60 protein-coding genes and 1 pseudogene (2 of these 61 cut by a window edge) are annotated in these 55541 nt (G+C 71.3%); 29 read left to right on the top strand and 32 right to left on the bottom strand.

Going from position 1 to position 55541, the window contains the following annotated elements:
• The 8 genes from ABLE68_RS16360 to ABLE68_RS16395 form a co-directional block, all read right to left on the bottom strand.
• Nucleotides 1–731: the 5' portion of a hypothetical protein gene (locus ABLE68_RS16360; RefSeq protein ID WP_348872758.1), read on the bottom strand. 520 nt of this gene lie to the left of the window's left edge; the window shows 731 of its 1251 coding nt (coding positions 1–731); its start codon is at nt 729–731; the stop codon falls past the left edge of the window.
• Between the two features lies 1 nt (nt 732).
• Nucleotides 733–2706, bottom strand: coding sequence for a hypothetical protein (locus ABLE68_RS16365; RefSeq protein ID WP_348872759.1), 1974 nt, complete (start codon nt 2704–2706; stop codon nt 733–735).
• Nucleotides 2703–3227 carry a hypothetical protein gene (locus tag ABLE68_RS16370; protein WP_348872760.1) on the bottom strand — a complete coding sequence of 175 codons (525 nt, stop codon included), beginning with the start codon at nt 3225–3227 and terminating at the stop codon, nt 2703–2705. The genes ABLE68_RS16365 and ABLE68_RS16370 overlap by 4 nt, the downstream gene beginning before the upstream one ends.
• A gap of 3 nt (nt 3228–3230) precedes the next feature.
• Complete coding sequence (locus tag ABLE68_RS16375) at nt 3231–4565, bottom strand: hypothetical protein (RefSeq protein WP_348872761.1); 1335 nt, start codon at nt 4563–4565, stop codon at nt 3231–3233.
• Nucleotides 4549–5493 carry a hypothetical protein gene (locus tag ABLE68_RS16380; RefSeq protein WP_348872762.1) on the bottom strand — a complete coding sequence of 315 codons (945 nt, stop codon included), beginning with the start codon at nt 5491–5493 and terminating at the stop codon, nt 4549–4551. Before ABLE68_RS16380 ends, ABLE68_RS16375 begins: the two co-directional genes overlap by 17 nt.
• Before the next feature lie 37 nt (nt 5494–5530).
• On the bottom strand, nt 5531–6835 hold the full coding sequence (locus ABLE68_RS16385) for a hypothetical protein (protein ID WP_348872763.1): 1305 nt from the start codon (nt 6833–6835) through the stop codon (nt 5531–5533).
• Nucleotides 6836–7408: 573 nt separating this feature from the next.
• Nucleotides 7409–8050 (bottom strand): LuxR C-terminal-related transcriptional regulator, encoded by a 642-nt coding sequence (locus tag ABLE68_RS16390; protein WP_348872764.1) that lies wholly within the window; start codon nt 8048–8050, stop codon nt 7409–7411.
• Nucleotides 8002–8865 (bottom strand): sensor histidine kinase, encoded by an 864-nt coding sequence (locus tag ABLE68_RS16395; RefSeq protein ID WP_348872765.1) that lies wholly within the window; start codon nt 8863–8865, stop codon nt 8002–8004. The genes ABLE68_RS16390 and ABLE68_RS16395 overlap by 49 nt, the downstream gene beginning before the upstream one ends.
• Nucleotides 8866–8883: 18 nt before the next feature.
• On the opposite strand from ABLE68_RS16395, the pseudogene ABLE68_RS16400 reads away from it, so the two are divergent.
• Both ABLE68_RS16400 and ABLE68_RS16405 read left to right on the top strand, forming a co-directional pair.
• Nucleotides 8884–9414: pseudogene (locus ABLE68_RS16400) on the top strand (molybdopterin-dependent oxidoreductase); the annotation flags it as partial.
• A 30-nt stretch (nt 9415–9444) separates the two neighbouring features.
• Entirely contained in the window at nt 9445–9831 is a 387-nt protein-coding gene (locus tag ABLE68_RS16405; RefSeq protein WP_348873299.1) for a molybdopterin-binding protein, read from the top strand.
• Between the two features lie 13 nt (nt 9832–9844).
• On the opposite strand, the gene ABLE68_RS16410 is transcribed toward ABLE68_RS16405, so the two are convergent.
• Entirely contained in the window at nt 9845–10534 is a 690-nt protein-coding gene (locus ABLE68_RS16410) for a hypothetical protein (RefSeq protein ID WP_348872766.1), read from the bottom strand.
• Nucleotides 10535–10694: 160 nt separating this feature from the next.
• On the opposite strand from ABLE68_RS16410, the gene rpsO reads away from it, so the two are divergent.
• From rpsO to ABLE68_RS16425, 3 genes are all read left to right on the top strand, one after another.
• Entirely contained in the window at nt 10695–10970 is a 276-nt protein-coding gene (gene rpsO, locus ABLE68_RS16415; RefSeq protein WP_348872767.1) for a 30S ribosomal protein S15, read from the top strand.
• Nucleotides 10971–11229: 259 nt separating this feature from the next.
• Nucleotides 11230–13479: a polyribonucleotide nucleotidyltransferase gene (locus ABLE68_RS16420; RefSeq protein WP_348872769.1), complete on the top strand. Its 2250-nt coding sequence runs from the start codon at nt 11230–11232 to the stop codon at nt 13477–13479.
• A gap of 110 nt (nt 13480–13589) precedes the next feature.
• Complete coding sequence (locus tag ABLE68_RS16425; RefSeq protein WP_348872770.1) at nt 13590–14834, top strand: M16 family metallopeptidase; 1245 nt, start codon at nt 13590–13592, stop codon at nt 14832–14834.
• On the opposite strand, the gene ABLE68_RS16430 is transcribed toward ABLE68_RS16425, so the two are convergent.
• Entirely contained in the window at nt 14831–15427 is a 597-nt protein-coding gene (locus ABLE68_RS16430; RefSeq protein ID WP_348872772.1) for a dihydrofolate reductase family protein, read from the bottom strand. The genes ABLE68_RS16425 and ABLE68_RS16430 overlap by 4 nt on opposite strands.
• Before the next feature lie 43 nt (nt 15428–15470).
• Nucleotides 15471–16814 (bottom strand): calcium-binding protein, encoded by a 1344-nt coding sequence (locus ABLE68_RS16435; protein ID WP_348872774.1) that lies wholly within the window; start codon nt 16812–16814, stop codon nt 15471–15473.
• A gap of 22 nt (nt 16815–16836) precedes the next feature.
• On the opposite strand from ABLE68_RS16435, the gene ABLE68_RS16440 reads away from it, so the two are divergent.
• From ABLE68_RS16440 to ABLE68_RS16455, 4 genes are all read left to right on the top strand, one after another.
• A complete protein-coding gene (locus ABLE68_RS16440; protein ID WP_348872775.1) occupies nt 16837–17190 on the top strand; it encodes a VOC family protein in 354 nt (117 codons plus the stop codon).
• A gap of 71 nt (nt 17191–17261) precedes the next feature.
• Nucleotides 17262–19109 (top strand): glycoside hydrolase family 3 protein, encoded by a 1848-nt coding sequence (locus ABLE68_RS16445; RefSeq protein WP_348872776.1) that lies wholly within the window; start codon nt 17262–17264, stop codon nt 19107–19109.
• Between the two features lie 118 nt (nt 19110–19227).
• Nucleotides 19228–20313: a phospho-N-acetylmuramoyl-pentapeptide-transferase gene (gene mraY / locus ABLE68_RS16450; protein ID WP_348872777.1), complete on the top strand. Its 1086-nt coding sequence runs from the start codon at nt 19228–19230 to the stop codon at nt 20311–20313.
• Nucleotides 20314–20348: 35 nt separating this feature from the next.
• Nucleotides 20349–22559: a M14 family zinc carboxypeptidase gene (locus ABLE68_RS16455; RefSeq protein ID WP_348872779.1), complete on the top strand. Its 2211-nt coding sequence runs from the start codon at nt 20349–20351 to the stop codon at nt 22557–22559.
• Here ABLE68_RS16455 and ABLE68_RS16460 read toward each other — a convergent pair.
• From ABLE68_RS16460 to ABLE68_RS16470, 3 genes are read right to left on the bottom strand one after another with little or no spacing between them, the layout of a single operon-like run.
• Nucleotides 22556–23110, bottom strand: coding sequence for a hypothetical protein (locus ABLE68_RS16460; protein ID WP_348872781.1), 555 nt, complete (start codon nt 23108–23110; stop codon nt 22556–22558). The genes ABLE68_RS16455 and ABLE68_RS16460 overlap by 4 nt on opposite strands.
• Entirely contained in the window at nt 23107–23703 is a 597-nt protein-coding gene (locus ABLE68_RS16465) for a transposase (protein ID WP_348872782.1), read from the bottom strand. The genes ABLE68_RS16460 and ABLE68_RS16465 overlap by 4 nt, the downstream gene beginning before the upstream one ends.
• 56 nt (nt 23704–23759) lie before the next feature.
• Complete coding sequence (locus ABLE68_RS16470) at nt 23760–24275, bottom strand: class I SAM-dependent methyltransferase (protein ID WP_348872784.1); 516 nt, start codon at nt 24273–24275, stop codon at nt 23760–23762.
• A gap of 73 nt (nt 24276–24348) precedes the next feature.
• On the opposite strand from ABLE68_RS16470, the gene dapB reads away from it, so the two are divergent.
• Together dapB and ABLE68_RS16480 are read left to right on the top strand one after the other, a co-directional pair.
• Complete coding sequence (gene dapB / locus ABLE68_RS16475; RefSeq protein WP_348872786.1) at nt 24349–25095, top strand: 4-hydroxy-tetrahydrodipicolinate reductase; 747 nt, start codon at nt 24349–24351, stop codon at nt 25093–25095.
• Between the two features lie 129 nt (nt 25096–25224).
• Entirely contained in the window at nt 25225–26835 is a 1611-nt protein-coding gene (locus tag ABLE68_RS16480) for a M4 family metallopeptidase (protein ID WP_348872788.1), read from the top strand.
• 66 nt (nt 26836–26901) lie between these two features.
• Here ABLE68_RS16480 and ABLE68_RS16485 read toward each other — a convergent pair whose 3' ends face one another.
• The 4 genes from ABLE68_RS16485 to ABLE68_RS16500 all read right to left on the bottom strand — a co-directional run bounded on the left by ABLE68_RS16485 (nt 26902) and on the right by ABLE68_RS16500 (nt 28727).
• Nucleotides 26902–27201 carry an AzlD domain-containing protein gene (locus tag ABLE68_RS16485; RefSeq protein WP_348872790.1) on the bottom strand — a complete coding sequence of 100 codons (300 nt, stop codon included), beginning with the start codon at nt 27199–27201 and terminating at the stop codon, nt 26902–26904.
• Nucleotides 27198–27887, bottom strand: coding sequence for an AzlC family ABC transporter permease (locus ABLE68_RS16490; protein ID WP_348872792.1), 690 nt, complete (start codon nt 27885–27887; stop codon nt 27198–27200). Before ABLE68_RS16490 ends, ABLE68_RS16485 begins: the two co-directional genes overlap by 4 nt.
• A 9-nt stretch (nt 27888–27896) precedes the next feature.
• A complete protein-coding gene (locus ABLE68_RS16495; RefSeq protein ID WP_348872794.1) occupies nt 27897–28115 on the bottom strand; it encodes a hypothetical protein in 219 nt (72 codons plus the stop codon).
• Nucleotides 28116–28184: 69 nt separating this feature from the next.
• Nucleotides 28185–28727 carry a GNAT family N-acetyltransferase gene (locus ABLE68_RS16500; protein WP_348872796.1) on the bottom strand — a complete coding sequence of 181 codons (543 nt, stop codon included), beginning with the start codon at nt 28725–28727 and terminating at the stop codon, nt 28185–28187.
• A gap of 84 nt (nt 28728–28811) precedes the next feature.
• Between ABLE68_RS16500 and paaA the strand changes: the two genes are divergently transcribed.
• Genes paaA through paaE form a run of 5 tightly spaced genes read left to right on the top strand, consistent with a single transcriptional unit; the run spans nt 28812 to nt 32254 of the window.
• Nucleotides 28812–29729, top strand: a complete 918-nt coding sequence (gene paaA / locus ABLE68_RS16505) for a 1,2-phenylacetyl-CoA epoxidase subunit PaaA (RefSeq protein ID WP_348872798.1) — start codon at nt 28812–28814, stop codon at nt 29727–29729.
• Nucleotides 29726–30007, top strand: a complete 282-nt coding sequence (gene paaB, locus ABLE68_RS16510; protein ID WP_348872800.1) for a 1,2-phenylacetyl-CoA epoxidase subunit PaaB — start codon at nt 29726–29728, stop codon at nt 30005–30007. The genes paaA and paaB overlap by 4 nt, the downstream gene beginning before the upstream one ends.
• Nucleotides 30004–30726 (top strand): 1,2-phenylacetyl-CoA epoxidase subunit PaaC, encoded by a 723-nt coding sequence (gene paaC, locus ABLE68_RS16515; protein ID WP_348872802.1) that lies wholly within the window; start codon nt 30004–30006, stop codon nt 30724–30726. Before paaB ends, paaC begins: the two co-directional genes overlap by 4 nt.
• Nucleotides 30723–31193 carry a 1,2-phenylacetyl-CoA epoxidase subunit PaaD gene (gene paaD, locus ABLE68_RS16520; RefSeq protein ID WP_348872804.1) on the top strand — a complete coding sequence of 157 codons (471 nt, stop codon included), beginning with the start codon at nt 30723–30725 and terminating at the stop codon, nt 31191–31193. Before paaC ends, paaD begins: the two co-directional genes overlap by 4 nt.
• A gap of 2 nt (nt 31194–31195) precedes the next feature.
• Complete coding sequence (paaE, locus tag ABLE68_RS16525; protein ID WP_348872806.1) at nt 31196–32254, top strand: 1,2-phenylacetyl-CoA epoxidase subunit PaaE; 1059 nt, start codon at nt 31196–31198, stop codon at nt 32252–32254.
• Between the two features lie 6 nt (nt 32255–32260).
• Here paaE and ABLE68_RS16530 read toward each other — a convergent pair whose 3' ends face one another.
• Both ABLE68_RS16530 and tatA read right to left on the bottom strand, forming a co-directional pair.
• Entirely contained in the window at nt 32261–32827 is a 567-nt protein-coding gene (locus ABLE68_RS16530; RefSeq protein WP_348872808.1) for a hypothetical protein, read from the bottom strand.
• Nucleotides 32824–33009: a twin-arginine translocase TatA/TatE family subunit gene (gene tatA, locus ABLE68_RS16535; protein WP_348872810.1), complete on the bottom strand. Its 186-nt coding sequence runs from the start codon at nt 33007–33009 to the stop codon at nt 32824–32826. Before tatA ends, ABLE68_RS16530 begins: the two co-directional genes overlap by 4 nt.
• Nucleotides 33010–33219: 210 nt before the next feature.
• On the opposite strand from tatA, the gene ABLE68_RS16540 reads away from it, so the two are divergent.
• Both ABLE68_RS16540 and ABLE68_RS16545 read left to right on the top strand, forming a co-directional pair.
• Entirely contained in the window at nt 33220–33771 is a 552-nt protein-coding gene (locus tag ABLE68_RS16540) for a GNAT family N-acetyltransferase (protein ID WP_348872811.1), read from the top strand.
• 17 nt (nt 33772–33788) lie between these two features.
• Nucleotides 33789–34208: a tetratricopeptide repeat protein gene (locus ABLE68_RS16545; RefSeq protein WP_348872813.1), complete on the top strand. Its 420-nt coding sequence runs from the start codon at nt 33789–33791 to the stop codon at nt 34206–34208.
• Here the strand turns inward: ABLE68_RS16545 and ABLE68_RS16550 are convergent.
• The 3 genes from ABLE68_RS16550 to ABLE68_RS16560 form a co-directional block, all read right to left on the bottom strand.
• Complete coding sequence (locus ABLE68_RS16550) at nt 34192–35037, bottom strand: transglutaminase family protein (protein ID WP_348872814.1); 846 nt, start codon at nt 35035–35037, stop codon at nt 34192–34194. The genes ABLE68_RS16545 and ABLE68_RS16550 overlap by 17 nt on opposite strands.
• 79 nt (nt 35038–35116) lie before the next feature.
• Entirely contained in the window at nt 35117–36049 is a 933-nt protein-coding gene (locus ABLE68_RS16555; RefSeq protein WP_348872815.1) for an alpha-E domain-containing protein, read from the bottom strand.
• Nucleotides 36043–37638, bottom strand: a complete 1596-nt coding sequence (locus tag ABLE68_RS16560; protein ID WP_348872817.1) for a circularly permuted type 2 ATP-grasp protein — start codon at nt 37636–37638, stop codon at nt 36043–36045. The genes ABLE68_RS16555 and ABLE68_RS16560 overlap by 7 nt, the downstream gene beginning before the upstream one ends.
• A gap of 76 nt (nt 37639–37714) precedes the next feature.
• Here ABLE68_RS16560 and ABLE68_RS16565 point away from each other — a divergent pair, with 76 nt between their 5' ends.
• Nucleotides 37715–37882 carry a hypothetical protein gene (locus tag ABLE68_RS16565; RefSeq protein WP_348872819.1) on the top strand — a complete coding sequence of 56 codons (168 nt, stop codon included), beginning with the start codon at nt 37715–37717 and terminating at the stop codon, nt 37880–37882.
• Entirely contained in the window at nt 37863–38132 is a 270-nt protein-coding gene (locus ABLE68_RS16570) for a hypothetical protein (RefSeq protein ID WP_348872821.1), read from the top strand. Before ABLE68_RS16565 ends, ABLE68_RS16570 begins: the two co-directional genes overlap by 20 nt.
• On the opposite strand, the gene ABLE68_RS16575 is transcribed toward ABLE68_RS16570, so the two are convergent.
• The 7 genes from ABLE68_RS16575 to ABLE68_RS16605 form a co-directional block, all read right to left on the bottom strand.
• Nucleotides 38129–39301, bottom strand: coding sequence for a PQQ-dependent sugar dehydrogenase (locus ABLE68_RS16575; protein WP_348872823.1), 1173 nt, complete (start codon nt 39299–39301; stop codon nt 38129–38131). The two genes, ABLE68_RS16570 and ABLE68_RS16575, sit on opposite strands and share 4 nt — an antisense overlap.
• Before the next feature lie 29 nt (nt 39302–39330).
• Nucleotides 39331–39936 carry a response regulator gene (locus tag ABLE68_RS16580; protein WP_348872825.1) on the bottom strand — a complete coding sequence of 202 codons (606 nt, stop codon included), beginning with the start codon at nt 39934–39936 and terminating at the stop codon, nt 39331–39333.
• Nucleotides 39933–41048, bottom strand: a complete 1116-nt coding sequence (locus ABLE68_RS16585) for a sensor histidine kinase (protein WP_348872827.1) — start codon at nt 41046–41048, stop codon at nt 39933–39935. The genes ABLE68_RS16580 and ABLE68_RS16585 overlap by 4 nt, the downstream gene beginning before the upstream one ends.
• A gap of 14 nt (nt 41049–41062) precedes the next feature.
• The gene (locus ABLE68_RS16590; RefSeq protein ID WP_348872829.1) at nt 41063–41848 is read right to left on the bottom strand and encodes an ABC transporter permease; all 786 of its coding nucleotides are present in this window, start codon (nt 41846–41848) and stop codon (nt 41063–41065) included.
• Entirely contained in the window at nt 41845–42762 is a 918-nt protein-coding gene (locus ABLE68_RS16595) for an ABC transporter ATP-binding protein (protein ID WP_348872831.1), read from the bottom strand. The genes ABLE68_RS16590 and ABLE68_RS16595 overlap by 4 nt, the downstream gene beginning before the upstream one ends.
• Nucleotides 42763–42954: 192 nt before the next feature.
• Entirely contained in the window at nt 42955–43806 is an 852-nt protein-coding gene (gene panB / locus ABLE68_RS16600) for a 3-methyl-2-oxobutanoate hydroxymethyltransferase (RefSeq protein ID WP_348872833.1), read from the bottom strand.
• A 99-nt stretch (nt 43807–43905) separates the two neighbouring features.
• Nucleotides 43906–44370, bottom strand: coding sequence for a VOC family protein (locus ABLE68_RS16605; RefSeq protein WP_348872835.1), 465 nt, complete (start codon nt 44368–44370; stop codon nt 43906–43908).
• A 78-nt stretch (nt 44371–44448) separates the two neighbouring features.
• Here ABLE68_RS16605 and ABLE68_RS16610 point away from each other — a divergent pair, with 78 nt between their 5' ends.
• From ABLE68_RS16610 to ABLE68_RS16625, 4 genes are all read left to right on the top strand, one after another.
• Nucleotides 44449–45198: a class I SAM-dependent methyltransferase gene (locus ABLE68_RS16610; RefSeq protein WP_348872839.1), complete on the top strand. Its 750-nt coding sequence runs from the start codon at nt 44449–44451 to the stop codon at nt 45196–45198.
• A 26-nt stretch (nt 45199–45224) separates the two neighbouring features.
• Complete coding sequence (locus tag ABLE68_RS16615; RefSeq protein WP_348872841.1) at nt 45225–47267, top strand: NAD(+) synthase; 2043 nt, start codon at nt 45225–45227, stop codon at nt 47265–47267.
• A 94-nt stretch (nt 47268–47361) separates the two neighbouring features.
• On the top strand, nt 47362–47736 hold the full coding sequence (locus ABLE68_RS16620) for a hypothetical protein (protein ID WP_348872843.1): 375 nt from the start codon (nt 47362–47364) through the stop codon (nt 47734–47736).
• Nucleotides 47737–47753: 17 nt separating this feature from the next.
• On the top strand, nt 47754–48158 hold the full coding sequence (locus ABLE68_RS16625) for a hypothetical protein (RefSeq protein ID WP_348872845.1): 405 nt from the start codon (nt 47754–47756) through the stop codon (nt 48156–48158).
• Nucleotides 48159–48161: 3 nt separating this feature from the next.
• Here ABLE68_RS16625 and ABLE68_RS16630 read toward each other — a convergent pair whose 3' ends face one another.
• The gene (locus ABLE68_RS16630) at nt 48162–49481 is read right to left on the bottom strand and encodes a sensor histidine kinase (protein ID WP_348872847.1); all 1320 of its coding nucleotides are present in this window, start codon (nt 49479–49481) and stop codon (nt 48162–48164) included.
• 4 nt (nt 49482–49485) lie between these two features.
• Nucleotides 49486–50175: a response regulator transcription factor gene (locus ABLE68_RS16635; RefSeq protein ID WP_348872849.1), complete on the bottom strand. Its 690-nt coding sequence runs from the start codon at nt 50173–50175 to the stop codon at nt 49486–49488.
• A gap of 103 nt (nt 50176–50278) precedes the next feature.
• Here ABLE68_RS16635 and ABLE68_RS16640 point away from each other — a divergent pair, with 103 nt between their 5' ends.
• From ABLE68_RS16640 to ABLE68_RS16660, 5 genes are all read left to right on the top strand, one after another.
• Nucleotides 50279–50713: a hypothetical protein gene (locus ABLE68_RS16640; protein WP_348872851.1), complete on the top strand. Its 435-nt coding sequence runs from the start codon at nt 50279–50281 to the stop codon at nt 50711–50713.
• 240 nt (nt 50714–50953) lie between these two features.
• A complete protein-coding gene (locus ABLE68_RS16645; protein WP_348872853.1) occupies nt 50954–52291 on the top strand; it encodes a glutamine synthetase family protein in 1338 nt (445 codons plus the stop codon).
• Nucleotides 52291–52647, top strand: a complete 357-nt coding sequence (locus tag ABLE68_RS16650; RefSeq protein ID WP_348872855.1) for a hypothetical protein — start codon at nt 52291–52293, stop codon at nt 52645–52647. Before ABLE68_RS16645 ends, ABLE68_RS16650 begins: the two co-directional genes overlap by 1 nt.
• Complete coding sequence (locus ABLE68_RS16655; protein ID WP_348872857.1) at nt 52644–53369, top strand: type 1 glutamine amidotransferase; 726 nt, start codon at nt 52644–52646, stop codon at nt 53367–53369. The genes ABLE68_RS16650 and ABLE68_RS16655 overlap by 4 nt, the downstream gene beginning before the upstream one ends.
• Nucleotides 53366–55541, top strand: partial view of a bifunctional [glutamine synthetase] adenylyltransferase/[glutamine synthetase]-adenylyl-L-tyrosine phosphorylase gene (locus ABLE68_RS16660; protein WP_348872859.1) — the 5' portion only. 770 nt of this gene lie beyond the right edge of the window; only the first 2176 of its 2946 coding nucleotides appear in the window; the start codon lies at nt 53366–53368; the stop codon falls past the right edge of the window. The genes ABLE68_RS16655 and ABLE68_RS16660 overlap by 4 nt, the downstream gene beginning before the upstream one ends.

Consider the following 55541-nt stretch of genomic DNA (forward strand, 5'->3'; position numbering starts at 1 on the left):
TTCAGGTGACCGAACGACGTGAACTTCAGGTTGTTGCGCAGGTCGAGCCCGGCCCGGCGTACGACCGCGATGGAGCCGAAGCTCGGGTCGAGCGCCCGCTCGCGGATCACGTCCGAGATGCGCTTGTCACGCCAGAAGAGCGTGACCTGGTTGACGAAGTGCCCGAAGAGCAGGTGGAAGTCGGTGTTCGGCCGGCTCTGCGCCGAGCCGAGACCGCGTCCGTAGCCGAGCACCCGCCGGTAGGCGTCGTGCCGGTCCTTGCGGGTGTAGCGGAGCACGTCGCGGCGGTCGAACTGGTAGAGCCGGTAGGCGCCCGGACCCGACGACAGCCGGACCGCGCCGCTCTCGAACAGCTCCTTGAGCTTCTGCACGACCTTGAACACCCCGATGGCCTCGTGCTGGTAGAGGTAGTAGAGGTCGCCGACGGCGACGATGCGCTCGGAGTTGACGTTGTCGTCGTACGGCGTGACGCCCTGGGTGGTCAGCGTCTCGCCGAACTCCTGCGCGGCGTCCGGGCCGATGCCGACCAGGGCGGCGAGCCCGCGGTCGGGCGGCGCACCCGCCGCCTCGTCGGCACGGACCGCGGCGTCGACGAGGTCGTCGATCTGGCCGTTCAGCTCCTCGGCCAGGGCGGGGTTGGAGACCAGGCTCCCCGAGAGCCGGTCGGCGACCTGCTCGCGGAGCGCGTGGATCCGGTCGATCCGCTCCTGGTAGTCCTTCTCGGTCAACATCTCACTGGCCTCCCTGCTTCTTGGCCGGAGCCTTCTTGGCGGGCGTCTTCTTGGCCGGAGCCTTCTTGGCGGCGGGCGTCGGGACGGGGGTCTGGACGGGGGTCTTGACGGCGGTCCTCGGCCCGACCTGGAAGCGCTGCTCCCGGTCGAGGCGGGCGACCAGCTGCTCGACGAGGTGGTCGACCAGGCTCGACACGTCGGACGCCACTCCGTCGGGGCGCGCCGACTCGTCGGGGTCGTTGATCGATTCGATCGACCGGCCGACCGGGTCGCGGAACCGGTAGTCCTCGACCACGGGTGCCCGCAGGCCGTCGACCCGCGCGATCCGGACCTCCTTGTCGATGTCGCCCTTCGGCGGGTTCGGGTGGTCGGCGCGCACCAGTCGTGGCCACGACCTGGGCCAGGGTGCGTGGACCACCTGCGCGGTCTCGGAGTCGATCAGCGCGACGGGCACGTCGGACGCCGGGAACACCAGTCCCTCGTCCGGGATCTCGAAGATCTGGGCCTCGCTGAGGATCGGACGCAGCTCGTTGACGGCGAAGAGCGCCGAGACGCTCTCGCCGTCGGCGGTGGCCGAGAGCTCCAGGGGCCGGACCAGGTCACGCAGGTCGAGCTCCTCGGCGCGGCAGTGCTCCTCGCCCTGCTCGCGCGCCCGCCTCCCGACGAACGCCGGGATGAAGTGGCGGCGCAGGTTGAGACCGCGCACCTCGACGTTGACGACCCCGCCCAGCGGCGGGTTCTTCGCGTCGATGTTGTGCCGCACGTGCGAGATCGCGACGTCGATGACCACGACGCCGGCCCAGCGACCGATGCGCTGCGCCCGCCGGGCCAGCTCCATGAGCAGCCGGCACAGGCTGGACACCGCGATCGCGACCCGTGCGGACCGCATCCCGGGTGGCCAGCTGCGGCAGCACCCGGCCCGCAGGTAGCGGACCGGCACCAGGCCCTCGATGGCGTTGCCCGGCACGATCGGGTCGGCGAGCGCGTGCTGGAAGGTCTCGGCCAGGGCGACCGCGGTCGGGGCGAGCGCCGAGACGATGCCGTCACGGCCCGCGTCCTGGGCGAGGTGGCGGCCCTCCTCGGCGAGGAAGGTGCGCAGCCAGCTCAGCAGCCCGTCGAGGGTCAGGTTGGACTCGTCGTGCAGCATGATCGTCTGCCGCTCGGACTGCGAGATCAGCACCGAGTCGAGCACCAGCTCCAGCTCGTCGACCTGGTCCGCGGCAGCCTCCATCAGGCGGCTGATCAGGATCAGCTCGGTGCCGAGGAAGCCGGCGCCCGAGCCGCCGGTGAAGTGGTCACGCTGGGAGCCCCACGAGACCTTGAGGTCGCGGACCATGTCGACGAGGGTCCAGTACGCCGTACGCAGACCTTCCTCCTCGATGGTGTTGACGTTGTCGTCGACGAGGCCGAAGCGGTCGCGCAGCGCCCCGAGCTGGCCGCCGATGGTGTCGGGGTCGCGGTCGGGGGACGTGCCGAGGAGGCCGGCGAGGTAGGAGTCGACCATGGTCACCCGGGGTCCGCCGGGGGCACCGAGCTCGTCGACCAGGTTCTGCACGGCGTTGCGGACGATGGTGCGGTAGGCGTCCATGTCCTGGAGGTCGCCGTCGACGCGCAGAGGCGTGAGGCCGTCGAGGATCCGGAGGATCTCGGTGCGTGCCAGCGTCGCGCGCCGGTAGAGCGAGGCCTGACCCCCCGTGACGGCGCCGAGGTCGGCCTGGACGGCGTACCCACGCGGCACGAACTCCGAGGTGATGTGGCCCTCGAAGCGGGAGAGCCGGAACGCCGCCGTGAGGGCGTCGGTGAACGCCTTGGGGTCCTGCACCCGGCTGCGCATGCCGAGAACGTCTCGGATCGCGGCACGGACGGTCGGCCCCTGGTCGAACGGTGCGACGGCCGTCGATCCGCTCGTCGCGCCGACCATGGTGGGAAATGCCTGGTCGACGTCGACGACGGGGATGGCTGACTTCGAGCTCATGTGCTCCTCCTGGTGTTCTCCGATGCCGGTCCGCCGGCGTCGATCGTGATGGGTCCGTGCGCGAGCCAGAGCGAGACCAGCTCGGCGAGCTCGAGCCAGACGGCACGGGCGCGCGTCACGGCCTCGAGCAACGGCTGCTCGCAGCGCTCCTGGGACTGCTCGATGCTCACCTGCCAGGCCCGCCAGTCCGCCCGGCCGCGACGCGCCGCCTGGCGCATCGCCGCGGTCGCGTCGTACGAGCGCAGGTCACGCCAGTAGCGCAGGGCGGCGGACGCGATGGCCGCGTCGACGTCGGCCATCCGGCGCGCGAGCTGGTCCGTGCCGTCGACGGCGGCGAGGACGCGGCCGGCCGTGACGACGGCCGACTGGAGCTCGGACACCTGCTCGGCGAAGCTGTCGACGGCGGCGACCTCGCTGCCGTCGGGTCGGTCCTCGTGGGCGATCATGACCAGCTCGGTGACGGCCTCGGAGAGCCGGGCGGTCGCGTCGCGGAGCTCGTGGAGGGCGAGGGAGATCGTCATGGCTCAGCTCCCCGAGAGGGCCTGGTAGAAGTTCCGCATCGCGACCTCGGGCGTGGCCAGCCCGCGGTCGACGGCGATCCGCACGGCGCCGATGAGGAAGCGCTCCGGCACGACGCCGGGGTCGATGCCCTTCGCCAGCCGGCCGGCAGCCTCCTCGATCATCGCCTGCTGCCGCGGCTCGAAGGTGATCACCTGGCGCAGCGACTTGTTCCCGAGCGACGGGAACTTCGTGTAGCAGATCGCGTCCACCACGACCCGTGCCGTCTCCTCGCGGTGCGTGAGCATGACGCGCGGGATCGTGGTGCCGGCCGTGCTCGGGAAGAGCCGCAGCCAGACCTTCTCGTAGTCGGCGGCGATGTGGTCGAAGCCCATCCGGCGCAGCAGGTGCGTCGACAAGAACGTCCGCAGGTACGGCGTCGGGTGCACGCCGTGGGGCGAGAAGGCCAGCACCTGCTCGGGGCTGCGACCGATCACGTCCATCAGCGACGCGACGAACGCCTCGCCCCCGAGCATGCAGCCGACCAGGTCGGCGAAGATCTCCCGGTTCCACCGGGCGTAGGTCCGGGCCACCGACACCGGCTGCCCGGCGGCGCGGAGCGATCGGTAGACCGCGCGCGGGATCTCGTCCTCGAGGGCCAGCTCGTTCTGCAGGTTGTGGCAGACCTCGTGGAGGATCGCGCCCATGGTCCAGGGGTTGACCATTCGGTGGTAGGGCAGCTGCACCAGCGGGAAGGGGTTGAGCTGCCGGCCCAGCTTGCGCAGCGGGATGTTGCGCCGGTACGTCGCCGGCGAGAAGCCGGTGCGCATGTAGGCGAACGGTGCCGGGCTGGGGATCGACCGTGGCTTCCCGAGGTGCATGTGGATGTGCTGGTAGCAGTCGAGCGCGATCTTGTCGCAGGCGTAGAGCCACTCACCGAAGGCCCCCTGGCGCTGGCCGAAGAGCTCGAAGTAGAAGTCCCACACCCGCTCGGTCGCACGGACCCAGTCGTGGGCCTTGCTCTTGAGCCGGAGCAGCTCGCCGAGGTCGACCGACCCCGGGTGGCGGGCGGCGGCCTGGCCGGTCCGCTCGACCTCGACCACGGCCTGCTCCAGCGGGCGGCGCAGCCGGGCGAGCAGCTCGTTGACGGCCTGGACGTGCCCCTCGGACGGCCGCGCGATCGACGTACCGAACTCGGTGCGGTGGAAGTCGCGCAGCGCCTCGAGGTGCCGGCGGACGTTGACGCCCTGCCCGGTGGCGAAGGACGCCAGCGGGGTGCGCCCGGGTGCGGGGACGGCCCTCCGCACCCGGGTGACAGGCACGGGTGTGCGAGGACCGACCCGCTCAGCGACGGCGGACACGGCGGGTCACCCGCCGGTTGACCGGGCGGCGCATCGGAGCGCGGTAGCCCGGGCGGCGTACGCCGCGGCCGTGGATCCGGTAGGGGCGGTGACCGTGGCGGCGCTGCCAGTGCGCCCGCCGCTGCCAGCGGCGGTCCCAGTGGTTGACCGCGCGCAGCGCCCTGCGGCGACGGCGCGGGCCGAGCACCCGCCCGGTCATGGTGCCGAGCGTGCGCACGACGGTGTCCGCGTCGATGTCGCGGCCGTTGGCGGCCTGGTCGGCGAGGCTCTGCGCGGTGCGCTGCAGCACCACCGGAAGCCCGCGCACGAGGCGGCGGCCCTGCGGGGAGCGGCGCAGCTGCCGCACGATCCGGCTCGCTCCCTTGACCAGGGTCGGCGCGTTGCGGGAGATCAGCTTCGCGGCGCGGGGGATGAGCTTTGCAGCGAGGGGCACCAGGGCGCCGATGAAGGCCTCGGCCTCCGACTCGCTCTGAGCCCGCTCAGCGCGTACGGCGAGGTGCGCCATCGACTCGGCGTCGCGGTAGATGCGCCGGACCGGGTTGACGAAGCCCTCGGCCTCCTCCTCGGCCTCCTCCTCGAACTCGTCCTCGAACTCGAGCTCCGACTCCATCTCGGCTTCCGCCTCGGCCTCGAACTCGAACTCGTACTCGCCCTCCTCCTCGAGCTCGTACTCGTCCTCGAACTCGCCTTCGCCGAGGAGGGAGCCGGCGATCTTGGCGAGCCCGCCGAAGAAGGCCTCGTCCTCGTACTCATCCTCGAGCTCGCCTTCGTACTCGTCCTCGTACTCCTCCTCGCCGAGGAGGGAGCCGGCGATCTTGGCGAGCCCGCCGAAGAAGGCCTCGTCCTCGTACTCGTCCTCGTACTCGTCTTCGAACTCGTCCTCGTACTCGCCCTGGATGGCGGGGTAGCGGTGGTTCAACGTGGTCATGTCCACTCCTGTGTCGGTCGGTTCTCGGGCTCGGTGGTCAGCGACGCTTCTTGGCGGTCAGCCCGACCGGTCGTCCGGTGGGCACGGCGCCGCGGGGGACCTTGACGTCGCTGACGACCTTGATCGTGCGAGCCGGCCTGCCGTTGCGGGCGGGCACGCGGACGGGGGTGACGACCCGGACGACGCCCGGGCGGGGCCGCTGCACGCGGGTCCCGGCGCGCTGGGTGTGCACGTGGCTGGGCCGGCGCTGCACGGTGACGGCACGACGGGTGGTGCGGACCGGTCCGCGGGTGACCCGGCGCGGGCCGGTGCGGTAGCCGCCGCGGTAGCCACTGCGGTAGCCGCGACCTCGGCGTACGCCGCCACGGCGCCGACGGTGGACGTGGGCCAGGCCGCGGGCGTGACGACGCGCGACGGCGCGCTGCCAGCGGGGATCGGTCATCACGCGGTCGGCGCTGGCGCCGAGCACCGTGCCGACGTCGGCCGGGGTGAGCCGGTGGCCGGAGCGCTGCAGCTGGGCCAGCGTGCCGGCCGTCGAGCCGACGATGCCGGGCAGGAGACGCAGGCCCTGACGAGAGCCCGGGCTGCGGTGCAGCACCTGGGTCAGCACCGACGCGCCGCGCAGCAGGCTCGGCAGCAGGTGCTGCAGCTCCTGGCGCTCCCGCGGGGTGATCGTCAGCGAGATCGCCGACCCGACGAAGCTCTCCGCCTCCGACTCGGACTCGGTCGCGGTGGCGCGGGCGGCGAGGTACTCCGCCTCGGCCTGCGACGCACTGACCGGCGCGGTGGCCATCTCCTCCAGCTCGCCCTCGAGCTCGTCCTCGAACTCGCCCTCGAGCTGCGACGTCACGGCCTTCGCGATCATCCCGCCGACGGGGCCGCCGAAGACGGTCGCGAGCTTCGGGGCGGCGAACTTGATGACCTTGCGCCAGGGCACCTTGCGCAGGGCCCGGCCGATCCGCTTGAAGAAGTACTCCTCCTCGGACTCCGCCTCGAACTCGTACTCCTCCTCGCCGAGCAGGGAGCCGGCGATCTTGGCGAGCCCACCGAAGAAGGCCTCGTCCTCGTACTCGTCCTCGTACTCGTCCTCCGCCTCGTACTCGTCCTCGTACTCCGACTCGTACTCGTCTTCGTACTCGTCCTCGTACTCCGACTCGAACTCGCCCTCGAGCTCCATCTCGAACTCGTCCTCGAACTCGCCCTCCAGCTCGTCCTCGAACTCGTACTCCTCCTCGCCGAGCAGGGAGCCGGCGATCTTGGCGAGCCCGCCGAGGAATGCCTCGTCCTCGTACTCGTCTTCCATCTCGAGCTCGTCCTCGAACTCGGTTGACGCCTGCGTCATCGCCATGTCCTCTCTGCCGCGAAGCCGTGTGGTGGCGACCAGTGAACGGCGCGCGACGAGGTCGCCAGTAGTCCCACGAGCGGGGTCACGGACGCGTGGTCACCGGCCCGGGGTCGACGGCTCGTGGTCGCCTCGTCGGGGTGGTCCAGAGATGTCTCGCGCGCGTCAGTTCACTCGGACGTGCGACTCCGCCCGGGTCATGGCGCGGCGGCTCCCGGTGGTTGAGGAAGGCGCGCAGCGCCTGTCTCGAAACCCCCGCAGCCCGACTGTCTACGTCGTCCTCCCGATAGCGCCAGGGTGCGGCCTCCACCGGCGCCGTCAAGGGTTCGCTTCGCCGCTTCGCGCCCTTGACCGCGCCGCCTCCGGCCGAGTTTGGCTGGCTATCGGGACGACGCCGACCTGTGGTCGGGGATCTACCGGCCGGCGGTGGGTGATCCACCGTTTCGCGGGATCGGAACGGTGGATGACGCACCGCCGGCCCGGATCGGCGGGTGATCCACCGTTTCGCGGGATCGGAACGGTGGATGACGCACCGCCGCCCGGATCGGCGACTAACCCACCCCCCGGCGGAGATCAGACGCGCAGCCAGGCGAGCACGGCCCGCACCCGACGGTGGTCGTCCTCGTCGATCGGCAGGTCGAGCTTCGTGAAGATGCTGTTGATGTGCTTGGCGACGGCCTTCTCGGTGACGCTCAGGTGCATCGCGATCGCGGCGTTCGACCGGCCCTCGGCCATCAGCCCGAGCACCTCCTGCTCACGCGGCGTCAGCCGCTCCACCGGTTCCTCGCGCTGTCGCGCCATCACGGTCGCGACGACCTCCGGGTCGAGGACGGTGCCGCCCGCGGCGACCCGTCGTACGCCGTCGACGAACTCCGCGACGTCGGCGACCCGGTCCTTGAGCAGGTAGCCCACAGCACCCACGCCGCTGGCCAGCAGCTCGCGGGCGTAGAGCTGCTCGACGTACTGCGAGAGCACCATCACCGGGAACCCCGGCCGTGCTTCCCGTACGGCGATGGCGGCGCGCAGTCCCTCGTCGGTCTGCGTCGGAGGCAGACGTACGTCGAGCACGGCGGCCTCGGCCTCCGGGTCGAGCAGCGCCTGCTCGAGCTCGGGTGCGTTGTCGACCGCGTGCAGGATCGTGAAGCCGTTGCCCTCGAGGAGCTGGATCAGGCCGGCCCGGAGGAGGGCGTGGTCCTCGGCGAGGACAAGACGCACGGGACCTCCAGGGTGACGATCGTCGGGCCGCCGGCCGGGCTCGAGACGCTGAGCGTGCCGTCGAACGCGGCCAGTCGCCGCATCACCCCCAGCATGCCGGTTCCGGCGCCGGGATCGGCGCCGCCACGGCCGTCGTCGCCCACGATCGCTCGCAGGACGCCGTCCTCGTGGCGGAGGTGGACCCAGCCGTTGCGGGCGCCGGAGTGCTTGCCGACGTTGGCGAGGCACTCGGCGACCGCGAAGTAGACCGCCGACTCGACCGGGGCCGGCGGTCGGCCCGGCAGCTGGGCGTCGACCGGCACCGGGATCGCCATGTCGAGGGCGAGCGCCGCGACCGCGCCGGCCAGTCCGCGGTCTGCCAGCACGGGCGGGTGGATGCCGCGGACGACGGAGCGCAGGTCGCCGATCGCGGCGGTCGTGGTCGAGCGGGCGTCCTTGATGAGCTGCCGCGCCTGCTCGGGGTCCTCGCTCTCGAACGCCGCGTCGGCCATGCCGAGACTCATCGACAGCGCCACCAACCGGGCCTGCGCGCCGTCGTGGAGGTCGCGCTCGAGTCGGCGCAGCTCCGCAGCCGAGTGGTCGACCAGGTCGGCCCGCGTCTCGGCGAGCACCTGCACCCGCTGCTCGAGGGTCTCGGTGCGGCTGTAGGCGAGGAACCACCGGTCGACCGCGGCCCGTGCCCGCATCAGCCACGGCGTCGCGAACCACCAGATGAACCAGGTCACCACGCCCAGCGCCAGGATGATCACGGTCAGGTTGATCGTGAAGGACACGACGAAGGCGGCCGGCATCCAGGCCAGGTCCCGCCAGGTCATCGCAACCACACGGCGACGCCGGTCGTCGACGCCTCGACGTACCAGCTGAAGATCTTCGGCGACGGCCTGAAGAAGGCGCGCACCGCTGAGAGGCCCGTGGTCCTGACGCTGCGCGACCTGAAGAAGCTGCCGACCACCACGCTGGTCGCGACCCACGAGTGCACCGGCAACGGCCGGAGCTTCTTCAACACCCAGCAGCACACCCCCGCAGCAGGGACGGCGTGGACGCTCGGTGCGGTCGGGACGGTCCAGTGGGAAGGCGTCCGGCTGCGCGACGTCTTGAAGAAGGTCGGGCTGAACCCCGACGCCGTGTCGATCCAGGCGACCGGCCTCGACGACAACTACGTCACCGGTGGCGTCGACTACGGCCCCGTGCGACGACCGTTCCCGGTGGCGAAGGCGCTCGACGACGCCCTGCTCGTGTGGAACATGAACGGCAAGCCGCTCCTGCCGGACCACGGGTTCCCCCTGCGGCTGGTGCTGCCCGGTTGGGTCGGCATCGGCAGCATCAAGTGGCTCGGGTCGCTGGAGGTCTCGCTGACCGAGCTGACGTCACCGTGGAACACGAAGTGGTACCGCATGACCGGTGGCGACTACCCGGTCGACTCGCCGCCGCTGACGGTCAACCCGGTGCGCTCGGCGTGGGAGCTGCCCTGGGCCGCCACGCTCCAGAAGCGGCCGGCCATCGAGCTGACCGGTCGTTCGTGGAGCGGTGCGGGTCCGATCCGGGAGGTCGTCGTCAGCGCCGACGGCGGATCGACCTGGTCGAAGGCGAGGATCGAGCGGTCCAAGCAGCGGGGCTGGGCCCAGTGGACCTGGTCGTGGCCGGCTCCCGAGGCCGGCGAACACGTCCTGATGGCGCGGGCGACCGACGTCGCCGGACGCGTGCAGCCGCTCGAGACCCCGTTCAACGACAACGGCTACTTCTTCGACGCCGTCGTCCGGCACCCGGTCACGGTCGCCTGACGGTCGGCGGTCGTCAGCGGTTCTGCACCACGCGCGGCTTCGCCTCCGGGCGCAGCCACGTGAGCAACCAGCGCATCTGCCGGGGGTTGCCGACCTCGGTGCAGCCGGCGGTCGGTGACCACCGATCGCCGGGCTTCGACGTGTGGTAGAAGATCCCGCTGCCCTTCCCGGGCACCGGACGAGGTCCGACGCCGGGCCGGATCCGCACGTTGTTGTAGTCGAGGACCCAGCCGGACCGCATCGCCGGGCGGTTGCCGCTGGTGACGCCGCGCACCTCGAGCCAGGTGTTGTAGTTGGGCCCGGGCGTGCTGGAGACGATCGACGTGGCGCGGCGGCGCTTCCACGGCATCTCGCCGGGGTTCTGGGCGCCGGTGGTGAAGGTGACCGCGATCGTGAAGACGCCGCCGGGGGAGCGGTAGTCGCCCTCGTGGCGCTTGCCCCAGCCGCGGCTCCCGATCATCGAGCGGAACTCCCGGATCTTGGTCCAGGTGCCCTCGGCGTCCTTCTCCCAGGCCTGGGTGACCGTGCACCAGACCTGGCGGCAGAACTCGTGGCTCGACACCGTGCGGACGACCTGGGTGGTCCCGGCCGGCACGAGGGCGGCCCAGGCGGGTTCGCGCGCCCGGGCGGTCGCGGGAGAGGATGTGAGCAGCGTCAGGCTCAGCGCGACCGCGCTGGCGAGGGCTCCGAGACGTCGTACCACCCCCTGATGATCACATGCGGATTCGGTGGGCGGAGCGCCTGCGCGCTAGAGTTCTCAGGTTGCCTCCGACGAGGCGACATGCCGTCAGAACGGCCGCGGAACCAGAGTGCCCGGGTGAACAGGCCCCGGCGCGCCGCGCAGCTAACCGAGAGGAGCCCGCATGTCGATCGGAACCGACGCGGAGACCAAGAAGAAGATCATCGCCGACTACGCCACGACGCCGGGCGACACCGGTTCGCCGGAGGTGCAGATCGCGCTGCTGAGCCACCGCATCAGCCACCTCACGGACCACCTCAAGACGCACAAGCACGACCACCACAGCCGTCGTGGTCTGCTGCTGCTCGTCGGCCAGCGCCGTCGCCTGCTGAACTACCTCCAGAAGACGGAGATCGAGCGCTACCGCTCGATCGTCGAGCGCCTCGGCCTTCGCCGTTGATCTTGGCCTTCTCGTGACGCGCTGGACACCGCTCTCTTGCGGTGTCCAGCGCGTTTCCGCATCTCGGTGCGGCTCGATAGGCTCGAACGGCTGTACAACTCAACACATCAGGTAACCAGGAGCGACCGCCACGTTATGGCTCGGTCCTCGGTAGTGGCCTTCGGGATCTCGACAAGCTCGACCAACGACATCCTGCGGGCCTCGATCGAAGACCGGCCCACCGCGCGAGATCGCTCCGCGAACAGAACAGGGACGACCCTTGACTGAATCCACGTCCACCGACCCGGTCATCACCGCGGTCGAGACGGTCATCGACAACGGCAAGTTCGGCCAGCGGACGCTGAAGTTCGAGACCGGACTCCTGGCCCGCCAGGCCGCCGGCGCCGTCACCGCCTACATCGACGACGAGACCATGCTGCTCTCGGCCACGACGGCCGGCAAGCACCCGAAGGACCACTTCGACTTCTTCCCCCTGACGATCGACGTCGAGGAGCGGATGTACGCCGTGGGCCAGATCCCCGGCTCCTTCTTCCGCAGCGAAGGCCGCCCGGGCGAGGACGCGATCCTCACCTGCCGCCTCATCGACCGCCCGCTGCGCCCGACCTTCAAGAAGGGTCTGCGCAACGAGGTCCAGGTCGTCATCACCGTGATGGCCCTCGACCCCGACATGCCCTACGACGTGCTCGCGATCAACGCCGCGTCGCTCTCCACCCAGATCTCCGGCCTGCCGTTCTCCGGCCCGGTCGGCGGCGTCCGCGTCGCCCTGATCGAGGGCCAGTGGGTCGGCTTCCCGACGCACAGCCAGCTCGAGAACGCCGTGTTCGACATGGTGGTCGCGGGTCGCGTCACCGAGACCGGTGACGTCGCGATCATGATGGTCGAGGCCGAGGCCACCGAGCAGACCTGGAACCTCGTCGAGTCGGGCGTCCAGGCGCCGACCGAGGCCGTCGTGGCCAGCGGCCTCGACGCCGCCAAGCCGTTCATCAAGCAGCTCTGCGAGGCGCAGGCCGAGCTCGCCAAGGAGGCGGCCAAGCCGATCGTCGAGTTCCCGATCTTCCTCGACTACGAGGACGACGTGTACGCCGCCGTCGAGGCCGCCGCGAAGGCTGACCTCAGCGCCGCGATGACCATCGGTGACAAGCAGGAGCGCGAGGCCAAGACCGACGAGCTCAAGGCGTCGGTCCTCGACTCGCTCGCCGAGCAGTTCGAGGGTCGCGAGAAGGAGATCGGCGCGGCGTTCCGCTCGGTCAACAAGCAGGTCGTGCGTGAGCGCGTCCTGCGCGACAAGGTCCGCATCGACGGTCGCGGCCTCGCCGACATCCGTCCGCTGCACGCCGAGGTCGCCGTGATCCCGCGGGTCCACGGCTCGGCGCTCTTCGAGCGCGGCGAGACCCAGATCCTGGGCGTCACCACGCTGAACATGCTGACCCTCGAGCAGAAGCTCGACACGCTGTCGCCGGAGAAGACCCGGCGCTACATGCACAAGTACATCTTCCCGCCGTTCTCCACCGGTGAGACCGGCCGCGTCGGCTCGCCCAAGCGTCGCGAGGTCGGCCACGGTGCGCTCGCCCGCCGCGCGCTCCTGCCGGTGCTGCCCACGCGCGAGGAGTTCCCCTACGCCATCCGTCAGCTGTCGGAGGCCATGGGCTCCAACGGCTCGACCTCGATGGGTTCCGTCTGCGCCTCGACCCTGTCGCTGCTGCAGGCCGGTGTCCCGCTGAAGGCGCCCGTGGCCGGTATCGCCATGGGCCTCATCTCCGGTGAGATCGACGGCAAGCTCGAGTACGTCGCGCTGACCGACATCCTCGGTGCCGAGGACGCGTTCGGCGACATGGACTTCAAGGTCGCCGGTACCCCCGAGTTCGTGACCGCGCTCCAGCTCGACACCAAGCTCGACGGCATCCCCGCCGAGGTCCTGGCTGCCGCGCTGACCCAGGCCAAGGACGCCCGCATGGCGATCCTCGAGGTCATGGGCGAGGCCATCGACACCCCGGAGGAGATGTCGGTGCACGCGCCGCGCATCATCACCATCCGGATCCCGGTGGACAAGATCGGCGAGGTGATCGGGCCGAAGGGCAAGATCATCAACCAGATCCAGGACGACACGGGCGCTCAGCTCACGATCGAGGACGACGGCACCATCTACATCGGTGCGACGAACGGCGAGGCGGCCGAGGCGGCCAAGAACGCTGTCAACCAGATCGCCAACCCGACCATGCCCGAGATCGGTGAGCGCTACCTCGGCACCGTCGTGAAGACCACCAACTTCGGTGCCTTCATCTCGCTGATGCCCGGCAAGGACGGCCTGCTGCACATCAGCAAGCTGCGTGGCCTCGCCGGCGGCAAGCGGGTCGACGCGGTCGAGGACGTCGTCTCGGTCGGCCAGAAGATCCAGGTCCAGATCGCCGAGATCGACGACCGCGGCAAGCTGTCGCTGATCCCGGTCGTCGAGGGTGACGAGGCTGCGTCGGACTCCGCTGCTGACGAAGGCGCGGACGACTCCGAGTGACCACTGCTTCATCGTCGACCCGCCCGAAGGCAACTTCGGGCGGGTCGACGCCTTCCCGGGCCCGACAGCAGACCCGCACCCTGCACACCGAGCGTGACGCCGGCGGGCAGGTGACCTCGCAGGTCCGTCGTACGACGCTGCCCAGCGGGCTCCGGATCATCAGCGAGCAGCAGGCCGGCGTCCGGTCGGCCACGATCGGCGTCTGGGTCGGTGTCGGCTCGCGCGACGAGTCCCCGACCCTGCACGGCTGCTCGCACTTCCTCGAGCACCTGCTCTTCAAGGGCACCGACGAGCGCTCGGCTCTCGACATCTCGGTGGCGCTCGACGCGGTCGGTGGCGAGTTCAACGCCTTCACCGCGAAGGAGTACACCTGCTTCCACGCGCGGGTGCTCGACGAGGACCTGCCGCTGGCCGTCGACGTGCTCGGCGACATGATCACCGCCTCCACCCTCCTCGCGGAGGACGTCGAGGCGGAGCGCGACGTGATCCTCGACGAGATCGCGATGCACGACGACGACCCCGACGACGTCGTCCACAACCTCTTCGCGGAGCAGGCCTGGGGCGACAGCCCGCTGGGTCGCGGGATCGCCGGCACCGACGCCTCGATCTCGGCCCTGACCCGCGCGCAGATCCTGCGGTTCTACCGCCGCCACTACCGGCCCGCGAACATCGTCGTCGCGGCCGCCGGCAACGTCGACCACCCCGCCCTCGTGCGGCAGGTCGTGGCCGCCTTCGGCCGCAACAGCTGGCTCGACGTGGAGGAGGCGCCGGTTCGCCCTCGGCACGGCTCGCGCAAGCGCGTCGCCCCGGGCGCGGCGCATGCCACGCGTCCCTTCGAGCAGGTCAACGTGGTGCTCGGCATGGAGGGGCTGGTCCGCGACGACGAGCGCCGCTTCGCGCTCGGCGTCCTCAACACCGCGCTCGGTGGCGGCACGTCGAGCCGTCTCTTCCAGGAGGTGCGCGAGCGCCGTGGCCTGGCCTACTCGGTCTTCTCCTTCTCCTCCAGCCACGCAGACTCGGGCCTGGTCGGGGTGTCGGTCGGGTGCCTGCCGAGCAAGCTCGACGAGGTCCTGGCCGTCGTCCGCGACGAGCTCGCCAAGGTCGCCCGCGACGGCATCTCCGCCGAGGAGCTGGCCCGTGGCAAGGGCCAGCTGCGCGGCGGCCTGGTGCTAGGTCTCGAGGACTCCGCGTCCCGGATGTCGCGCATCGGCAAGGCCGAGCTGGTCCACGACGAGCTGCTCAGCATCGACGAGGTGATGGCCCGGATCGAGGGCGTCACCCTCGAGGAGGTCCGCTCCATCGCGGCCGAGGTCTTCACGCGGCCCGAGATCCTCGCGGTCGTCGGCCCCAGCTAGCGCGTCACCGGGTAGCGCAGGTGGAGGACCCGGTCGCCCTGGATGACCAGGCTCGGGTCCTCGAGCAGGTGCTGCGAGTCGAGCGACCCGAAGTAGCGCTTGCCGCTGCCGAAGACCACGGGCACGACGTCCATCGCGACCTCGTCCACGAGCCCGAGCGCCAGCGCCTGGGCTCCGACGTCCCCCGCGCAAAGAGCGACGACCCGGTCACCGGCTCGTCGCTTCGCCTCCGTGACGGCGGCCGCGACGTCGTCGAAGAACGGGACGTCGGCCTCGGGGTGCCAGCCCTCCGGCTTGGGCCGGTGCGAGACCACGACCAGGTGGTCGCCCGCGGGCGGCTCCGCCTCCCACCCGTTGGTCAGGTCGAAGAGGTGCCGCCCCTGGACGGTCGCGCCGATCGTGCGCCAGAAGGAGCTGACGTAGTCGTGTGACCTGGGTCCGAGACGGAAGGGCGACTGACGCGCCTCCGCTGCGTCGGTCGCGATCGGCAGGTCACCGTTGAAGTACCAGTCGAAGAGCGGTCCGACCTCGTCGTTCTCGTCCGCGATGAAGCCGTCGACGGACACCACTGCGTGCATGATCACGGTTGCCATGCCTCATCAGACCGGATCCGGGGCGTGGACTCATCGAAGCGGGCTAGCGAGCCTCGCAGTGGATCCTGTGCGGGGCCCGGCAGGTGTCGTGACCGGGTCCGCCGTCGGCCGTGTCGTGCGGCCCCCCGAGAAGCGTGTCCGGACCGCCGAGACCGCGGAGCACGGTGCGTGGCCCGCGAAGGCGGTAGTCAGGTGGACCGTCGAGCACGTTGGCGCCCGCCGTGCCGACCATGATCGTCGGCTTGTGGAGCTGGTTGCCACCCTGGAGCAGGCGGGCGTTCTCGATCGTGTCGACGACGACCCGGCGCTTGCCGCCCTTCCACAGCCCGCTGCGCAGGTCGGTCACCGAGTAGGCGGGCCGATCGATCACGAGCCAGTCGGAGCCGTCTCCGCCGAAGATGCGGGAGCCGTCGGTGGTCGCTCGTGACGCGCTCGTGAGCGTGACGCGGTCAACTCCCGATCCGCCGTGCACCGTGTAGGTCCCGGCGATCGTGACCAGGTCGCTCCCGTCGCCGCCCCGGATCGTGCCGCCCGCGACGGAGTCGCCGACCAGGGTGTCGTCGCCGCCGCGCCCGTCGATCAGGGCGTGGCCGCAGCGGTTGGAGCGGAGGTCGTCGGCTCCGTCGCTCCCGATGAGGGTCTGGTCGTAGTCACCGCCGACGTAGGTCTCGAAGCCGTCGAACGTGTCGCTGCCCAGCCCGGTGACGGTGCCCGTTGCGACGTCGAGCACGGGCGTGGGGTCGTTGTCCAGGTAGCAGTGCTCGTCGACGGGGTCGTCGGAGAAGTTGCTGAGGTAGAACGTGTCGTGCCCGTCACCGCCGTGAAACTCGTCGTCGGCGACGTCGTCGTAGACCGTGTCGTCGCCCGGGCCAGCGTCGACCGAGTCGTGGTCGGGATCGGCAGCCAGGTCGGACCGGTTGCCGTCCCCTCCTGCGAGCTCGTCGTTGCCGGCGCCGCCGCTCAGCACGTCGTCGCCGGGACCGCCGGTCATGTCGTCGCGTCCCGGGCCGCCGTAGAGCTGATCGTTGCCGAAACCGCCGTAGAGCCCGTTGCTGCTGATGCCGGTGTCCGTGCTCCCACCCCAGACGACGTCGTCGCCCGCGCCCGCGTCGGTGTAGGTGTTCGCACCGTTGCAGACGAGATCGTTGCCACCCAGGGCGAACACGTGGAGGTAGTCCGACGTAGCCACCACGATCACGTCATCGCCCTCGGTGCCATCGGCGCCGAGAGAGCCTGGGCTCACGCCGGTGACGACGATCGTCGCGGGCACGCCGTGACAGGTCTCGTCGGCAGCACCGGCCGGAGCGGCGGGCGTCCACGCGAGGGCCGCCGCCGTCGCGGTCGCCACCGCAAGGATGAATCCGGTCCGCTTGCTCCCCGAGTGCATCCCGCGACCATACGCTGACGCCATGGAACGAGTGCTCGGCATCGGCGGCTACTTCCTCCGTGCGAACGACCCCGACGCCTTGAGCGCCTGGTACCGCGACTGCCTCGGGCTGGACTCCGACGAGCACGGCCTCTGGCAGCCGCAGGCCGGCCCGACCGTGTTCGCGGCGTTCGAGACGGAGACCGACTACTTCGGTGCGCGCACCCAGCAGACGATGCTCAACTTCCGGGTCCGGGACCTCGACGCGATGCTCGCCCAGCTGCGATCGGCGGGCGCGGACGTGGCGGAGGAGGTCCAGGACATGGACGGCGTGGGTCGCTTCGGCTGGGTCACGGACCCCGAGGGCAACCGGGTCGAGCTCTGGCAGCCCGCCTGACGGGCTCGCAAACTGCTGAAAACCCTCCCAACCGGCGCGGGCACCCCTAGCGTCGTGGTCGGAGGTGCGTCATGTCTGCTCGGCCCGCTCGGACCCGGATGCTCGTCGTCGGTCTCTCGCTCGCGATGGCCGCGACCTTCGGCCCGCCCGCCGCTACCGCGGTGAAGCCGGGGCACACCACCCCGCCGACACCGTCGTACGACGCCCAGGTGCGGGCGCTGATGAAGCACATGTCACTGCGGCAGAAGATCGGCCAGCTCTTCGTCATCGAGGTGGCCGGTCGCGACGCCTACACGGTGAGCGACACCGCGATGGCCACCAACCAGATGCTGTACGGCGTCGACGCCCCGGCCGAGGCGATCGCGAAGTACATGCCCGGCGGGGTCATCTACTACACGACTCGCAACAACGACGACAACGTCGGGACGCCGTCGCAGGTGGCCACCCTGTCCAACGGGCTGCAGTTCGCCGCGCAGGCGCTGCCGAACAGGATCCCGCTGCAGATCTCGGTCGACCAGGAGGGCGGCTCCTTGGTCGCCCGCTTCGGCGCGCCCGCGACCCAGATGCCCGGCAACATGGCGCTCGGCGCCGGCCGGTCGGCAGCGGACGCCCGGCAGTCGGCGACCATCATCGGCAGCGAGCTCGCCGCGGTCGGGGTCACCCAGGACTACGCGCCGGTCTCCGACGTCAACATCAACCCGAGCAACCCGGTCATCGGGATCCGCTCGGTCGGGTCCGACCCGACGCTCGTGTCGAAGCTCGTCGTCGCCCAGGTCCGCGGCTACCACGCCGGCGGCGTCTCGGCCGTGTCGAAGCACTTCCCGGGCCACGGTGACACCGGCGTCGACAGCCACTTCGGCCTGCCGATCGTGACCCACACGCTGGCGCAGATGAACACGATCGACCTGCCGCCGTTCCGCGCCGCGATCGCCGCCGGGGTGGACACGATCATGACGGCCCACGTGGTGCTCCCCGCGGTCGACCCGAGCGGCGTACCGGCCACGATGTCGCACAAGATCCTCACGGGGCTGCTGCGCAAGCAGCTCGGCTTCAATGGGCTGATCGTCACCGACGCCCTCGACATGGGCGGCGCGACCGAGACGTTCCCGCCCGACGTGGCCCCGGTCCGGGCGTTGCTCGCCGGCGCCGACCAGCTGCTCGTCCCACCGCAGATGGACACGGCGTACGCCGCGGTGCTGGCGGCGGTCAAGAGCGGCGTGATCACCAAGGATCGGTTGAAGGCGTCGGTCTACCGGGTCCTGATGCACAAGTTCGAGCGCGGTCTCTTCGACGACGCCCTGGTCAACCCGACCACGGCGTCCCAGGTGATGGGCGCGCCGGACCACCTCGCCGCCGCGGCGGCGATCACCGACCGCACCACCACGCTCGTCAAGAACGACGACGACCTGCTGCCGCTGACCGCCGGGCCGCGCAAGGTGCTCGTCACCGGCTGGGGCGTGACCACGACCGCGCTCCTGGGCACCTCGCTCAGCGAGCGCGGCGCGACGACGCAGGTCCTGCAGACCGGCACGACGCCTGCCCAGACCGACATCGACAACGCGGTCGCCGCCGCGCAGATGTCCGACCTGGTCGTCGTGTCGACCAACAAGGCGTTCGCCGTCGACCCGTCCGGGGCGCCGCTGGCGAGCGCCGCAGCGCAGACCAAGCTCGTGAAGGCCCTGCTCGCGACCGGGACGCCGGTCGTGGTCGCCGCCATGAGCAACCCCTACGACGTGGCGTCGTTCCCCGACGCCCCGACCGTGATCGACACCTACGGCTACACGGCCCAGCAGGTCGACTCGCTGGTGGCGGTGATGTTCGGGGAGTTCGACCCGACCGGCAAGCTGCCGGTCTCGATCCCGCACGCCGACGGCACGGCCGGCGACCTCTACCCGTTCGGCTACGGCCTGTCCTATTGACGAACCGGGCGGCCCCGTCGTCGGCGCGGGTCCACGGTGGTGAACCGGTCCTCCCGCACAATTGGCGGCTGGCTCGCGAGCAGCGACGTCCAGGGATGAGACAGAAGGGAGTCGATCGTTGCGGGTGATTCTGGTCAGCGGCGCGCTGGCGCTGATCTGCTCCCTGCTCGGGACGCGCCTGGCCATCGGCTGGTTCACCGCGCGCGGGTTCGGCCAGCCGATCAGGGACGACGGACCGACCACCCACCACACCAAGCGGGGCACCCCGACCATGGGCGGTCTGCTGATCGTGTTGTGCTCGACGGCCGCCTATCTCGTCGCGACGGTCCTCACCGGCGGGTGGCCCAGCGCCAGCGCCTGGCTCCTCATGCTGCTCTTCCTGGGCTGCGGAGTCGTCGGGTTCCTGGACGACTTCATCAAGGTCTACACCCAGCACAACCAGGGGTTGAGCAGTCGGGCGAAGATGGCGGGCCAGACGGTGGTGGCCCTCGGCTTCGGCATCCTGGCGACGCAGTTCTTCCCGGACGACCGGGGCGTCACCCCCGCGTCGCAGCACATCTCCACCACGCACGACTGGGGCGTCAAGCTGCCTCTGGTCGTGGTCCTGCTCCTGATCTGGTTCATCGTGACCGCGACCTCCAACGGTGCCAACCTGACCGACGGAGCCGACGGGCTGCTCGCTGGGACGTCGGCGATGGTCTTCGGCGCCTACACGATCCTCAACATCTGGCAGAACAACCAGCGGTGCGGATCCGCCCGACCCGACGTGGTCGAGTCCCAGTGCTACCAGGTGCGTGACCCGCTCGACCTCGCGGTCTTCTCGGCTGCGATCGCGGCCGCCTGCATCGGCTTCCTGTGGTGGAACGCCAAACCCGCGCGGATCATCATGGGCGACGTCGGCTCACTGGCCATCGGAGGCGCCGTTGCCGGGCTCGCGATCATGTCGCGGACCGAGCTGCTGATGGCCGTGATCGCCGGACTGTTCGTGATCGAGACGCTGTCGGTGCTCCTGCAGATGAGCTACTTCAAGATCACCCGACGGCTCACCGGCACCGGACGTCGCATCTTCCGGATCGCCCCCATCCACCACCACTTCGAGCACCTGGGGTGGGAAGAGGCGACCGTGGTCATCCGCTTCTGGGTGATCGCCGGCGTCTGCGTCGCGACCGGCCTCGGGATCTTCTACGCCGAGTGGCTCAGGTGATCGCCTACCGGGGCGGCGGCACCTAGGCTCCCGGCATGCGCCGACTCCTTGCCGGAACGATCGCCGCCACCCTCGTCGTCCTCTCGCTGGGTGACGTGGCGACAGCACGTCCCGCGAGCGCGCCACCCAGCGCTCGCGAGGGATGCGACCCGACGACGACCACCCCCGTGCTCGGCGGCACGGTGCCGACGCCGGAGGACGTGCTCGGCTTCCCGCTGGGCTCGCGGCAGGCGACCAACCAGGAGATCGGCCGCTACTGGCGGGCCGCCGACGAGGCCAGCGACCGAGTGGTGACCGGGGTCTACGCGCACTCCTGGCAGGGCCGCCCGTTGCGCTACGCGCTGGTCTCCACGCCGGGCACCCTGGAGGCGCTGCCGACGATCCGTCAGGACCTCGACCGGCTGCGCGACCCGGCCACCCCGGACGACGAGGCCGCGGAGATCATCGGTCGTACGCCGACGATCCTGTGGATCGCCGCGAACGTGCACGGCAACGAGCCGTCCGGCGGCGACGCCGTGGTCCGGCTGCTGCACGAGCTGGCCGACCGCACGGACTGCGTGGCGAGCGAGATCCTCGACCACGCGGTCGTCGGCCTGATCCCGGTGCAGAACCCGGACGGGCGGGAGCACGACACGCGCTACAACTCCTACGCGTTCGACATGAACCGCGACGGCCTGGTGGGCACCCAGCCCGAGGTCTCGGGCCGGCTCCGGCTGCTGTGGAAGTACCCGCCGCAGCTGTTCGTCGACGAGCACGAGAACAGCGGGCGGAAGTACTTCTTCCCGCCCGTCGCGGACCCGATATACCACGAGACCCCGGACGGGCTCTACCGCCAGGTCGAGCAGATCTACGGCCCGGCGAACGCCGAGGCGTTCAAGGCGCACGGCTGGCGCTACGAGACCTGGCGGTCCGGCTACGACTTCTTCGCCCAGGTCTACGGCGACACTGTCCCGACGACGCAGATGGGCGCGGTCGGGATGACCTTCGAGCAGGGGGACGAGTCGCCCTACCCGGTGCGCGTGCGGCACCAGTACACCTCCGCGATCACCACGCTGTACGCCGGCGCGACCCACCACGACAGCGTCCTGCGCACGTGGCGCAACACCTTCGTGCAGGCGCAGTCGGAGGGCGAGCGCTGTCGGCTGGAGCCGAACAAGATCTTCAACCCGGGCCACCAGCTGCAGCGTCGCGTCCCGAAGCGACCGGTCTGCGGCTACTTCCTGCTCGGGGACTCGCGGGCGACGCGGCGGGTCGTGAGCCGGCTCCAGACCGCCCACGTCGTCGTGGACCGGCTCGACCACCGGACCGTGGTCCGCGACTTCCGCCCGTACGGCGAAGCCCCCCGGCGTACGTCGCTCCCCGCCGGCACGTACTGGGTCAGCCTCGCTCAGCCGCAGAAGCACTGGGTGCAGGCCGCCCTCAACGAGGACACCTACGTGCCGTTCCCCTACTTCTACGACGTGAGCGGCTGGAGCCTTCCGCTGCTCGCCGGCATCCGGGGCGGCGCCACTGGCCGGCCGGTCACCGCTCCGGTGAGCCGGGTCCCCACGCTGCACGTGCCTGCCGCGCCTCGGCCGGCTGGTCGGCTGCCGCGGATCGCCGTGCTCGACCAGTTCACGAAGACCTTCAACGACTACCAGTACTCCGGGTGGCTCAAGTGGCGGCTGGCCGAGGACTGGCGGCTGCCGTACGACGTGCTCCAGCCGGAGGACGTCACCGCCGCGGCGCTGCGCAAGGTCGACGTCCTGGTCGTCGGCAACGTCGACTCGGGGCCCGTCTTCCGTCGCCTGGGCGACCAGGGCCGGGCTGCCCTCAGGTCCTGGGTCGCCCGCGGCGGCCGCTACGTGGGGTGGCAGGAAGGTGCCCTGCTGGCCTCGAGCATCGGGCTCTCCGAGGTGGGCATGGCCACGCCGACGACGAAGTCGCCGGGGGCGATGATGCGGATCAGGACGCCCGGCGGACCCAACTACATCGAGTGGGACAGCGACTACAACCTCGTGCTGGCGCCGGGAGACGCCCGCGTGGTCGGTGCCTTCCCGCGCGACATGTTCGTGTCCGGCTTCGCCGCCAAGGCGCGGGCTCTCGCGGGCACGGCGCTCGAGACCGTCGAGAAGCACGGCCGCGGGAGCGTGACCGTGTTCGGCTACGAGCCCAACTTCCGCGCCGTCGCCGACGGCTCCGCACGCCTGCTCAGGAAGGCGATCCTCGGGACGCCGACCGGCTCCGTGCCCGCGCCGGCGAACTAGCCCAGCATCACCACGACGCCCGCGCAGCCGCACGCCCAGAGCACGCTGGCGAAGGTGCCGATGATGAAGCGCTCGGCGGCGCCGGTGCGTACGCCGTCCTCGGCGGCGCGGAGCTCGGGGTAGCGGCCGAGCCCCTTGACGGCCAGGACGACGGCGAGGCCCTCGGGCCAGCCGGCGACCAGGGTCGCGAAGATCGCGGCGCGCTCGAGGGCGCCGATCCAGGCGCCGCCGCGGAGCACGTGGCCGGCGCGGTCGAGCGAGTCGGCAGCTGCCTCGCGGCGGTCGACGAGGTCGAAGATCAGGGCGGTGAGCGGACCGCCGCCGGCGATGGCGAGGAGACCGCCGAGAGAGACGATGAGGATCCACTGCCCGTCCCCGATGGCGACCTCGGGCCCGACGGTCGCGGCGACTGCCCCGCTGGCGAGCAGCAGCGCCAGGGCGGCGGGCGCCCAGATCCGGCGAGCGAGCGGTGACGTCCACGCCACGACGGCAGCGACCACGGCGAAGGTCGTCAGCGCCATCACGAGGAACGTGCGGTCGGACGGGCTCATGCCGTCTCCTTCCCGAGGAGGTGGGTGGCGAGGTCGACGACCAGCTCGCGGGCGCGCCGGCTCTCGACGATCCCGGCCGCCTGCGCGCGCTGGCTGACGGCCGACTGGCTGATGCCGAGCCGGGCCCCGGCCTCGGCGTACGACAGGCCCTCGGCGACGAGGTCGGCGACCTCCCAGCCCCGCGACGTACGACGGGCGAGCACGGCCGCCCAGAGCCACAGCGTGGTCTCGAGCGCGCGGGCCGCGGGGTCGTCGGCACAGACCCGCAGGTGCCACGGGCTGCTCTTGGCGGCGGTCACCGCGCTGCGCGCCTGGACGTACGCCGGACCGCGACCGGCCCGGGTGTGGTCGGGGAGCGGCTCCTCGATGACGCCGACGCCGAGACCGATGTTCCAGGCGTCGGCGCGGAGCAGCAGCTCGACCGCGTCGGGCAGCGCCTCGGGCCGGTCGAGCACCCCCTGGAACTCGTCGCCCACGGTGCGCTCGAAGGGCAGCAGCGTGGGGACCGCCGCGAGGGCGGTCAGGGTGTCCGGGATCAGGTCGGGGGAGCTGCGGCTGCCCCGCTGGTCGACGGTGAGCACGAGGGCGGTCATCGCGACCAGCCTAAGATCGGAAATAACCTAATGCAAGAGCAATGTAGGAAATTGTCTTATCTGCGGCCGATGATGCCGACGACCGGCGGTGCCTTCTGGTCGACGACCGAGACCCGGAAGCCGCCCTCGGCGAGCGCCGCCGACGCCTTGCGGACGATGTTGGGCACCAGCTCGGGACGGTTGGCCTCGTAGAAGAGGTAGACCGCACCGCCGGGGACGACGCGCTCGTGCAGCAGCGCCACCTCGTCGGCGCAGGCGCGCACCCAGAACAGGTTGACGTTGAAGGCGAAGACCTTGTTGAGCCGCTTCACCGGGACCCGCAGCGTGGCGAGGTCGATCTGGCGGACCGTGAGCCGTCCGGCGTCCACGTGCTTCTGGCAGCGGCGCTTGGTGCGGTCGACGCCCGACTCGGAGCGGTCGATGGCGAAGAGCTTGCCGGTGTCCAGGCGCTCGCAGATCAGCTCGGCCGCCGCGCCCGGCCCGCAGCCGATCTCGAGGACATGGTCGGACGGTTGGACGTCCATCAGGTCCACTGCCCACCGGATCCGAGGCGGGATCGTCTGCAACGCCATGGGGGCAAGACTGCCAGAAGTGTCCACGACCCGGCACCAGTGACGCTCGGGCGACCACTAGTAGGTTGTCGCCGTGATCAAGGTGGGCGTGCTGGGAGCACGCGGCAAGGTCGGTTCCGAGGTGTGCCGCGCGGTCGAGGCAGCCGACGATCTGGAGCTGGTGGCCTCGATCGACGCCGGTGACCCGATCGACGCGCTGGTGTCCGGGGGAGCCGAGGCGGTCGTGGACTTCACCCACCCCGACGTGGTGATGGACAACCTCGAGTTCTGCATCGAGCACGGCATCCATGCCGTCGTCGGCACGACCGGCTTCGACGACGGCCGGCTCCAGACCCTCAACGGCTGGCTCGGCGACAGCCCGCGGACCGGCGTCCTGATCGCCCCGAACTTCTCGATCGGAGCGATCTTGATGATGCGCTTCGCTGCCGTGGCCGCGCCGTTCTTCGAGTCCGTCGAGGTCATCGAGCTCCACCACCCGACCAAGGCGGATGCGCCGTCGGGCACCGCACGGCGTACGGCGGAGCTGATCGCCGCCGCGCGGCGGGACGCCGGCGTCGGTCCGGTGCCGGACGCGACGTCCACCGGGCTCGAGGGGGCCCGCGGTGCGGTCGTCGACGGCATCCACGTCCACGGCCTGCGGGTGCGTGGCATGGTCGCCCACCAGGAGGTCGTCCTCGGTGGGGTGGGGGAGACCCTGACCATCCGGCACGACTCGATGGACCGGGCGTCGTTCACGCCCGGCGTGCTGACCGGGCTGCGCGCGATAGCGGCGCACCCGGGCCTCACCGTCGGCCTGGAGCACTTCCTCGAGCTGGACTGAGCCCGGACCCGGACAGAGTCCCTCAGGTTCACGCATTGCAGGAACCGGAGGGTAGCCCGCGCTGTCGGGCGTCGTTGAGAGCGACAAGGCTTCGACACCGGAGCCGCTCAACGACGAGAGGGACCCTCCATGCGCACCATCTCGGGCATCGCCACTGCGGCGGTCCTCGCTCTCACCGCGGTCGGCGTCCAGGCCGGCAGCGGTCAAGCAGCCTCCCCGGACGCGACCACCACCCCGGCAGCCCACGCCGGCAGTGCCGTCCACGCACTCCTCAGCCATCCCGCAGCGGCACTCGCGACCACGGGCACGTCCTACCAGGTGGTCGGCAAGATCACCGACGCCGACGGCTCCACCCACGTGCGCCTTGACCGCGTCTACCGCGGCCTGGAGGTCGTCGGCGGCGACCTCGTCGTGCACCGCGGCCCCACCGCGGGCTGGCGCGGCGTGAGCCAGACGCTGGACACGCCCGTGAAGCTGAGCACCACCCCGGCCCTCAGTGCGGCCGGTGCGACCGTCTCCGCGCTCGCCAAGACGCCCGTCACCCGCTCGATCACCGGCGCGAAGCGGGAGTCCGCGTCGCTCGTCGTCGATGCCACCTCCGGCACGCCGCGCCTCGCCTGGGAGATCGTCACCGGCGGCACCCAGGCCGACGGCACGCCCAGCCGCCTCGCGTCGTACGTCGACGCCACGTCGGGCAAGGTCCTGTGGCGCGAGCAGCAGATCGAGACCGTCGACGGCTCCGGCCAGTCGCTCTACTCGGGCACCGTGCCGCTCCAGCTGACGCAGTCGGGCTCGACGTACACGCTCAAGGACCCGACCCGCGGCGGCACCTACACGACCGACCTCAAGAACAAGGAGGACTCGCTCTTCTGCCAGGTCTTCGGGTCGGGCTGCCAGACGGGCACGACCTTCACCAGCCCGGACTCCTCGTTCGGCACCGGCTCGACGAGCAGCCGTGAGTCGGCGGCGGTCGACGCGCAGTACGGCACCAACGAGACCTGGGACTACTACAACCAGGTCCACGGCCGGAACGGGATCTTCGGCACCGGCGCCGGCTCCTACAACCGCACCCACTACGGCAACGGCTACGTCAACGCCTTCTGGGACGGCACCAAGATGACGTACGGCGACGGCGACGGCACGTCGTACGGCCCGCTGGTCTCGCTCGACGTGGCCGGTCACGAGATGTCGCACGGCGTCACCGAGAACTCCGCCAACCTCAGCTACGACGGTGAGTCCGGCGGCCTCAACGAGGCGACCTCGGACATCTTCGGCACGATGGTCGAGTTCTTCGCCAACAACCCGAACGACCCGGGCGACTACCTGATCGGTGAGGAGTTCGACCTCAAGAACCACACCGGGCTGCGCCGCATGGACAACCCGATCTCGGACGGCAGCTCGCCGAACTGCTACAGCTCCAACACCAAGAACCTCGACGTGCACTACTCGTCGGGGGTGGGCAACCACTTCTTCTACCTGCTCGCCGAGGGCTCGGGTCCGAAGACCATCAACGGCATCGCCCACAACTCTCCGACCTGCAACGGCTCGACGGTGACCGGTATCGGTCGGGACGCCGCGCAGAAGATCTGGTACCGCGCCCTGACGGTCTACATGACGTCGAGCACCAACTACGCGGGCGCGCGTACGGCGACCCTGAACGCCGCCAAGGACCTCTACGGTGCGGGCAGCGCTCAGTACAACGCGGTCGCCACGGCCTGGAGTGCTGTCAGCGTGAGCTGACCCCTCCAGGAGACCGCTGAGGGAAGACCCGCGCCCCCACGGGATCGGCGCGGGTCTTCCTGCGTCCTAGAGGAGCCGCACCACGGCGGCGACGACCGCGGCGCCGAAGACCACGACGAGGAACGGCGCGCGCAGCACCAGCAGCACGACGGCCACGCCCAGTCCGACGGCTCGTGCGTCGATCGTCAGGCTGTGGCCGTGGCTGAAGACCTGGACGGCGATCAGGGCCGCGAGCAGGGCGACCGGGATGAAGTCGGCGACGCGCTCCACGAGGGGCCGCTCGAGCACGCGCGGCGGCACGGACAGGCCGGCCAGCTTGAGCAGGTAGCAGCCGATCGCGGTGATCCCGACGGCGACCCAGATCATCGGGTCTCGTCCTTCGTGAGCACGCCGGCGAGCAGCGCGACCGCCGCAGCGGCGAGGACCGGTACGCCCGCAGGCACGAGCGGCACGGTCCCGAGGGCGACCGCGGCGGCGGCGACGGCGACCAGCTGGTTGCGACGCGTCGTGAGCCGTGGCCAGAGCAGGGCCAGGAAGGCCGCACCCACGGCGGCGTCCAGACCGTAGGTGCGCGGGTCACCGATCGCGTTGCCGGCGACCGCGCCCGCGAGGGTGGCGGCGTTCCAGAGCACGAAGACCGAGATCCCGGTCGTGAGGAAGCCGAGCCGGGCGGCCGGGGTCGACTCCCGGGTCACCGACATCGCCGTGGACTCGTCGATGAGGACCTGGGCGGCCAGCGCGCGGCGCCACCCCCGCCAGGCGAGCAGCGGGGCGAGGCGCAGGCCGTACAACGTGTTGCGGGTGCCGAGCAGCATGGCGGTCAGTGCCCCGGAGATCGGTGCGCCGCCGGCGGCGATCACCCCGACCAGCGCGAACTGGCTCGCACCGGTGAAGACCAGCAGCGACAGCGCACAGGTCTGTGCGACCGAGAGTCCCGACGCGACCGACACCGCGCCGAAGCCCACGCCGTACGCCCCGGTGGCGATGCCGACGCCGAGGCTGTCGCGGATGATCGAGGACCGCTCCTCGGGCTCGAGCGGTGGGTCGGTCACCCCGGAAGATTAGTGGTGTCGCACCCGGACCGCGCGAGGCCGCCGGTGGAAGTCGTGCAGGAGCACGTAGGTCAGCAGCAGGCCCGCGAGCAGGCCCCAGCCGATGCCGGCAGCGATCAGGGCGGGTACGGCGGTCACGTGGACCATCCAGACCCCGGATGCGATGCCCACGGTGAGCGCGGTGAGCACGACCAGCGTGCGGTGGAGCGGAGGCAACGGACCGAACACGTGCGTTCTCCAAATCTGGAGGGGGATCTCCATCGTGCTCCCAAAATCCGGGAAATCAAGATGGAGAACCTACGAAAGAGCTGTGTGGAGCCGGACCTGCTTGACGAGGGTGGTGCCCTCCCCGTCGAGGTCGAGCTCGCGGTGTGCACCGTCCGGTGCCCAGCCCGCGCTCGTCAGAAACGTGCGGAGTGCGTCGTCGGTCGCGATCGACCACAGCACGGCGCGGCGGAACCGGTCGGCCGCGAGGGTGTCGGCTGCGGCCTGCAGCAGGCGGGAGCCGTGGCCGCGGCCGCGCTCGCCGGGGTCGACCGTGAACTCGCTCAGCTCGCCGTCGGCGACGGGGTCCGAGTCGGGGTCGCTGGACGGCGAGGTGATCGCGAAGCCGACCACCCGGTTGCGCTCGAGCGCCACCAGGACCCGGTTGCGGGCGTCGCGGGGCGAGGAGAGGGACGCGCGCCAGGCGGCGGCGGCCTCGTCGACGTCTCCCGGGAGCGCGGTCGCGGGGAGGAGGTCGGCGTAGACCTCGCGCCAGGTGCGCAGCTGCAGCTCGGCGATCGCCGGGGCGTCGTCGGCCCACGCGATGCGCACGGACACGTCGGCGGTGGGACTCATGGCGCCATCCTGTCAGTCGGGGCGCGTGTTACACAGACCCGCTCGACACGCGCGATCCTGTAACAGGAGTGGTAGCGTCGCACTATGTCATTCGAGGAGCAGCTCGCCGACGACGGGCGGATCGAGCCGCGCGACTCGATGCCCGACGCCTACCGACGCACGCTGGTGCGCCAGATCGCCCAGCACGCCCACTCCGAGATCATCGGGATGCAGCCGGAGGGCAACTGGATCAGCCGGGCGCCGAGCCTGCGTCGCAAGGCGATCCTGATGGCCAAGGTGCAGGACGAAGCGGGTCACGGCCTCTACCTCTACGCCGCCGCCGAGACGCTCGGCGTGGACCGGTCCGACCTGCTCGACCAGCTGCACACCGGCCGCCAGAAGTACTCCTCGATCTTCAACTACCCGACCCTCACCTGGGCCGACGTCGGCGCGATCGGCTGGCTCGTCGACGGCGCCGCGATCGTCAACCAGGTGCCGCTCTGCCGCTGCTCCTACGGGCCTTACGCCCGCGCCATGGTCCGGGTCTGCAAGGAGGAGTCCTTCCACCAGCGCCAGGGCTTCGAGATCCTCCACACGCTCGCGCACGGCACCGAGGCTCAGCACGCGATGGCTCAGGACGCGGTCGACCGCTACTGGTGGCCGTCGTTGATGATGTTCGGCCCGCCGGACGACGACTCGCCCAACTCCGCGCAGTCGATGGCGTGGGGGATCAAGCGGCACTCCAACGACGACCTTCGTCAGCGCTTCGTCGACATGACCGTGCCGCAGGCCGAGGTCCTCGGCCTGACCCTGCCCGACCCCGAGATCCGGTGGAACGAGGAACGCGGCCACTACGACTTCGGCGCGGTCGACTTCACCGAGCTGTTCGAGGTGATCAAGGGCAACGGCCCCTGCAACGCCGAGCGACTTGCCCACCGGGTGCGCGCCCACGAGGACGGTGCGTGGGTCCGCGAGGCTGCCTCGGCGTACGCCGCGAAGCAGGCCGCGGAGGAGGTCGCGTGAACACCTGGCCCCTCTGGGAGGTCTTCGTGCGCTCGCGCCGCGGTCTCTCGCACGTCCACGTCGGCTCGCTGCACGCGCCGGACGCCGAGATGGCGCTGCGCAACGCACGCGACGTCTACACGCGCCGGCAGGAGGGCGTCTCGCTGTGGGTGGTCCCGTCCGTCGAGATCGTCGCGTCGGACCCGGGGGAGCGCGGCTCCTTCTTCAGCCCCGCCGAGGACAAGGTCTACCGGCACCCGACGTTCTACGACGTCCCCGACGGTGTGGAGCACCTGTGAGCCTGTTCGACTACACCCTCGGCCTCGCCGACGACGCGCTCGTCTCCGCGCAGCGGCTCGGCTGGTGGATCAGCCGCGCGCCCGAGCTCGAGGAGGACCTCGCGCTCGCCAACATCGGGCTCGACCAGCTGGGCCAGGCGCGGACGCTCCTGTCGTACGCCGGTGCCGTCGAGGGACTCGGTCGCACCGACGACGACCTGGCCTACCTGCGCGACGACCGCGACTTCCGCAACGTGTGGCTGGTCGAGCGCCCGCAGACCGACTTCGGCGTCGCGATGGCGCGGCTGCTGGTGTTCTCGGCCTGGCAGTCCGAGCTGTACGCCGCGCTCGCGACCTCGTCCGACGCGACGCTCAGTGCGATCGCCGGCAAGGCGGTCAAGGAGGTGGCCTACCACCTCGACCACGCGCGGCTCTGGGTGTTGCGGCTCGGTGACGGCACCGAGGAGTCCCACCTGCGGATGCAGGCAGCGCTCGACGCCGAGTGGCCCTACGTCGACGAGCTGTTCCGGCCGGTCGACGGTGCACTCGTCGACCCGGCCTCGCTCCGGGGTGCCGTGCTCACGACGGTGGAGGACGTGCTCGCGGAGGCGACCCTGACCGTGCCGCAGGTCGCGCCGGCGGTCGGTGGCGGTCGTCAGGGCCTGCACACCGAGGAGCTCGGCTACCTGCTCGCCGAGATGCAGCACCTCCACCGCTCGCACCCAGGGGCCACGTGGTGACGCTGTCGATGGGTGGGGGTGCCTGGAAGATCGCGGCCGACGTGCTCGACCCGGAGCTGCCGGTGGTCACGATCGCCGACCTCGGGATCCTGCGCGACGTCACCGAGGACGACCAGGGCCGCGTCCACGTGCAGATCACGCCGACCTACTCCGGCTGCCCGGCGATGGAGACGATCACCGACGACCTCGTCTCCGCGCTGACCGCGGCCGGCTACCAGCACGTCGACGTCGAGTTCGTGCTGTCGCCGGCGTGGACCACCGACTGGATGACCGAGGAGGCGAAGGCCAAGCTCGCGGCGTACGGCGTGGCGCCGCCCGGACCTGTCGCCCTCGCTCTCTCGGTGCGCTGCCCGCAGTGCGGCTCGCTCGACACCCGGGAGTCGAGCCGCTTCGGCTCGACGGCCTGCAAGTCGTTGTGGGTCTGCCGCAGCTGCCGGGAGCCGTTCGACCACTTCAAGGCGCTCTAGTGGTGGCCGCCTTCCACTCGCTGCGGGTCGCAGCGATCGACGAGCTCACCGACGACTCGGTGGCCCTCACCTTCGAGGTCCCTCCGGACCTCGCGCAGGAGTTCGCCTTCGGCGCGGGACAGCACCTCAGCATCCGGGGCGGCGACGACGTGCGCCGGTCCTACTCGATCTGCACGTCGCCCTCATCGGGGGTGCTGCGGATCGGGGTGAAGCGGCTCCCCGGGGGCGCCTTCAGCTCGGGCGTCGTCGGCGCCCTGAAGGTCGGCGACGCGCTCGACGTGATGACGCCCGCGGGGCGGTTCACGACCCGCATCGACCCCGCGTCCCGGCGTACGTGCGTGGCGATCGCTGCGGGCTCGGGCATCACTCCGGTGCTCTCGATCGTGGCCGCGATCCTCGAGGGCGAACCCAGGTCGACGGTCACGCTCGTCTACGCCAACCGCACCCACCAGTCCGTGATGTTCCTCGACGAGGTGCACGACCTCAAGGACCGCTGGCCGGCCCGGCTCCAGATCCTGCACGTCCTCTCCCGGGAGACGCAGGACGTCGACCTGCTCTCCGGCCGGCTCGACGGCGACCGCCTGAGCCGGATCCTCGACGCGCTGCTGCCCGCGGACGACGTGGACGACTGGTTCGTGTGCGGTCCGCAGCAGATGGTCGTCGACCTGCGCGCCACCCTGTCCGCGCTCGGCGTCGACAGCGCGCACGTGCACAGCGAGCTCTTCCACGCCGATCCGGTCCCGCGCGCGCCGGTCGCCGAGCTCGCCGGCGCGGTCGACGGGGCCGCCCGGGTCACCATCCGGCTCGACGGCCGCAGCTCCGACCTGGACCTGCGCCCCGACGACGTACCCGTCCTCGAGGCCGCCCTCCGCGTCCGGGCCGACCTGCCCTTCGCCTGCAAGGGCGGCGTCTGCGGGACCTGCCGCGCCCGGCTGGTCGAGGGCACCGTCGCGATGGACGCAAACTACGCCCTCGAGCCCGAGGAGATCGAGCGCGGCTACGTGCTCACCTGCCAGTCGCACCCGACCTCCGAGAAGGTCGTGCTCGACTTCGACGGCTGACCGCGGTCAGCCTCGAGATGCTCCAGCGAGCCAGGAGCTGAAGGTTGTCACGAACCGCTCGTGACTGGCGACCATCGCCGCCGGGTCGTCGCCCACGCGCAGGATGTGGTCGCCGGGCACGAGCTGGGTCTCGCCCGGGAGCCGGTCGAGGACGTCGCGGTCGAGGTAGGGGTCCGCGTCGCCGATCACGACGTACTGCTCCGCCGGGTAGCCCAGCAACACCTCGGCCATGTCGGGCTCGGTGAGCAGCGGGGTCAGCCACGCCGCCTGGTAGCCACGCTCGGCCGCGAGCGGCGCCGCGAGGGTCCCCAGGGACTTGGCGACAACCAGGACCCGGCCGTCGTAGCCGTCGACTGCTGCCGCCAGCTGGTCGCAGACCCAGGTCACCTCGTCGTCGTCGTTGTCGAAGGCGGGCGCCTCCCACCAGACCTGGCGGACGTCCCAGCCCCGGGCCAGCGCGGTCTGGGCGGCGAAGAAGAGCATCGGCCCGTCGGGCGTGTAGCGCCGGCCGGGGAGCACGACGACCCGGCCGACGGGCGTGCCGTCGGTGTCGTGGTCGACGTACCGGATCAAGACTCGCGGGGGGTGGCGCTGCGCGGCGTCGCCGGTGCAGCCTCGTCGGAGCCGTTGAGCTCCTCCTTGAAGATGCGCAGCGCACGGCCGGAGCCACGGGCCAGCTCGGGCAGCTTCTTCGCGCCGAAGAGCAACGTGACGACAACGAGGAGGATCAACGCCTCGGGTGCACCGACATCCATGCCGCCGATCGTACGTCGGTCCGGCCATGGGTACGTCGACCCGAGAGGCGCGCTTTTCGGTTGTTCACACGTTCGTACGTAGATCGCGTACGAACGTGCGAACAACCCACAAACCCATGCTGTTGTCGAACCGTCTGAGGTGGATGCGAGGCTCGCTTCGCCCGCACCTCCCCAGGCCTGCCCGCAGCCAACGCCGATTAACCTGTCGCCGTGCTTCCGGACGACTACCAGCTCAGGCCGCTGACGATCGAGGACGTGCCGGCGATGGCGGCGGCGTACACGCGCAACAGGGAGCACCTGGCGCGGTGGGACCCGGCTCGGCCGGACCACTTCTACACCGAGGCCGGCCAGGCGGAGCAGGTGGCGATCCAGGTCGCCGAGCGGGAGACCGGGAAGCAGCACCCGTACGTCCTGTGGCACGGACACCAAGCGGTCGGGCGGGTGACGATCAACAACATCGTGCGCGGGGTGCTGCAGAGCGGGACGGTCGGCTACTGGCTCGACCACGGGCACCTCGGCAGGGGCCTGGCGACGGGGATGGTGGAGCACATGGTCGAGGAGGCCGATCAGCGACTCGGGCTGCACCGGCTCGAGGCCGGGACGATGCTGCGCAACGAGCCGTCGCAGGCCGTGCTGCGGCGGGCCGGGTTCACGTTCTTCGGGATGGCCGAGCGCTTCCTCCACATCAACGGCACGTGGGAGGACCACGTCCTCTTCCAGCGCATCCTCAACGACCGACCTGCTGGGAATCTCGCGCCCTGACGTGATGTTGTGGAGCCGTGAACGACGACATCGAGCTCACCGCTCCAGCGGTCGTCTTCCCGGGTCAGTCAGCACCCGAGTCGGCGTACCGCACCGCATTCGACCTGCTCAGCCGCCGCGCCCCGCGCGAGGCGCACGAGGTCATCGACCCCGCGCTGGAGGCCGAGCCCGGCAACACGGGGCTGCGTACGCTGCGCGCGTGGGCCTTCCTGATCGAGGCCCGGTTGGGCCGCGCCGAGACCGAGCTGACGGCCCTCGTCGAGGAGAACCCCACCGACGAGTGGTCGCAGCACGCGCTCGGTCGCTGCCTGGAGCGTCAGTCGCGGTACGCCGAGGCGCTGCCGCACCTGCGGCTGGCCGCCGCGATGAGCGGCGACCCCGAGCACGAGCTGGCGGTTCTCCGCGTGGAGCGGATGCTGCTCATCCCAGACGAGTGACGGTCACCTCGACCGCCATCGACGAGGTCTTCGCGCCGGAGTAGATGCCGCTGAGCGGTTTCACGTCGCCGTAGTCGCGCCCGAGGGCCACGGCGACGTAGCGGTCGCCGGGCTCGGTGTCGTTGGTCGGGTCGAAGGCGTGCCAGCCCTCGTCCCACCACTCGATCCACGCGTGCGACTCGCCGCTGACGGTCTCGCCGATGACCGGGTCCTGCTGCGGGTGGAAGTAGCCGGACACGTAGCGGGCCGGGATGCCGAGCGAGCGCAGCCCGCCGATCACCAGGTGCGCCATGTCCTGGCAGACGCCGGCGCGCTGGCGCCACGCCTCCGCAGCCTGGGTGTGCACGTCGGTGGCGCCCGGTTGGTACTCGACCTCACGGTTGACGAGTGCGCAGATCTCGCGCGCCGCCTCACCGGGCAGCGCCGCGGACTGCCGCAGCCGGGCGATCCGAGCGGCCAGGTCGTCCGGCGGGGCGACCGACGGCGACACGACGAGGTACTCGGTCCAGGTGTCGGCCACCTCGCGGCTCTCGAGGTCGTCCCACCCGATCGATGGTGGAGCACCAGGAGTGCGCGAGGTGTGGACGGTCGACGTCCCCGACACCGACATCGACTCGTGCGGGTCGAGCACCTCGAAGGCGGTGACGGTGGTGCCGAAGTAGTCGCGGTACTCGTAGAGCCACGGCGACGGGTGCACCTCGACCCGGCTGTGCGAGACGATCTGGCCCGGCGTCGTCTGGGGCGTGAGCCGCGCCTGGTTGTAGGACGCGACGGCCTTGCCGTCGTACTCGAAGGTCGTCGTGTGGACGACGCGCAGCGTCATGCTCATGCGCGTGCTCGCTTCGCTCCGTGCGCGCATGAGGCTCCTAGAAATGCGCTGTGTTGGATGATTCGCTCGCTGCGCTCGCTCATGCGAGGACCCCCTGCCAGGTCAGCGGTTCGGCACCGGCGAAGTAGCGCCGGGTCACCGCCTCGGTCGCCAGCGCACACGTGCGCTGCAGCCGTTCCATCTCGTTGGGGAGATCGGCCATCACGTCGCTGAGGGAGCGGTACTCGAGCTCGGCGCGCATCCGGCCGAGCAGCCGCTGCGCCTCGCTCTGGAAGCCGGCTCTCTGACCTCCGGACTCGAGGTTGTCGACGCACTGCTCGGCCCGGTTGAGCGAGAAGACCACCGACCGCGGGAAGAGCCGGTCGAGCAGCAGGAACTCGACGGCGCCGCGCTCGGACTCGATGCCGCGGTAGGTGCGCAGGAAGGCCTCGTAGCCACCGCAGGCGCGCAGCGTGCTCGTCCACGGCGACCCGATGGCGGTGGCGATGGAGGCGGTGGCGACCAGGCGCGACGTCATGTCCGCGCGCTCGATGCAGCGCCCCAGCATCAGGAACTGCCAGCCCTCGTCGCGGGTCATCGTCGCGTCGGCGGTGCCGTTGACCAGCGCAGCGCGCTCGCGCACCCACTGGAAGACGCCCGGTGGACGCATGTTGGCGAACTGGCCCGACGGGATCGCGCGGTACGTCGTGTTGATGACCTCCCACATCGGCACCGACAGCGTCTCGCGAGCCCGGCGAGCGGACTCACGGGCGGCGCCGAGGGCGGCCGTGATCGACACGGGGGAGTCGGGGTCGTAGGCGAGCTCGGACAGCACCCGGCTGATGTCGACCCGGGTCTCCTCGACCTCCTCGACGCCCATGATCGAGAGCAGCGTGCGACAGGTGTCCTCCTCGTCGAGACCGCCCTCCTCCACGAGGAGCTGGGTCTGGACGTCGAGGATGCGCGCGGTGTCCTCGGCGCGCTCGACGTAGCGCCCGATCCAGAACATCGACTCCGCGATCCGGCTCAGCACGGTGCGTCCTCCGATCGGCCCTGCTGCTGTTGCTGCTGTTGCTGCTCGACCTGGTGGTCGGTCTGGTCGCTCAACGCGGGCCCGACGCTCTGCGGGGCCACGGGAGTCGCGTGCTCGACCGGGGCGGGGTGCTCGGGCGGGCGCTGCGGCGCGGGGCCGGACCCGGCGAGCACCCAGGTGTCCTTGGAGCCACCGCCGCGCGACGAGTTGACGATCAGCTCGCCCTCGGCGAGCGCGACCCGGGTCAGGCCGCCCGGGAGCACCCAGACCCGGCTGCCGTCGTTGACCGCGAACGGTCGCAGGTCGACGTGGCGCGGCCCGAACTTCCCGTCCACGAACGTCGGCACCGTCGACAGCTGCACGACCGGCTGGGCGATCCACGCGCGCGGGTCCTCGAGCACCTTGACCCGGAGCTCGTCGAGCTCGGCCTTGGAGGCGCGCGGCCCGATCACGATGCCCTTGCCGCCCGAGCCGTCGACCGGCTTGAGCACCAGCTCGTCGAGCCGGTCGAGGACCTCCTCGCGGGCGTCGGCGTCGCCGATCCGCCAGGTGTCCACGTTGCGCAGGATCGGCTCCTCGTTGAGGTAGTAGCGGATCAGGTCGGGCAGGTAGGTGTAGACGAGCTTGTCGTCGGCGACCCCGTTCCCGACCGCGTTGGCGATCGTCACGTTGCCGGCCCGCGAGGCGTCGATCAGGCCGGGGCAGCCGAGCATCGAGTCGGCGCGGAAGTGCACCGGGTCGAGGAACTCGTCGTCGACGCGGCGGTAGATCACGTGCACCGGCTCGAGGCCCTTGGTGGTGCGCATCATGACGCGGCCGCGGCGGCACTGGAGGTCGCGGCCCTCGACCAGCTCGACGCCCATGGTGCGTGCGAGCAGGGCGTGCTCGAAGTAGGCGCCGTTGTAGACGCCGGGGGTGAGCACGACGACGGTCGGGTCAGCGACACCGGCCGGCGCAGCGGCCCGGAGCGCGGCGAGCAGCCGCTGCGGGTAGCCGGCGACCGAGCGGATCCGGTGCTCGGCGAAGGGCTCGGGCAGCGCGGCCGAGATCGCCCGCCGGTTGGTGATGACGTAGGAGACCCCCGACGGCACCCGGACGTTGTCCTCGAGCACCCGGAACTCGCCCGTGTTGTCGCGGATCAGGTCGATGCCGGACACGTTGACGCGCACGCCGTTCGGCGGCCGGACACCGGCCGCCTGACGGTGGTAGTGCGACGAGGTGGCCACGACCCCGCGCGGGATGACGCCGTCGTCGAAGGCGTTGCCGGCGTCGTACACGTCGGCGAGGAAGGCCTCGAGGGTGCGCACCCGCTGCTGCACGCCGCGCTCGATGCGCGACCAGGTCTCCATCTCGATCATCCGCGGCAGGATGTCGAGCGGGAAGGCGCGTTCCTCACCGCCGATGTCGAAGGTGACGCCCTGGTCGAGATAGCTGGCCTGCAGGGCCTCGACGCGCCCGGCGAGCTCGGGGATGGTCAGGTGGTGGAGGGAGTTGCGCAGGCGTTCGTACGGCGCGCGGAGGCTGTCCGCGTCGAACATCTCGTCGTACGCCGGCCCCCGGGCTGCATAGTCCTCGAACATGGCCGTCATGGCCGGACCTTACCCAGATGCGCGTTACGGGAACGTTGCGCCGAGGGGTGGACAGGACCGCGTGTAGTTTCGCCGTATGAGCGACTTCTGGTTCTGCGTCAAGCACCACCGGGTCGAGCAGGGGCCGGACATGTGTCCCCCCATCGACCGGCTCGGGCCCTTCGACACCCGCGAGGCCGCGGAGGGCGCGCTCGCCAACGCCGAGCGGCGCAACCAGGAGTGGGATGCCCAGGACGACGAATAACCAGGTCTCACCCTGGCCCTTCGTCGGGATGGCGGGGATGGCCTGCGCGTTCTTCCTGTACGCCGCGAGCGTCCTGGTCGCCCCGTGGTGGGCCGTCGCGGTCCTGCTCGTGATCTGGGCGTTCCTGCTGCTGGTCGCCTGCGCCTGGTGGACCCTGCACCCGAGGTGGGTGCCGGGCGTGGCGGTCTTCGCGGTCGTCTTCTGGTTCCTGGCGATCGTCGCCGGCGCCGCCTGGCTCGGCTGGAGCTAGCGCTTCGGGTGCACGGCCAGGACCATGTCGTGGCCGTCGCCGTTGTCGGTGGTGACGTAGAAGGTCGAGCCCGGGCCGTCGACGACGGTGCGGATCCGGCCGTACTTCTCCAGGACCGCGGGGGTGCGCACCGTGACGAGGTGGCCCTTCGCGTCGAGGTGGAGGAAGAGCACGCGCTCCGCCTTGAGGGCGGCGACGGCGAGGCTGCCGTCGTACACCCCGAGCTTCTTGCCGTAGACGAAGCCGCCGCCGGAGGTCGCGAGCGTCGGGTTGCCGGAGTGCCAGACCGCGTTGCGCTGCTTGCCGGGCAGCGACTGGTCGGTCATCGGCACCTCCTCGTTGTAGCCGGGCACCGGGTTGTAGCCGTAGTCACCACCGTTGACGAGCCGGTTGACCTCGTCGTCGCGGTAGGTGCCCTGCTCGATGGAGTAGACGGCGCCGTTCTTGCGCAGGGTCAGGCCCTGGACGTTGCGGTGGCCGTAGGTCTGCACGTAGCGCTTGGCGTGGTTGGCCGACCCGATGAACGGGTTGCGCGGCCACGGCTTGCCGGTCGACGCATCGAGGCGGAGGGTCTTGCCGCCGAGGGACTTCTTGTTCTCCGGGTTGGTGCCGGTCGCTGCGTCGCCGGTGCCGACGTAGAGCGAGCCGTCGTCGAGAGCGAGCAGCCGGCAGCCGCCGTGACGCCCGCTGGTGGTCGGGAACCCGCCGACCAGGCGCCTGCTGCTGGTGATCGCGGTGAGCGCGTCGTTGAGCGTCCACGACATCACCTTGACCTCGTGGCCGCCGCCACCGGTGAAGCCGCCCTGGCAGGTGTAGAAGCGGTGGTTGGTCGCGAAGTCGGGGTCGGTCTCGAGACCCATCAGACCGGTCTCGCCGGACACCCACACCGAGTCGGTCGGGAAGTTGCGGATCACCCGCTTGTGGCCGTGGTCCCAGATGGAGACCGTCGCGCGGTCGCGCTGGGTGAAGATCAGCCGGCCCTTGCCGATCGGCCGCACGTCCCAGGGATGGTCGAGGCTCACCACCTTCGCCTTCACCACCAGCTTGGGGGTGTGCGCCCGCGCGGCGTGGTGGGCGGCGCTGTCGGGGACGGCCGCCTGCGAGGCCGGAGTGGCCACGGCGAGCGTGAGTCCGAGGGCGGCGGTCAGTCCGAGGACGAGGGGGCGCATGGTCGCGACCGTACCCACTGGACGTGAGATCACAACCAGCCGTTGCCCTCGGCGGTGATGACGGCCTCGGCCCGGTTGGTGGCGCCGGTCTTGCCGATCGCCGAGGACAGGTGGTTGCGGACGGTGCCCTCGGAGAGGAAGAGCTTCCCCGCGATCGCGGCGACCGACGAGCCGTCGCGCGCTGCCTGGAGGACGTCGGTCTCCCGGGCGGTCAGCGGCGACTCACCGGCGACGAGCGAGTCGGTCGCGAGGGCGGGATCGACCACGCGGAGGCCCGCGTGCACGCGTCGTACGGCGTCCGCGAGCTGCGCCGCAGGGGTGTCCTTGACGACGAAGCCCGATGCCCCGGCCTGGAGTGCGCGGCGCAGGTAGCCCGGCCGGCCGAAGGTCGTCACGATCAGCACGCGGGTGTCGGGAGCGGCCTCGCGCACCGCAGCGGTCGCGGTGATGCCGTCCATCCCGGGCATCTCGACGTCGAGCAGCGCCACGTCGGGTCGGTGCTCGAGGGTCGCGGCGACCACCTCGTCGCCGGACCCGACCTCGGCGACCACCTCGAGGTCCGGCTCGAGGCTGAGCAGGGCCGAGAGCGCACCACGCACCAGCGCCTGGTCGTCCGCGAGGAGCAGCCGGATCATCCTCGGACTACCTGGAGCGAGAAGCCGGGGGAGAGGTGCCGGACGACCACGGTCGCGCCGACGGCACCGGCGCGTTCGCGCAGACCGGCGAGGCCGTTGCCGGCGCCGGCCGTCTCCGGGCCGCTGCCGTCGTCGACGACCTCGGCGCAGGTCGGGCTGAGCCGCACCTCGCAGGTCCGGGCGCCGGAGTGCCGGATCACGTTGGTGACGCCCTCACGGACGGTCCAGGCGAAGAGCTCGCGCAGCTCGGTCGGGACCTCCTCGACGGAGTTGGGCAGGGTCGCCTCGATCTCGGCCGCAGCCAGCGCCGTGCGGGCCCGGGCCAGCTCGCCGGGCAGGGTCAGCTCGCGATAGCCCTCCACCGCGCGTCGTACGTCGGCCAGGGCGTCGCGGCTGAGCCGTTCGAGGTCGGCGATCTCGGAGCGCGCCCGCTCGGGGTCGATGTCGAAGAGCCGCTGGGCGAGCTCCGCCTTCACGGTGATGACGGTCAGGGAGTGGCCGAGGATGTCGTGCAGGTCGCGGGCGAAGCGGGTGCGCTCGTTCTCGACGGCGAGGTTGGCGTTCTCCTGCTGGGCGCTCAGCAGCTCGATGTTGCGGCTCATCACCATCCGGAGGCCGAAGACGGCGAACGACGCGGCGATCACCCCGAACACCAGACCGGTCGAGCTGCCCCAGTCGTTCACCGCGAAGAGCACGATGTCGACGACCACGAGGGCGAGCACGGCCGGCGCGGCCACGCGGAACGGGAAGACCATCACGCAGGCGACGCCGATGTACGGCGTGCTCGCCAGGCCGTAGCCGCCGAGCAGGATCGTCATGAGGGCACCGAGGACGACCAGCGAGCCGACGTACAGCACGGCGTCGCGCGACGCGGGCTGCGTCATCAGCCGCTGCCGGTCGGCACGGCTGCGCAGCCACAACCCCATGTAGACGGCGGCGAAGGCGATCGTGCAGACGATGCCGAGGACGCCGCTCAGCTGGTCGCGGGTGCGCCAGCCCTCGCCGAGCGGTTCGAGCAGGAAGAAGAGCCAGATCGCGGAGAAGAGCGGCGCGATCCGGGCCATCCGCACCGGCGCCCCCGCCGGGGGCGCGTCGCAGTCGTCCTGGCTCATGGCGCTGAGGGTAGTCACACGCGGGCCGTGTCCTTGCCCATCCGCCAGGCCGCGCCCCCGACGAAGATCGCGAGCCACAGGGCGGCGTTGACGGCGGCGTACCAGGGCAGCTCGTGGGTCAGGGGGGCTCGCGCGACCTCGGCGACGCCGTACATCGGGGTGAAGACCGCGACGTGCCACACCGCGCTGCCCTCGGTCAGCGGCCAGAAGACACCACCGAGGAAGGACAGGAGGGCCAGGCCGGGACCGAGGATCTGCATGGCGTTCTCGCCCGGGACGACGTAGCCGACGAAGACGCCGAGCGCGGCGAAGGTCAGGGTGCAGAAGAGCGTGACGACCCCGGAGATGATCCAGACGTCGGTGGGCATCTCGGCGCGTCCCTGGAAGAGGCCGCACGCGTTGACGACCGCGATCGCGAACGCGCCCATGGTCAGGGCGACGATCGCCTTGACCAGGATGTAGGCGACCGGGTTGAGCGGGGTCAGCCGGAGCTGGCGCGACCAGCCGAGAGCACGCTCCAGCGCGACCATCGAGCCGCACGAGGCGGCGGTCAGCGCGGCGCCGTACAGGGCCATCGAGATGAGGATGTACGCCGCCTCGTTGCCCGACCCGACCGGGGCGTCCCAGGTCTTGTCGCTGCCGGTGATCGCGAAGTAGAGCGCGGCCGGGAGCACCAGGGTGAAGATCACCGTGCGACGGTTGCGCAGCATCCGGGCGAGCTCGATGCGGAGCACCGTGAGGTTGAAGCCGCCGAGCGGCGGGACCTTGCGGACCGTGGGGTCGATGGTGCTCGTCGTCATGATGCGTCTCCGGTCAGGCTGATGAAGGCGTCCTCGAGTCCCTTGGCGTTGATCTCGAGGTCGCGGGCGTCGGTGGTGGTCAGCAGGTGCCGCGCGACGGCGTCGCTGTCGCTGGCGTGGAGGATCACGGAGTCGCCGCGGACCTCGACGCCGTCGACGCCGGCGATCCGGGCGTAGGCGTCCGGGTCCGGGTCGGCGGTCGTGAAGCGGACGGTCCGCCCGGACGCCAGCGCCTTGATCTCGGCGCCGGTGCCGTCGGCGACGATCCGGCCGTGGCTGATCAGCACGATCCGGTCGGCGTACTGGTCCGCCTCCTCGAGGTAGTGCGTCGCGAAGAGGACGGTGCGGCCCTGCTCGGCGTCGCGCCGGATGGCGGACCAGAAGGCGCGGCGGCCCTCGACGTCCATGCCGGTGGTCGGCTCGTCGAGGAGCAGGAGAGCGGGGTCGGAGAGCAGCGCCATCGCGAAGCGGAGCCGCTGCTGCTCGCCGCCGGAGCACTTCTGCACCCGGCGGTCGGCGATCTCGGTGATGCCGGCGTCGGCGATCACCTCGTCGACCGGGCGGGTGTCGGCGAAGAGGCTGGCGGTGTACTGTACCGTCTCGCGGACCGACAGGTCCTTGAGCAGCCCGCCGGTCTGCATCACCGCGGAGACGAGCCCGCGGGCGATCGCCTGGCGCGGCTCGAGGCCGAGGACCGACGCCGTCCCGGTCGTGGGCTTCGAGAGCCCGAGGATCATGTCGATGGTCGTGGTCTTGCCGGCGCCGTTGGGGCCGAGGAACGCGACGATCTCGCCCCGCTGGAGGGTCAGGTCGATCCCGCGCACGGCGTGCACGCTCTGCCCTCCACTGGCGAAGTCCTTCGTCACGCCGGAGAGCTCGACGGCTGCGGCCCGGGTGAGGGTGCTGGTGGTCATGGCCCCAGCCTGCCGCCGGAGGGCGGCCCCGCCCTCACACGAGCGTCACGGACTCCCCGTGACAGGTGTCATGGCCACGGTGGTTGAGGAGGTCGCGCAGCGACCGTCTCGAAACCCCCGCAGCTGACGTACGCGCGTCGGCTGCGGGGGTTTCGAGACAGGACTTCGTCCTTCCTCAACCACCGAGCTCGCTCAGAACGTGTGCTCGGGCCCCGGGAAGGTGCCGGCCTTGACGTCGGCGGCGTAGTCCTGCGCGGCCTTGAGGAGGACGCCGTGCACGTCGGCGTACTGCTTGACGAAGCGCGCCATCTTGCCGGTGCGGAAGCCGAAGGCGTCGCCCCAGACGAGGACCTGCCCGTCGCAGCCGGCGCCGGCGCCGATGCCGATGGTCGGGATCGAGACCGACGCGGTGACCTCGGTGGCGACCTCGCCGGGCACCATCTCCATGACGACCGCAAAGGCGCCGGCCTCCTCCATCGCCTGGGCCTCCTCGACGACCTGCTTGGCGGCGTCGCCGCGGCCCTGCACGCGGTAGCCGCCGAGGTTGTGCTCCGACTGCGGGGTGAAGCCGATGTGGGCCATCACCGGGATGCCGCCCTCGGTGAGCTTGCGGACCTGGGGCGCCATCTCGACGCCGCCCTCCAGCTTCACGGCGTGGGCGTTGGCCTCCTTCATGAACCGCACCGCGGTCAGGTAGGCCTGCTCGGGCGAGGCCTGGTAGGAGCCGAACGGCAGGTCGGCGACCACGAGCGCGCGGTGCGCCGACCGGGTGACGGCGCGGACCAGCGGGATCAGCTCGTCGACGGTCACGGGCAGCGAGGTCTCGTTGGCGAAGACGTTGTTGGAGGCGCTGTCCCCGACCAGGAGCACCTCGATGCCGGCCTCGTCGAAGGTCTGCGCGGCGTACTGCTCATAGGCGGTGAGCATCGCGAACTTCTCACCGCGCTGCTTCATCTCGCGCAGGTGGTGGGTGCGGATCCGCTTGATCTGCGTCGCGCCCTGCTTCGCCGGACCGGTGCCGTACGGCGCGGTCTCCTCAGTCATGTTCTCTCCCTGCAACGTCATCTCGCAGCTCCCTGATGGAGTCCACGGACCGTTGTTCAGGCTAGCCCCGCAGCGCCGTGTCGGACCCTGTGTGCCTGGTCACGCAGTCGCTGCGTCGGCCGCTGCCTCGAGGTCGGCGACCACGATCTTCTGCATCTGCATCATCGCCCCCATGGCCGCCTGCGCCCGGGCCTCGTCGGGGTCCGACAGCAGCTCGTAGAGCCGGACCGGCACGATCTGCCAGGACAGGCCGAACCGGTCCTTGAGCCACGCGCACTCGTCCGGCTGCCCGCCGGCGACGAGCGTGTCCCAGTAGTAGTCGACCTCGGACTGGTCGGCACAGCTCACGCTGAGCGAGATGGTCTCGGTGAAGCCGGCGTGCACCGGCCCGCCGTTGATCCCGCGGAACGGCTGGCCGTCGAGGGTCCACTCGGCCGCGAGCACGCGGCCGTCGGGGTAGTGGGAGACCCCGCGGATCTCGGAGTTCGGGAAGACGTTCGTGTAGAACTCGACCGCCTCCATCAGGTCGTCGTCGAACCACAGGCAGGTGCTGATCTGGGGCATCTCGTCCTCCTTCGCGCGGGTGTCATCCGGTCAGACCGCGCGGCTGTCCAGGACTCATCGGACGGCCTACAGTCGAGCATGACCTTCGACGTGGTCGCCGACGCGTACGCCCGCTTCATGGGCCGCTACTCCGAGCCGCTCGCGGACCAGCTCGTCGAGCTCGCCGGCGTACGCGCGGGGATGCGGGCGATCGATGTCGGATGCGGTCCCGGGGTGCTGACCGCGCGGCTCGTCGAGCGTCTGGGCGCCGACCACGTGGCCGCGCTGGATCCCTCGGCGCCGTTCGTCGCGGCGGCCCGTGAGCGCTGCCCGGGCGCGGACATCCGGCAGGGGACCGCCGAGGCGCTGCCGTACGACGACGACGCGTTCGACGTCGCGCTCGCCAACCTGGTCGTGCACTTCATGTCCGACCCGGCCGGCGGCCTGCGCGAGATGGGCCGGGTCGGTGGTGCGGTGGCGGCGACCGTCTGGAACCACACGTCCGGGACCGGGCCGCTGTCGACCTTCTGGCGGGCGGTGAAGGACCTCGACCCCGACGCCGCCGACGAGTCGGTGCTCCCGGGCACGGGCGAGGGCGACCTCGGCGGGATCGCCCGTGCCGCCGGGCTGCGTGACGTCAGCGAGGGCACGCTCACGGTGACCGTGCCGTACTCCTCGTTCGACGAGTGGTGGGAGCCCTACACGCTCGGGGTCGGTCCGGCCGGCGACTACGTGGCCGGTCTCGACGAGGCGGGTCGCGAGACGCTGCGCCGCCACTGCGCGGAGCTGCTTCCCGACGGGCCGTTCGAGGTCGAGGCGACGGCGTGGACGGTCGTCGCGCGTCGTTGAGCGCCCGCGCGTGGAACACTTGAGGCGTGGACTTCTACTCCGCCTACGCCCAGGGCTTCGCCCGGGTGGCCGCGTGCACGCTGCCGGTCGCGATCGCCGACCCGGCAGCCAACGCGCGGGCGGTGCTCGAGCAGGCGCGGGCCTGCCATGACGACGGTGTCGCGGTCGCGGTCTTCCCCGAGCTGACGATGACCGGCTACTCGGTCGACGACCTCTTCCTCCAGGACACGCTCCTCGAGGCCGTCGAGGTCGCGATCGCCGACCTGGTGGCCGGCACGGCGGACCTGCTCCCGGTCCTGGTCGTCGGCGCCCCGCTGGTCCACGGCACCCGCGTCCTCAACTGCGCGCTGGTGATCCACCGCGGCCGGATCCTCGGTGTCGCCCCGAAGTCCTACCTGCCGACCTACCGCGAGTTCTACGAGCGCCGGTGGTTCGCGCCCGGCGACGACCACCGCGACGAGACGATCCGGGTGGCCGGCGTCGACGTACCTCTCGGGCCCGACCTGGTCTTCGAGGCGACCGACGTGCGCGGGCTGCGGCTGCACGCCGAGGTCTGCGAGGACATGTGGGTGCCGGTCCCGCCGAGTGCCGAGGCCGCCCTCGCGGGTGCGACGGTGCTGGCGAACCTCTCCGGCAGCCCGATCACGGTCGCCCGCGCCGAGGACCGGCGGCTGCTGGTCCGCAGCGCGAGCGCGCGCTGCTCCGCGGCGTACGTCTTCGCGGCGGCCGGCCAGGGCGAGTCCACGACCGACCTGTCGTGGGACGGCCAGACGATGGTCTACGAGTGCGGCGACCTGCTGGGGGAGTCGGAGCGGTTCCCCGACGGCCCGCGACGCACCGTCGTCGACGTCGACCTCGACCGGCTCCGTCAGGAGCGGCTGCGCCAGGGCACGTTCGACGACAACCGGCGCACGCACGACGCGCGGGTCCGTGCCTTCCGGACCGTCCGCTTCGAGCTGCAGCCGCCGACCGGGGACATCGGCCTGCGGCGCAAGGTCGACCGCTTCCCGTTCGTGCCCGACGAGGCCGAGCGGCTCGCGCTCGACTGCTACGAGGCCTACAACATCCAGGTCTCGGGACTCGAGCAGCGACTCCACGCGATGACCACCGACACCTGGCAGCCCAAGGTCGTGATCGGGGTCAGCGGCGGCCTCGACTCCACCCACGCGCTGATCGTCGCGGCCAAGGCGATGGACCGGCTGGGCCGTCCCCGCGAGGACATCCACGCCTTCACGCTCCCGGGCTTCGCGACCGGTGACGTCACCAAGGGCTACGCCACCCGGCTGGCCAAGGCGCTCGGTGTGACCTTCGAGGAGATCGACATCACCGGCGCCGCGCGCACGCTGCTCGCCGACCTCGACCACCCGTACGCCGACGGCAAGCCGGTCTACGACGTCACCTTCGAGAACGTCCAGGCCGGTCTGCGCACCGACTACCTCTTCCGGCTCGCCAACCACCGCGGCGGCATCGTGCTCGGCACCGGCGACCTCTCCGAGCTGGCGCTCGGCTGGTGCACGTACGGCGTCGGCGACCAGATGTCGCACTACAACGTCAACGCCGGAGTGCCGAAGACCCTGATCCAGCACCTGATCCGCTGGGTCGCCACCACCGGCCAGGTCGACGAGGACGCCAACGAGCTGCTGCTGGAGATCGTCGAGCAGGAGATCACGCCCGAGCTGATCCCCGGGAGCGTGCAGTCCACCGAGGCGTCGGTCGGCCCCTACTCGCTGCAGGACTTCACGCTCTTCCACGTGCTGCGCCGCGGCGCCCGGCCGAGCCGGATCGCCTTCCTCGCCTGGCACGCCTGGAAGGACGCGTCGGCCGGGGAGTGGCCGCCCAACTTCCCGGAGCAGCGGCGTACGTCGTACGACCTGGCGGTCGTCCGGCAGTGGCTGGTGGTCTTCACGACCCGCTTCTTCGCCAGCCAGTTCAAGCGCTCCGCGCTGCCCAACGGCCCCAAGGTCAGCGCCGGCGGCACCATGTCGCCCCGCGGCGACTGGCGGATGCCCTCCGACGCCGCGCCCACCGCGTGGCTCGCCGAGATCGAGGCCCACGTCCCGCTCGGCTGACGGCTTTGCCGGGCCTTAGGGAAGCGATGGAGCGCGCTTAGCGCGCCCGCTGCGAACGTCGACACCGTCCGAACGAGAGACGGAGGAAGACGTGATGAGGAAGGCACTCCTCGCAGTGGCTGCGGTCGTCGTGGTGCTCGTGGTCGCCGGTGGCGCCTGGTGGGTGCTCGGCGACGACGACGAGACGGAGGTCCGTGGGACCTGCGGCACCGCGACCTACGAGATGTCCGCCGAGAACGACGACGCGGGGCTCGAGGTGACCTTCGAGCTGCAGTCGGCCGGTGCCGGCGAACGCTGGCAGGTCGTCGTCGAGCAGGACGGCACGCCCGTCCTCGAGGGCGAGCGCCTGACCGACGAGGACGCCGAGCTCGATGTCGACGTGACCGTCGACGAGAGCGACGGCACGTCGTTCACCGTCACCGCCACCCCCGAGAACGGCGAGGCCTGCACGGCCTCGCTGACCAGCTGACAACCCAGGAGAACACCATGCTGAAGCGCACGATCGCCCTGACCACCGCCGGCACGATGCTTGCCGGGACCGCCGCTGCCCTCGTCGCCGCACCGGCGCACGCGGACGGCCCCGAGAAGAACGCCTACGGCTCCGTGGGCTCGGCCCGCTACGAGATCTCGGTCGAGAAGGAGCGCCGCTTCGAGATCAACGCCGACCTGGACGGCGTACCTGCCGGCTCGTCCTGGAAGGTCGTGGTCCGCCACGACGGCAAGCGGGTGGGGAGCCAGACCGCCGACGCCGTGCGCGACGACGGCCGCTACGAGGTCGACTTCCACGACTTCCACAGCGCCGACACCGCGGGCAAGGACACCTTCAAGGTCACCATCAAGCGCACCGACGGCGCGGGCAAGGTGACCCGCACGCTGACCTTCCGCAGCTGACGGTCAGGCCGACGGGCCGAGGTGCACGACCACACGGCCGCCGCCCAGCGCGGAGGCCTCCAGCGACAGACCGCCACCGGACTCGGTGGCGGTCTTGTCGACGATGGAGAGGCCCAGGCCCGTCGAGCCGGCGCCGGACGCGCCCCGGTCGGTCACGGCGAGGCCGGCGGGGAAGCCCGGGCCCCCGTCGTCGACGGTGAGCACCAGCCCGCCGCCGGCGCGGTCCGCCAGGGTCACCAGCACCGGTGCGTCGTCGGGGGTGTGGGTGAAGACGTTGTCGAGCAGCACGTCGACGAGGGCCTGCAGGTCCTCCTCCGACGCCCGGGTCGGCACCGGACCGGTGGTGGTCGACACGACCTCGAACGGACGGCCCTGGTCCTCGGCCAGGGGTGCCCAGAACCGGGCCCTGGTGGCGACCACGGCGGCGGCGTCGGCCTCCGGCGCCACCCCCTCGCGCTCGGACCGGCGGGCCTCGCGGACCACGTGGTCGACCGTCGCCTGCAGCTCGTCGAGGTCGCCGGACAGCCGGGCGCGGTCGTCGGGGTCGCTCAGGGTCTCGATCCTCAGCCGCAGCGCCGTCATGGGGGTGCGCAGCCGGTGCGAGACGTCGGCGATCCCGGCGCGCTCCCGGGCGAGCAGGGCCTCGATCCGCTGGACCAGGCGGTTCATCGCGATCGTCAGCTCGCGCACCTCCGGCGGACCCGACGGGGCGACCGGCTCGGGACGACGGCTGTCACCGAGCGTCGCGGCGTACGACGCGAGCCTGCGGATGGGCTGGACGAAGGACCGCCCGAGGCGGTCCGCCAGCAGCAACGCCCCGCCGAGCAGGGCGATCCCGAGGACGAGGAGGACCAGCCAGCTCCGCACGATGTCCGACTCGAGCCCGGGCGGACGGACCTCGACCCGGATCACGGGGGTGTCCGCCGGCGCTGCGCTGCTGCCGCCCAGCGACACGGGGACCAGGATCTCGGCGCCGCCGCCCTCGTCGCGCACGCTCGCCTGCCCGGTCAGCCGGGCCTGGACGACGTCCGCGTCCTCGCCGGGGGAGGGCCCGACCGCCTCGCCGTCCGGGTGCAGCTCGGAGGGCGGGTAGAGCACGGTCGTGGTGACGTCGTCGCCGCGGTTGATCCGGTCGAGGTACGTCGAGACCGCGCCGCGGTCCTGGCCGGAGACGACGGTCTCGGTCGCCTGCACCTCGAGCGCGGCCCGCGAGAGCCGGTCCTCGAGCGCATAGCTGCGCAGCAGCACCGCCATCGGCACCAGCATCGCGAGCAGCACCATCGTGACCGCGGCCGCGACGGTGAGGATCAGGCTCCGGCGCATCGGCTCAGTCCGCCGGGGGAGCGGAGAGCCTGACCCCGACGCCGCGGACGGTGTGCAGGTAGCGCGGCTCCGCAGCCGACTCCCCGAGCTTGCGGCGCAGCCAGGACAGGTGGACGTCGACGGTCTTGTCGGAGCCGCCCCAGGCCTGGTGCCACACGTCGGTCAGCAGCTCGCGCTTGGTGACGACGTCGTCCTGCCGCTCGGCGAGGTGCCGCAGCAGGTCGAACTCCCGCGGGCTCAGGTCGAGCGGGACGCCGTCGAGCGCCACCTGGCGCGATCCCGGCGAGATCTCCAGGCCGCCGACGACGAGGCTGCGTCGCTCGTCGCGGCCACCGGCCGTACGCCGCATCACCGCGCGGATCCGTGCCTCCAGCTGGTCGGTCGTGAACGGCTTGACCACGTAGTCGTCGGCGCCGGCGTCGAGGCAGCCGATCAGGGACGGGTCGTCGTCGCGGGCGCTGGCGACGATGACGGGGACGTCGCTCACGGCGCGCAGCATGGAGAGCACCTGGGTCCCATCGATGTCGGGGAGACCGAGGTCGAGGATCACCAGGTCGGGGCGGGACTCGACGGCCATCGAGAGGCCCTGCATGCCGGTCGACGCCGACGAGACGGCATGGCCCCGCTCGTCGAGGGCGCGCATGACGAGCGGGCGGATGCGCGCGTCATCCTCGATGATCAGGACCTGGGCCACCTCGCGAACCTAGCCGGTGGGTGCACGCCCCGACGTACCTCTTAGCCGGGCCTTAACCGTCCCCTAGCCGGCGCACGAGGTCCGGGCCGTCAGGATGACGACCATGGACCGTCGGTGGATCGGCTTCGCGGCCGCCTGGCTGGTGGCCGCTGCCGTGGCGGTGACCGTCGGGGTCGTCGCCGTCTCCTCGGTCGGCGCCAGCATCCGCGGCCGCGGTCCGCTCGGCAACGAGGTGCTGCGCAGCGCCGAGCAGGTGGAGGGGAGCAGTCGTCCCGAGCCCGGCGCGACCCGGGTCCGCCGCGACATCTCGGACGAGTTCGGCACCTTCACCGTGGAGTGCCGCGGGGTGGTCGCCTACGGCCTCGGCACGGACACGCGACCGGGCTGGCGCACCGTCAGCTACGAGCCCGGTCCCGACGACGACGTGGACGCGGTGTTCGCGAAGCGGAGCCGCTCGATCGAGCTGGAGGTCTACTGCAACCGCGGCCGGCCCACGATCGGCGACCGCGAGTACAAGACCCTGCCCGACGAGGACTGAGCAGGACGCGTGTCGACCGATGTTCGGCGTCCTCCGGGCGCTTGGTTGTCTTGACCCGCCCGGCGGTGAGCCAGCAACCATTTCGGGAGGCCGAACGGCGAGAAACGGTTGCTGGCTCACCGCTGGCCGGCCAAACACCGGCCCCAGGTCGGCAGGGTTTCGACACCGGACTTCGTCCTTCCTCAACCACCGGGGCGGACGTGCGTGAGGCACCACGACTCCCGCCGATAGGCTGCCGCCATGGGCAAGCAGGAAGACTTCGTTCTCCGCGCACTCGAAGAGCGCGACGTCCGGTTCGTGCGTCTCTGGTTCACCGACGTGCTCGGGTTCCTGAAGTCGGTCGCGGTCGCGCCCGCCGAGCTGGAGCAGGCGTTCTCGGAGGGCATCGGCTTCGACGGCTCCTCGATCGAGGGCTTCGCCCGGGTCTACGAGTCGGACATGCTCGCGAAGCCCGACCCGTCGACCTTCCAGATCCTGCCCTGGCGCGGTGAGGGCCCGGCGACGGCGCGGATGTTCTGCGACATCTCGATGCCCGACGGCTCCCCGTCGTACGCCGATCCTCGCTACGTGCTCAAGCGCACCCTCGGGACGGCTGCGGAGAAGGGCTTCACCTTCTACACGCACCCCGAGATCGAGTTCTACCTGTTCAAGGACACCCCGGTCGCGGGTGCGGAGCCGGTCCCGGTCGACCGCAGCGGCTACTTCGACCACACCGCACAGTCGATGGGCGCCGACTTCCGCCGCGAGGCGATCTCGATGCTCGAGGCGATGGGGATCTCGGTCGAGTTCAGCCACCACGAGGGCGGCCCGGGCCAGCAGGAGATCGACCTGCGCTACGCCGACGCGCTCAGCACCGCCGACAACATCATGACCTTCCGCACCGTGATCCGGGAGGTCGCGCTGAGCCAGGGGATCTGGGCGTCCTTCATGCCCAAGCCCTTCACCGACCACCCCGGCTCCGGCATGCACACCCACGTCTCGCTCTTCGAGGGCGACAACAACGCGTTCTTCGAGGCCGGCGCGGAGTACCAGCTGTCCACGACCGGTCGCCAGTTCATCGCGGGCATCCTCAAGCACGCGCCGGAGATCAGCGTCGTCACCAACCAGTGGGTCAACAGCTACAAGCGGATGATGTGGGGCGCCGAGGCGCCGTCGTACGTCTGCTGGGGCCACAACAACCGCTCGGCGATGATCCGGGTCCCGATGTACAAGCCGCTCAAGGGCCAGTCGACCCGCATCGAGCTGCGCAGCCTCGACGCCGCCTGCAACCCCTACCTCGCGTACGCCGTCGTGCTCGCCGCGGGCATGAAGGGCATCGAGGAGGGCTACGAGCTGCCGCGCGAGGCCGAGGACGACGTCTGGTCGCTGTCCGAGCGCGAGCGCAAGAGCCTCGGCATCGAGCCGCTGCCGCGGAGCCTGTACGACGCGATCGGCATCGCCGAGAGCTCCGAGCTGCTGGCCGACACCCTGGGGGAGCACGTCTTCGAGTTCTTCCTGCGCAACAAGCGCGCGGAGTGGGACGAGTACCGCGGCCAGGTCTCCGCCTTCGAGCGCGACCGCATGCTGCCGATCATCTGATGGGTGAGCCCGTCCTCAGCGAGGCCCGGGTCACGGGTCTGCGCCGACTGCTGCTCGCGGTGTGCGGGATGGTCGGCGTGCTCGTCATCCTCGCGGCGATCATCGCGGGCAACGGCTACGGGCGGTTCTCCATCGTCGTGCTGGTGTGCGCGGCCCTGCTCGCGTTCAGCGCCGGGCTGACCCTGCGTGCCCTGCCGCGCCGTGACGACACGGCCAAGCGGCTCTGCATCCTCACCGCGGTGACGCTGATCCTGGTGTCGCTGCCGCTGGTCTCGATCCTGGTCGGGACGATCACCGTGATCGGCGGCGTGGGGCTGCTGGTCGTGCTGCTCGCGCCCGAGAAGGACGACGCGTGACCCGCCCGTCGGTGCTCGTCGTCGAGCACGACCGCGAGTGCCCGCCGGCGCTGTTCGGCGACTGGCTCGACGCGGCCGGCTGCGACCTCGACGTACGACGTCCCCATGCCGGCGACGACCTGCCGGGCCTCGCGGCGTACGACGCGCTGCTGATCCTCGGCGGTCCGATGGGCGCCGACGACGACGCCAAGCACGCCTGGATCGGGCCGGTGAAGGAGCTCGTTCGCGACGCTCTGGCCGCCTCGCTGCCGACCCTCGGGATCTGCCTGGGCCACCAGCTGATCGCCAGCGCGCTGGGTGGGACCGTCGACCGCAACCCGCGCGGCCAGCAGGTGGGGCTGCTCGGCGTCGGCTGGACCGACGCTGCCGCGACCGACCGCTTGCTCGGCCCGCTGTCCACCCCCCGACGCGGCGTGCAGTGGAACGACGACATCGTCACCGTGCTCCCCGCCGACGCGACCCTGCTCGCCGAGACCGAGCACGGCGAGGTGCAGGCGGCCCGCTACGCGCCGTCGATGTGGGGGGTCCAGCTGCACCCGGAGGTCGACGCCGAGACGTTGCGGCCGTGGGCCGACGAGGACCGTGGATCCCACGAGACCCGGGGCATCGACACCGACGCCCTGCTGCGTGACATCGGGGCGGCTCGCGACGAGCTCGACGACGCCTGGCAGCCGCTCGCGGCCGGGTTCGCCGAGCTCGCCCAGGAGCACGCCCGACGATGACGCGGTCGGCGACCAGCACGGGCAACCTGCTGCGCCTGGGCTTCTTGGACCCGGACGCCGCGCTGGCCGCGCTCGGTCTCCTGGGCGACGCCGCGGAGCCGTTGCTGGCGCTGCTCGCCCGCACCGCCGACCCCGACGCCGCGATCGACGGGCTCGTCCGGCTGACCGAGGCGGTCGACGACCCGACCGTCCTGCTGCAGGCCCTGACCGACGACGAGGGCACCGCGATGCGGCTGCTGAGCGTGCTGGGTGCGAGCGAGGCGCTCTGCGACCACCTGGTCCGCCACCACGAGCAGTGGCGCGAGCTCACCGACCCCGAGCTCGGCTCGACCCGTCCCGCGGCGTGGGCGATGCGCGAGTCGCTGCTGGCCGCCGTGAGCGGGCGGCCCGACGCCGAGGCCGTCGACGCGCTCCGCGTGGAGTACCGCCGCCAGCTGCTCCGGCTCGCCGCCCGCGACCTGACCCACCACCTGGCGGTAGACGACGCCGCGGCCGAGCTCTCCGACCTGGCCGCGGGCACCCTCGACGCCGCCCTGGAGATCGCCCGCCAGCGCGTCGGACCCGATGCCGCACTCGCGCGCCTTGCGGTGCTGGCGATGGGCAAGTGCGGGGGACACGAGCTCAACTACGTCTCCGACGTCGACGTCATCTTCGCCTACGCCCCGGTCGAGGGCGCGGACGAGAACGCCGCGATGCGGGCCGCGACCCAGCTCGCCAGCAACCTGATCCGGATCTGCTCCGACCACACCGGCGAGGGCACGATCTGGCCGGTCGACGCGGCCCTGCGCCCGGAGGGCAAGTCCGGGCCGCTGGTGCGCACCATCGCCAGCCACCGTGGCTACTACGAGCGCTGGGCGAAGACCTGGGAGTTCCAGGCGCTGCTCAAGGCGCGGCCGGTGGCCGGGGACCTCGAGCTCGGTCGTGAGTTCGTGGACATGACCCGCCCGATGGTGTGGTCGGCCGCGGAGCGTGAGGGCTTCGTGGCGGACACCCAGGCGATGCGCCGCCGGGTGCTCGACCACATCCCGGCCCGCGAGGCCGAGCGCCAGCTCAAGCTCGGTGCCGGCGGGCTGCGCGACGTGGAGTTCGCGGTCCAGCTCCTCCAGCTCGTGCACGGCCGTGCCGACGAGTCGATCCGGCCGCCGACGACGCTGAGCGCCCTCGCCGAGCTCACCAACGGCGGGTACGTCGGTCGCGAGGACGGCGAGGCCCTGCACGAGGCCTACGCGTTCCTCCGGACCCTCGAGCACCGGATCCAGCTGCACCGGCTGCGTCGTACGCACGTCGTCCCCGAGGACGAGGCCTCGCTGCGCCGTCTCGGCCGGAGCATGAACTTCCTCAAGGACCCGGTCCGCATCCTCGACAAGACCTGGCAGCACCACCGGCGCGAGGTGCGCCGGCTGCACGAGAAGCTCTTCTACCGCCCGCTGCTCACCGCGGTCGCCCGGATCCCCGGCAACGAGGTGCGCCTGACCCCCGAGGCGGCCGAGGACCGGCTGTCGGCGCTGGGCTTCGCCGACTCGCGCGCGGCGCTCCGCCACCTCGAGGCGCTCACCGCCGGCGTGACCCGCACCGCGCAGATCCAGCGGGCGCTGCTGCCGGCGATGCTGGCCTGGTTCGCCGACGCGCCCGACCCCGACGCGGGCCTCTTCGGCTTCCGCCGGATCAGCGAGTCGCTCGGCGCGACCCCGTGGTACCTCTCCACCCTGCGCGACGAGGGCCAGGTCGCCGAGCGACTGGCCCGGATCCTGGCCACCTCCCGCTACGCCACCGACCTGCTCGAGCGCGAGCCGCAGGGCGTCCGGATGCTCGCGGGGGACCTGCAGCCGCTGCCGGCGGAGGCACTGACCGACGAGATGCTCGCCATCTCCGGCAGGCAGAGCGAGCCCGAGGCGGGGGCGCGCGCGATCCGCGGCATCCGTCGGCGCGAGCTGCTCCGGATCGCGGCCGGTGACCTGCTCGGCCTGATCGACGTCGCCGACGTCGGTGCCGGGCTGTCCCGCCTGACCGACGCGACGCTCGAGGCGACCCTCGACGTCGCCGGCCGCGCCGTACGCCGCCAGCGCGAGCTCGACGCGGCGCCCACCCTGATGGCGATCGTCGCGATGGGGAGGTACGGCGGCTTCGAGCTGTCCTACGGCAGCGACGCCGACGTGATGTTCGTGCACGAGC

Origin of the sequence: Nocardioides pollutisoli, assembly GCF_040045055.1 — a bacterium.
Lineage (GTDB): Bacteria > Actinomycetota > Actinomycetes > Propionibacteriales > Nocardioidaceae > Nocardioides > Nocardioides tweenelious.

Coding starts and splice junctions, on each gene's coding strand:
- ABLE68_RS16560 (WP_348872817.1), bottom strand. CDS start 37,638: ATGACGGCCATGTTCGAGGACTATGCAGCCCGGGGGCCGGCGTACGAC.
- panB (WP_348872833.1), bottom strand. CDS start 43,806: ATGACTGAGGAGACCGCGCCGTACGGCACCGGTCCGGCGAAGCAGGGC.
- ABLE68_RS16575 (WP_348872823.1), bottom strand. CDS start 39,301: ATGCGCCCCCTCGTCCTCGGACTGACCGCCGCCCTCGGACTCACGCTC.
- ABLE68_RS16460 (WP_348872781.1), bottom strand. CDS start 23,110: ATGAGCCCGTCCGACCGCACGTTCCTCGTGATGGCGCTGACGACCTTC.
- ABLE68_RS16500 (WP_348872796.1), bottom strand. CDS start 28,727: ATGAGTCCCACCGCCGACGTGTCCGTGCGCATCGCGTGGGCCGACGAC.
- ABLE68_RS16585 (WP_348872827.1), bottom strand. CDS start 41,048: ATGAGCCAGGACGACTGCGACGCGCCCCCGGCGGGGGCGCCGGTGCGG.
- ABLE68_RS16395 (WP_348872765.1), bottom strand. CDS start 8,865: ATGACCTGGCGGGACCTGGCCTGGATGCCGGCCGCCTTCGTCGTGTCC.
- ABLE68_RS16645 (WP_348872853.1), top strand. CDS start 50,954: ATGGGCAAGCAGGAAGACTTCGTTCTCCGCGCACTCGAAGAGCGCGAC.
- ABLE68_RS16595 (WP_348872831.1), bottom strand. CDS start 42,762: ATGACCACCAGCACCCTCACCCGGGCCGCAGCCGTCGAGCTCTCCGGC.
- ABLE68_RS16445 (WP_348872776.1), top strand. CDS start 17,262: ATGTCTGCTCGGCCCGCTCGGACCCGGATGCTCGTCGTCGGTCTCTCG.
- ABLE68_RS16385 (WP_348872763.1), bottom strand. CDS start 6,835: ATGACGCAGGCGTCAACCGAGTTCGAGGACGAGCTCGAGATGGAAGAC.
- ABLE68_RS16470 (WP_348872784.1), bottom strand. CDS start 24,275: ATGGCGTTGCAGACGATCCCGCCTCGGATCCGGTGGGCAGTGGACCTG.
- ABLE68_RS16610 (WP_348872839.1), top strand. CDS start 44,449: ATGACCTTCGACGTGGTCGCCGACGCGTACGCCCGCTTCATGGGCCGC.
- ABLE68_RS16370 (WP_348872760.1), bottom strand. CDS start 3,227: ATGACGATCTCCCTCGCCCTCCACGAGCTCCGCGACGCGACCGCCCGG.
- ABLE68_RS16465 (WP_348872782.1), bottom strand. CDS start 23,703: ATGACCGCCCTCGTGCTCACCGTCGACCAGCGGGGCAGCCGCAGCTCC.
- paaA (WP_348872798.1), top strand. CDS start 28,812: ATGTCATTCGAGGAGCAGCTCGCCGACGACGGGCGGATCGAGCCGCGC.
- ABLE68_RS16405 (WP_348873299.1), top strand. CDS start 9,445: ATGACCGGTGGCGACTACCCGGTCGACTCGCCGCCGCTGACGGTCAAC.
- ABLE68_RS16605 (WP_348872835.1), bottom strand. CDS start 44,370: ATGCCCCAGATCAGCACCTGCCTGTGGTTCGACGACGACCTGATGGAG.
- ABLE68_RS16650 (WP_348872855.1), top strand. CDS start 52,291: ATGGGTGAGCCCGTCCTCAGCGAGGCCCGGGTCACGGGTCTGCGCCGA.
- rpsO (WP_348872767.1), top strand. CDS start 10,695: ATGTCGATCGGAACCGACGCGGAGACCAAGAAGAAGATCATCGCCGAC.
- ABLE68_RS16565 (WP_348872819.1), top strand. CDS start 37,715: ATGAGCGACTTCTGGTTCTGCGTCAAGCACCACCGGGTCGAGCAGGGG.
- ABLE68_RS16380 (WP_348872762.1), bottom strand. CDS start 5,493: ATGACCACGTTGAACCACCGCTACCCCGCCATCCAGGGCGAGTACGAG.
- ABLE68_RS16570 (WP_348872821.1), top strand. CDS start 37,863: ATGCCCAGGACGACGAATAACCAGGTCTCACCCTGGCCCTTCGTCGGG.
- ABLE68_RS16620 (WP_348872843.1), top strand. CDS start 47,362: ATGAGGAAGGCACTCCTCGCAGTGGCTGCGGTCGTCGTGGTGCTCGTG.
- ABLE68_RS16625 (WP_348872845.1), top strand. CDS start 47,754: ATGCTGAAGCGCACGATCGCCCTGACCACCGCCGGCACGATGCTTGCC.
- ABLE68_RS16440 (WP_348872775.1), top strand. CDS start 16,837: ATGGAACGAGTGCTCGGCATCGGCGGCTACTTCCTCCGTGCGAACGAC.
- ABLE68_RS16455 (WP_348872779.1), top strand. CDS start 20,349: ATGCGCCGACTCCTTGCCGGAACGATCGCCGCCACCCTCGTCGTCCTC.
- ABLE68_RS16590 (WP_348872829.1), bottom strand. CDS start 41,848: ATGACGACGAGCACCATCGACCCCACGGTCCGCAAGGTCCCGCCGCTC.
- ABLE68_RS16485 (WP_348872790.1), bottom strand. CDS start 27,201: ATGATCTGGGTCGCCGTCGGGATCACCGCGATCGGCTGCTACCTGCTC.
- ABLE68_RS16580 (WP_348872825.1), bottom strand. CDS start 39,936: ATGATCCGGCTGCTCCTCGCGGACGACCAGGCGCTGGTGCGTGGTGCG.
- ABLE68_RS16480 (WP_348872788.1), top strand. CDS start 25,225: ATGCGCACCATCTCGGGCATCGCCACTGCGGCGGTCCTCGCTCTCACC.
- tatA (WP_348872810.1), bottom strand. CDS start 33,009: ATGGATGTCGGTGCACCCGAGGCGTTGATCCTCCTCGTTGTCGTCACG.
- ABLE68_RS16365 (WP_348872759.1), bottom strand. CDS start 2,706: ATGAGCTCGAAGTCAGCCATCCCCGTCGTCGACGTCGACCAGGCATTT.
- ABLE68_RS16630 (WP_348872847.1), bottom strand. CDS start 49,481: ATGCGCCGGAGCCTGATCCTCACCGTCGCGGCCGCGGTCACGATGGTG.
- ABLE68_RS16435 (WP_348872774.1), bottom strand. CDS start 16,814: ATGCACTCGGGGAGCAAGCGGACCGGATTCATCCTTGCGGTGGCGACC.
- ABLE68_RS16430 (WP_348872772.1), bottom strand. CDS start 15,427: ATGGCAACCGTGATCATGCACGCAGTGGTGTCCGTCGACGGCTTCATC.
- ABLE68_RS16550 (WP_348872814.1), bottom strand. CDS start 35,037: ATGAGCATGACGCTGCGCGTCGTCCACACGACGACCTTCGAGTACGAC.
- ABLE68_RS16640 (WP_348872851.1), top strand. CDS start 50,279: ATGGACCGTCGGTGGATCGGCTTCGCGGCCGCCTGGCTGGTGGCCGCT.